The following is a 55247-nucleotide window of genomic DNA, read 5'->3' as shown; positions in this document are numbered from 1 at the left end:
CGCTGATGTCCGGCAGTACTTTTCCCGTTACGCTCCACGCCTTCAGTAGCTGAACAGGAGGGACAGCTGATAGAAACAGAAGCCACTGGAGCACCTCAAAAACACCATCATACACTAAATCAGTAAGTTGGCACCCTTACCCTGTATAGGTACTCTCTGTTTTTCGTGGCCTGCCTCGCCCACGAATTTCGCCAGTCATGACTTTGCTCCTGCATTTTATTAACGGAAAAGAATAAGTGATTTTGCGCGGAGGCTTCAATCAGTTTATCCCCGGCGGTGACGAGGTGGCCACCTATGCCGACTGGACAGGGGACTGACTATTGCCATAACGCCATCGCAGGTTGCTTCAGTAAACCTGCTAATCCCGTACAATGGCGAATTCGCTATATCCGCTTCTCGCACTTAGCTGCCATAAATCGGCCAGGCAATCACAGGTCATTTCTGTCTCGCAAAGAAGGTGCCGTTTCTGCTTTGCGTTGACACCCCTAAATATTAGAATTAAAAGGAGAGAGTTACTGGAAAAAGGCAGCGGAGGCAGTGACAATCGTGGCTTGAAGCCACTACTCGATGGATGCGGACATGTAGTTGGCGTCATTCGACAAAACTAGCAAACTTCTAATAGTCACCATTTCTCCCGTCTGGCGGGAGTGCTGTCAAATGCCCCCCTCATCTCTGTGTGGGAAATGAAGGGTGAAGGGGAAATAGATGACAGCGTTATTTCTACGCCCAGAATACTGAATACCTTGTACAGACGATCAATACTGGCGCTAGCAGGGTTTGCTTCCAGGCGGGCATAGGTTTGCTGCGTTACGCCAAGCCTCTCAGACACATCTTTTTGCGTGAAGCCCTTGATTTTGCGAAACCCGATTAGCACAGGTCTGAGCTGGTTCAGCGTTTTTATCGGGAACTGATTATTCATAAGTGACCTGCCTCGCAGACTGAGTAGGGAGTACCGCCCTGTAATACAGCAGGTAAGGTGTATTTTGTGTTATACAGACTATAGGCTGTAAAACCTTTATTGAAAAGATGCTGATGTTCCAGGGGCATGCCGAGCATGGACGATTTTCTGCGGGGCGGTATTTCGCTACGGGGGAGATTGCGTTCGGGCAATGTACCGGTGTAAAAAACGTCAATTTTTCAAAACCGCTGTTATCGGGATAAGCTGAAAACTCCGAAGGCAGACACAGCCACGAATAATGTCAGACTTAAGCTCTGTAGCTGTCTTCTTTTGCCTGTAAATAACGTCTAGTTTGACTCTGATGAAGGCTGTACCAGGCAGAGAACATGTCACTCTCGGGGCCGGATGATAAAATGTGTTCAACTGGCTGGGCAGGGTAATAGCGAAGAACGTTCTCTGAAATTCGATTCAGCTCAGCGTAACGTGCGCTGTAGGTATGTATAATCCATTGCATCAATTTTGCATCCGTATTATTCGCAGATTACACACAAGAAGCTTAACAATGGCTGAAAGAGTGAGCAGGGATATGTAACAAAAACAAGGGCTTCAAGATGAACTGGATAAAACCGGAGCAGAGCAAGCCCTGTTCCGGTTTGTCAGGCTTTGGAATTTCTTCCAGGCCCCTGCAGCTAGTCACAACAAACACATTAATGTTTTCATTGCTTCAATTCAATATTATTGTGTGAAAGGGATTCCATCGAAATCGGCTTATGCATGCTTAAAACTAAACTGCCCCGGCTGCAGTCATTTGGTTGCTGTGGGCTCTGTACTGTGTCTAATAGTGAAAGAATCTTACGTTATAACGAAGGAAATTGCTGAATGACTCTACGATTGCAGACGGAATCACCCGCTGACCAGGATATGTTTAGAGGCAGCAGTCATGAAAAAGTTGCAGAGAATGTGGCTCAGATCATCAGGACACCTGATGTCAATATTATTGGTCTGGAAGGTGAGCTGGGTTCAGGTAAGTCAACAATATTGAAGTTCCTGCAGAAAAAGCTTAAAGATGATTTTACGTTCATTAACTTTGATGCAGAACGTTACCATCATGGCTCAACTAAAAAAGCGCTTATCGATGTCATCCACCACGGGGTCAGCCTACAATGTCCGGGCTCCCGGGATGTGTTGGATAAGTATAAAAATCTGGCTCTGGGTAACATCGTTGAATACGACAAGAGGGTCAGCAGCAGGCTAAGCTGGTTGACCGTCGTTTTTATTTTACTGTCATTGCTTTCCGTGCAGATGCTTCGTTATGTGCTAACAGACCTTAATCAATATTTTACTAACAAGGAGTCATTATTAGGGTGGCTTTTTTATGTTGAGGTGGCCGCGTTTCTTTCTCCTGCCATTATGGTCGCAGGACTGGCATGCCTGCAGAACATGGAATGGTACAGAAAGAAAGGGTATTCGAGTATTGGTGATTTGTTCAAACGCAACAGTACTGACAGGATTGAAGAGACTTGGCTAGTTAATAAGGAGGTCGGAGCTATTGAGCTGGCTGAAGCTCTGCAGGGATTTACCTCCAAAGAGGTCATTTCCCATGGAGATCGCTTCATCCTTATCATTGATAATCTGGACCGAATCAGTGCAGACAAAGTGAAAGAGCTCTGGAGTGATATGGAGCTTATTGCCGGAGCCACTCATGAACACTTCAGGATAGTGGTGCCCTATTCGGCAAGACAGGTTTCAGCCTCACTTTCTGTGGCGGGTTTCAGCGGGCGTGAGTTTATTGCAAAGCGGATTCCTGTAAGTTTTCAGGTTCCTCCTCTTATTTCGGCAGGATGGCAGGAAGCGTTAAGGCAGTACTGGAAAGAAACAGTAAATGAGGATGCAGGGATAGCGTGCCGGGAAGCAACGGTGTTGCTTGAGCGCTGGAAACCCTCTGAGTATCCTCGTATCACACCGCGATTAATGAAGAAGTTTGTTAATGATATTCATATTCTGAACCTTACCGTTCCTGCAACAGAAGATCATCGCCATATTCTTATTGCTCTCTACTTACTGGTGGTCAGATACGGGGAGCGAGATATTAAAGTATTACTTCGCGATCCCAAAGCTAGTCAGACCGAACCCGGTATTGCTCCGGATGATTTTGACGAGATGCTCTCGCTAACTTATCAACAAATATCCCGAATTTTTAATAACGATACAGAAAGATGGAGCGAATTTCTGATGAGCATCCACTATCAGTCCACGGTGGAGCTTGCCAGGAGCGAGTTGCTTGATACGCCTCTTAAAGACGCGATTGGTGCTATAAATATCCCACGGCTTGAAGAACTGACGGCCTTGTGGGGTTTCGCTGAAGCATGGCAGCGAGTGGCACCACATATTCAGATGCGAGACTGGCTGGTTTCTTATAGCCGGATGGATGAGAAGTGTCAGGCTCTCGCCGAACCGCAACTCAAAGTCGCAGTGCAAATGCTGAATCAGAGTTATGCTGTTTCACTCAGAGAAAAGAATGATGAAGGTTTCGTATTGAGTCTGCAGAAACTGATGGCTGACGGGCGGATAAGCCTAGAGCCTTTCGTCGAAAGGCAAATATCGTTTATTGTGAGTAAACTTGATGAAATTCAGGATTCAGAAAAATTGGAGGCTGAATCCACGAAGACGTTGCTGCAGGAAGCTGATTCATACTCTGTTCTGGCCGGTGAATCACTACTGAATAAAATGGAGAATTTTGTAGATGGCGTATTTTATGTGGAATACCTTGTCAATAATGAAGAGACCTTGTCAAACCTGAAAATTGGCACACTAGATATCGGAAATCACGGTCGGGAGGAGATGTTACGCTATGGAGCTGAGCAACCTCAGATAGACCTTTTTAATCCGGGAATTATCCGGCATATCAATATTGCATCGAAGGCGGTACAGAACGTAATTGGAAAGAATGATGGTACAGGTGGGGCTCAGGTTAGCTCTGCAATAATGACGCTTAAAAATCGTCAGGTTGTTGAGGACGTTATCCATTTCAGAAAAATTGTTCTGAGCCCGGACTGGAATAATAATGTTTTAAATCAATATTATCTTAATAATACGGCGACGAGGAATCTCTTCCCTGCGGAATTTGCTGCACAGGCTGTTGCTCACATGGTGCTCCATGGTAACTATGCCGGTATCGAGTCGTACAGTGAACATATTGGTGAGGAACGGTTTGACCTGGCTTTGGCTGCATATCTTCGTTATCTACGTACTGCCGAGAGTATCTTTATAGCACTTAAGGATAAAAATGTTCTGCCGTACATCAAAAATGCTGTTGGCAGGATTGTTGATTTAGGTCTTCTGGTGAATATACCTGTCCTGAGCTTTGTTAAAGGTCAGTATGACGTCATCAAAGAAGCTACAAATGCAACCTCTCTTTTAATATTTGTGCGAGAGCGTCAAAAAGCACTGTCAGAGAAAATAATTGAGTCTGATGTGAATGCTATGGGTCCAGTATTTCTCCATGACGTATATCAGTCAGGTGAGCAGTTTGATATTTTGAAGAAAAAGCTGAACGCCCTGGCATGTGGAGTATTTAGTTCTTCTGAAAGGCTTATTGAGTGTTTTACGGTTCTTCCTGTGAACATGCGCTTTATCCTTGAACAAATGCAACTTCAGGGGCAGCATATCCGGATGGAAGGTAGTGTGGGTATCTTTGCATCATGGTTCCGTGATGCAGAGCCAGACGTTGTCACAAATGCCGAGAACATTCATTTTCTGTGGTCTTGCCTCGACGATACCCAGAGAGAGACTGTACTTGATGAGTTGCACGATGTCTTACTTGAAAGACATATTCGTATTGACAGCCGTATTGCGATTATTACCCGTTTTCATAATGAGTTGTCGTTTATTGAACCTGAGAAGGCCGTTGAACGCAGGGCTATTGCGGCGCTGTTTAGCGCTTCTGTTGATAATGTATTATTGTCTCAATGGCTTGACCGTCAGACGTTTTCATTTTCATCATGGTCTCCGGAGGACGCCCGTACGGCAACGAGTTGTATAATGAATAACTCGGAGATTTTTCCTCTCATCTGCAGGAATTCACAGTATATTAAAAACAGAATGTTACCAGAGAAAGCGGACGTTACAGAAGATAGTGATACGTTTCCGGACTGAGTTCGTTCTTTAAATCCTATACCTGAAGACCACAGCGGTGGTCTTTGGGAGTTTTTTTATTGCCTGATATACATTAAGCATGTTATATCTTGCTAAGAAATAATCATTCAGGGATTAATCATAACTACTGAAGTTATGTTGTGTTCTTTTCTTTTAAAAATAAATTATTCAGATTTATTTTCTATTGATTTAATGAGGTAGGGAATGACAGAAAGTGCTTTGCTTTTGCGAGAGGCATTTAATGAATCGGTTAACTATATGACATGGTCTTTTTATTCACTGATAACTGCTTACGTTTCGATGGCTTTTTATGATAGAGTTGAGGTTAAGACCCGAATAAATAATTATCTGAATAAGTTACTTTTCGTGATTGCTATGTCCGTTTTTATCCCAAATATGTACTTTGTTTCAATGGTGTTCAGTCAGAAGTTAGGCACCGCAGCTGGCGTTGCGTCATTCATTATTGGGCTACTTTTCATGATGTTAAACTCGGCACCTGTAATTACTGGTATCGTACAGCAGCGCAAAGATTGAGTTTTATGAGTATAGTCAGTTGGGTTTTCATCTGTTTTATCAGACTTAGAAAAATGAAATCTTTCAATTCATTGATTTTAAACGCAAAAAAATTTCTAAATGATCAGAATTATAGGGTGCTCGCTCTGCTCTATTACCGAGCACGAAGGGCGCATTATCCAGAGCCGCTCTGAAGATTCGATCATCAATGAGATCGAAGCGATTCGCGACTCGGTTCCGGGCTTTACCGGCGTGATTTCCGACCTTGGCGGCCCAACCGCGAACATGTACATGCTGCGCTGCAAGTCGCCGCGCGCGGAGCAAACCTGCCGTCGGCTCTCCTGCGTCTATCCGAGCATTTGCGAGCATATGGACACTAACCATGAGCCGACGATCAACCTCTACCGCCGCGCGCGGGACCTGAAGGGCATCAAGAAGATCCTGATCGCGTCCGGGGTACGTTACGACATCGCCGTGGAAGATCCGCGCTACATCAAAGAGCTGGCGACGCACCACGTCGGCGGCTATCTGAAGATTGCGCCGGAGCACACCGAGGAAGGCCCGCTGTCGAAAATGATGAAGCCGGGCATGGGCAGCTACGATCGATTTAAAGAGCTGTTCGATACCTATTCAAAGCAGGCGGGTAAAGAGCAGTATCTGATCCCATACTTCATCTCTGCCCACCCGGGCACGCGCGATGAGGACATGGTGAACCTGGCGCTGTGGCTGAAGCAGCGTCGCTTCCGCCTGGATCAGGTGCAGAACTTCTATCCGTCACCGCTCGCTAACTCGACGACCATGTATTACACCGGCAAGAACCCGCTGAGTAAGATTGGTTATAAGAGTGAAGAGGTGGTGGTGCCGAAAGGGGATAAACAGCGCCGTCTGCATAAAGCGCTGCTGCGCTACCACGATCCGAAAAACTGGCCGCTGATCCGTCAGGCGCTGGAAGATATGGGTAAAAAACACCTGATCGGCTCGCGCCGCGACTGCCTGGTACCGGCCCCGACGCTGGATGAGATGCGCGAAGCGCGTCGCCAGAACCGCAATACGCGCCCGGCGCTGACCAAGCACACGCCGATTGTGCATCAGCGTTCGAACGGTAATTCGAGTGTGAAGAAGCCCGTGAAGCGCAAAGCGTAAATAAAAAACCCCGGCGAGCCGGGGTTTTTATGTCGACACGTAGGCCGGGTAAGGCGAAGCCGCCACCCGGCTTTTTTACGCGATTACCCGCCAAACTGGTCCGGGTCCGGGCCTAAACGTTTACCCTTATCCAGCTTCGCAATCTCACCCAGCTCGTCTTTGTCCAGACGGAAATCCCAGACGTCGAAGTTCTCGGCGATGCGCGATGGCGTGACCGATTTCGGGATGACCACCAGGCCGTTGTCCAGATGCCAGCGAATGACGATTTGCGCCGGGGTTTTACCGTATTTATCCGCCAGCTCACGGATAATCTTTTGATCAAACACCCCTTCGCCGCCCTGCGCCAGCGGGCTCCAGGACTCGGTCTGGATTTTATGCGTAGCGTTCCAGGCGTGTAGCTGGCGCTGCTGCATCAGCGGGTGCAGCTCGATCTGGTTAATCACTGGCGCAACGCCCGTTTCGTCAATCAGCCGCTGCAGGTGATGAACCTGGAAATTACAGACGCCGATGCTTTTCACCAGCCCCTCTTTCTGCAGTTCAATCATCCCTTTCCAGGCATCAACGTAGTGATCGATAGCCGGAACCGGCCAGTGCATCAGCCAGAGATCGACGAAATCGAGCTGGAGTTTCTCCAGGCTCTCCTCCAGCGCTTCGCGGGGACGTTTTTGATCGTCGTTCCACAGTTTCGTGGTGATGAATAACTCATCGCGGGGGACGCCAGCGCTGGCCAGTGCCTTACCCACGCCGTCCTCGTTTTTATATGCGGCGGCGGTATCAATGGACCGATAGCCGACTTCCAGGGCTTTATGAATGGCGGAGACGACCTCGTCGTTACCGGCTTTCCATACACCTAGCCCCAGCTGGGGCATCACGTTGCCGTCCTGCAGCTTGATTACGGTTTGGTTTGCCATTTTTCCTCCTTCAGGTGCGCATCGCCGGAGGGTTCCTCCGGCGATGGGTTGTGCATTAAGTCTGGACGAAATGTCAAAAAACGAAAGTCGGGAGGGCAAAAACGCTTAGCGTGCCGCTTCGTAGATGCGACGGCTCACGTCGAGCGTAATATCGCCGTGCTCGCCCAGGTGGGTCATGCCGTGCTCTTCGAGTTTCGCCAGCAGGGCAGGGATGGAGCTGCCGTCCAGGCCGTAGCCGGACAGACGCGTTGGCACGCCCAGACCTTCAAAGAAGCTGCGGGTCGCTTCGATGGCGGCATCAATACGCGCATCGTCAGAACCCTCGGTGATGTTCCACACGCGCTCGGCATACTGCAGCAGTTTGGCACGCTTGGTATCCCGTTTTTCGTTCCACAGGGCAGGCAGCACAACGGCCAGCGTCTGAGCGTGATCCAGACCGTGCATCGCCGTCAGCTCGTGGCCCAGCATATGGGTTGCCCAGTCCTGCGGCACGCCAGCGCCGATCAGGCCGTTCAGCGCCTGCGTTGCCGCCCACATGACGTTGGCACGAACGTCGTAGTTTTCCGGCTCTTTCAGCGCTTTCGGACCTTCTTCGACGAGCGTCAGCAGAATGCCTTCCGCGAATCGATCCTGAATTTTGGCATCTACCGGATACGTGACGTACTGCTCAACGGTATGAACAAAGGCATCGACCACGCCGTTCGCCACCTGACGCGCAGGCAGGGTGTAGGTGTAAACCGGATCCAGGATCGCGAACACAGGCTGAACGTGTTCGTTCATAAAGGCCTGTTTGTCGCCGGTCGTTTTACGGGAGATCACCGCGCCCTTGTTGGATTCAGAACCGGTGGCCGGCAGGGTCAGCACGGAGCCCATCGGGATTGCGCTTTTAATGTCGCTGCCGCGGGTTTCCAGAATGTGCCACGGATCGATGCCGTCAGCGTAGTGCGCTGCCGCCGCGATGAACTTGGTGCCGTCCAGCACGGAGCCGCCGCCGACGGCCAGCAGGAAGGTGATATTTTCTTCGCGGGCAATTTTCACCGCGTTCATTAGCGTTTCGTAAGACGGATTTGGCTCGATGCCGCCGAACTCACGCACGTCCAAACCGTCCAGGGCGCTGTAAACCTGATCCAGCACGCCGGTTTTTTTCACGCTGCCGCCACCGTAGGTGATCAGTACGCGGGCGTCAGCGGGGATCTGCGCGCGCAGATCGGCGATAGCATCTTTACCAAACAGAATGCGGGTTGGGGTGTGAAGATTAAAGTTGTTCATTGCTCGTTCCCTTTAGTGGGTGAAAAACCGTGGTGGCGCAGAGGGCGACCTGATGCTGCACATTGTGGCCGTCCGGGGCTATCCTCTCAATGCACATTCCTGCCGATGTCTTGCCCATTTCTACAGAGCGCTGGAGAAAGCGCGGAAAAGCACGCACACTGTCAACGTCGGAAACCGTACCCGGAGTAACGTAATATGAACCGTGAAGCGATCTGCCATCAGCTCACTGCGCAGATTAAAAGACTGATAGATAAAGAAAATGGCGTCAGCGATCTGCTTCCTGACATTCGCCTGCTCTACGGCACGCAGCCCGGGACGCGCACGCCGGTCATGTACCAGCCGGGCATCGTTTTTCTCTTCTCGGGCCATAAAATTGGCTATATCAACGAGCGCGTGTTCCGCTACGACACCAATGAATATCTGCTCCTGACGGTACCTTTACCCTTCGAATGTGAAACCTTCGCGACAGAGGCCGTTCCGCTGGCCGGTATTCGCGTCAACGTCGATATTCTTCAGCTGCAGGAGCTGCTGATGGATATTGGCGAAGACGAATTCTTCCAGCCGTCTATGGCGTCGAGCGGGATTAACTCGGCGACGCTGTCGGAAGAGATCCTCTGCGCCATTGAACGTCTGCTGGACGTGATGGAAAGGCCGCTGGACGCGCGTATTCTGGGCAAACAGATCGTCCGCGAAATTCTCTACCACGTGCTGCTGGGCCCGGGCGGCGGGGCGTTACTGGCTCTGGTGAGCCGACAGACCCACTTCAGCCTGATAAGCCGCGTGCTCAAGCGTATCGAAAGCCAGTACACGGAAAACCTCAGCGTCGACCAGCTGGCGGCGGAAGCGAACATGAGCGTCTCGGCGTTTCACCATAACTTCAAGTCGGTAACCAGCACCTCGCCGCTGCAGTACCTTAAAACCTACCGGCTGCATAAGGCGCGGATGCTGATGATCCACGACGGCATGAAGGCCAGCGCGGCGGCGATGCGGGTGGGTTACGAAAGTGCGTCGCAGTTCAGTCGGGAGTTTAAGCGATATTTCGGCGTCACGCCGGGAGAAGATGCATCACGTATAAGAACGATGCAGGGAGCTTAAGCTTTTCCCCTCTCCCCTATGGGGAGAGGGTCAGGGTGAGGGTATCAGGCGCTGCAGTACTTTTTCTTTATCACTACCGCGATGGTTCCCACCAGTCCTGCCACCAGCAGGAACATCGGCAGCACCATCAGGAAGGTCATCACCTGATCTTCATGGTGTTTCACAAAGGGGATCATATTCAGCGCGTAGCCGAGCGTGGTGACCACACCCACCCACAGCAGGGCGCTGAGCCAGTTGAAGAACTGAAAGCGGCGGTTTGACAGACCGGAAATGCCCGCCATCGTAGGCAGAAGCGTGCGAACAAACGCGAGGAAACGCCCCGCCAGCAGTGCCAGCAGGCCGTGGCGATCGAACATGCAGGTCGCACGCTGATGATATTTATGCGGTAACTGCGCCAGCCAGCCTTTCACGACGCGGGTATTCCCGAGCCAGCGGCCCTGCAGATAGCTCAGCCAGCAGCCCAGGCTTGCTGCGGAAGTGAGAATAACCATCGTTGGCGTGAAGTCCATGACGCCTTTCCCGATTAACGCCCCGGCAAGTAAAAGCAGGCTGTCACCGGGTAAAAAAGAGGCTGGCAGTAATCCATTTTCCAGAAACAGAGTTGCGAACATCACGAGGTAAACGATACCGACGACGTGAGGATCCGCCAGCGCGGCAAAGTCGTGTTGCCAGAGCGCCGCGATAATATCTTGAATAACAGCCATGGACTTTCCTGTGGAACAGCAGATATAGCGCTATTGTACTCCCTTATTCGCCCGTCGGGTTTGATCCCGGGCGCAACTCAAGCAGACTTTTCTGCTTGCGGTGTCCACAAAAGCGTCCAGGGAGTACATTTTCAGCCAGCACTCTACACGATACGCTCGAACCCTGCTGCTAAATCGGCAATCAGATCGTCAACGTTTTCTAAACCGATATGCAGTCGAATCAGGGTACCGCTGAAGTCCACTTCACCGCCGGGACGCAGAGCCGCAACCTGTTCCGGCTGGTTAGGCAGGATCAGGGATTCAAAACCGCCCCAGGAGTAGGCCATGCTGAAGAGGGTAAAATTATCCAGATAGCTCGCCAGCTCGTCGTGATTCAGCCGCTTTTTCAGTATGAACGAGAACAAACCGCTGCTGCCCGTAAAATCACGCTGCCAGAATTCGTGGCCTTTACTGCCCGGTAACGCGGGATGATTCACGCGCTCAACCAGCGGATGCTGCGCCAGCCATTCGGCCACCTTCAGGCTGCTTTCATGGTGCTGACGCAGGCGAACGCCCAGCGTGCGGAGTCCGCGGCTGGTCATGTAGGCCGTGTCTGCATCCACCATCTGGCCCATCAGGTAGGCATTTTCACGCAGCTGATCCCAGCAGCGCGCGTTGGAAACCGCGGTGCCAATCATGCCGTCAGAGTGGCCTATCAGGTATTTCGTCGCCGCCTGAATCGAGATATCAATGTCGAACTCCAGGGCTTTAAACAGCACGCCCGCCGCCCAGGTGTTGTCGATCATCACGATCGCCTCTGGCGCTTTGCTGCGCACGGCCTTCACGATAGCCGGTACGTCGTGAACTTCCATGGTGAGCGATCCCGGAGATTCCAGGAACACAATGCGCGTGTTTGGCTGAATAAGTTCGGCAATGCCTTCACCGATCAGCGGGTCGAACCAGCCGGTCGTTACGCCGAGCTTGCTGAGGATTTTGGTGCAGAAGTCCTGGCTGGGCTCGTAGGCGGTGTTGGTCATCAGGATATGGTCGCCCTGTTCCACAAACGCCAGAATGGTGTTGGCGACCGCCGCCGCCCCGCACGGGAACAGCGCGCAGCCCGCGCCGCCTTCCAGCTCGCACATCGCTTCCTGAAGAGAGAAATGGGTCAGCGTGCCGCGACGGCCATAAAACAGCCCGCCTTTCGCGCGGTTACGCGTGGCGATTTTTTTCTCCTCTACGGTATCAAACACCAGCGAGGAGGCTCGTTGAATCACGCTGTTGACCGATCCCTGCGTATATTTTTTGCTGCGTCCTGCCTGTACCAGCGTGGTATCAAGATGCTTCTTTGTCATGTTCGCTAACCCTGTTTTTATACGTCTGGACGTCCAGACTACCACGATTGGAAAAAACTGCACCCCGGGGCTTATCGAATAAGCAGAAAATATTAGCAAAAATTTGCATAAGAAATTTTTACTGCGTAAGCGCAAGGAAAGTGAACGAAAATTACGGCACCATGCAAATACTAATGAGAACTACTATCAATTCGACGACGTTTTGATATTATTACGTTCAGATTTTGTGATTTGCGTCCTGGAGATACAGAGTGGGTAATAATTTGATGCAGACGGATCTCTCCGTTTGGGGCATGTATCAGCATGCTGACATCGTGGTTAAGATTGTGATGATCGGCCTGATTCTGGCGTCCGTTGTCACCTGGGCTATCTTCTTCAGCAAAAGCGCCGAGCTGCTTTCGCAGAAGCGTCGCCTTAAGCGGGAACAGCAGCAGCTGGCTGAAGCCCGCTCTCTGGATCAGGCTTCAGATATGACCTCATCCTTCCACGCGAAAAGCCTGACCACCCTGTTAGTGAACGAAGCGCAGAACGAGCTGGAACTCTCCGCTGGCAGTGAAGATAACGAAGGGATCAAAGAACGTACCGGTTTCCGCCTGGAGCGTCGCGTTGCGGCCGTTGGCCGACACATGGGACGCGGCAATGGCTATCTGGCGACCATCGGCGCGATCTCACCGTTCATCGGTCTTTTCGGAACGGTCTGGGGCATCATGAACAGCTTTATCGGTATCGCGCAGACCCAAACCACCAACCTGGCGGTCGTGGCGCCGGGTATCGCAGAAGCGCTGCTGGCGACGGCAATCGGTCTGGTCGCCGCTATCCCGGCGGTGGTTATCTACAACATCTTCGCACGCATGATTGGCAGCTACAAAGCCACGCTGGGTGATGTTGCCGCGCAGGTTCTGCTGCTGCAAAGCCGCGATCTCGACCTGAACGCCAGCTCGGTTAAGCCGGTGCACGCGGCGTCTAAACTGCGCGCAGGTTAAGAGTATGGCGATGCGTCTAAACGAAAATCTGGACGATAACGGCGAAATGCATGAAATCAACGTGACGCCGTTTATCGACGTCATGCTGGTTCTGCTGATTATCTTCATGGTGGCCGCGCCGCTGGCGACGGTGGATGTGAAGGTGAATCTGCCCGCCTCTTCCAGCCAGCCCCAGCCGCGCCCGGAGAAGCCTATCTACCTGTCGGTGAAAGCGGATAAATCCATGTTCCTCGGGAACGACCCGGTGACGGCCGACTCGGTCATCCCGGCGCTGGAGCAGCTTACGGGCGGTAAGAAAGACACCACGGTCTTCTTCCGCGCGGATAAAACCGTTGATTATGAAACCATGATGAAGGTAATGGACACGCTGCATCAGGCGGGTTACCTGAAGATTGGACTGGTCGGCGAAGAGAAAGCGGCCTCGAAGTGATAAAGAAGCTGGCGAAAGCCGGCTTTTTTTATGCCTGTCGGTTTATGCGTTTTTATTATCCGTCGGTGCGGTAGAAGGGGTTGCCAGCGCGTCCTCATCAAGCGCCACGCAGGTGACGTTTGAGGTACGGTACTCACCGTCGGACAGCTTGCGCGTCAGACGCAGGGTGGCGATTTCTCTGGCAAGCAGATACTGATAATTGGCCTCAAGACGTCCCAGAAGCTTCTCTTTCAGCTCGGGACGCTGCTCTATGATGGCGTTCATCACGGCACCGTAAATCTCTTCTTTGACCTGTAGCGGATAAATTTCACGGCGATTCTGCCATTTCAGACGAACCAGCGTCGCCGGGATCGATACCAGGTCTTGCGTAATACGCGTCATCTCGTCATTTTTTGTGTTTCTTAGCGCGTCGAGATTTTGCTTTAAGATAAATTCATCACTTTTTTTATCATCTAAAGTCAAATAAACGTCGTTGTTTTTAACTTCTTTCACGTTAATCTTCCCCCAGGCTATAAAAGATTGGGTTGTTTTTTTCGCGCGTAATTAAATTAAGCCAAATTTCATTGCCCGCTTCATTAATTTCTTCGGTTTTTTCAGCCATTATTTGACTTAGTTTCTGGGCATCTATTTCACCCTCGGCCTGCAGGTCATTCAGCAGGTGGACAAAGGCTTCAATTTTTATGGCGCGAAATAAGCGGTCTTTAATATGGCGATCGTGCTCTTCCAGCAACATATTTCGGGATTTGCCAGTTCGGGAAACACCAATTAATATATCGGGCTCGAAATCAGAGAGCTTTCTTTTCCCCTGAGTGAAACTGGCCTCTTTTTCTGCTTCCGTCGGTTGCTGTTCCACAGGCGTAATGTGGTACTTAGCCGGGACGAGATAGTCGGGCAGCATTTTTAATTTCCTTTATTTTCAACAGGGTGGGGTTGGTAAAGGCGTGAGATTCGTTGACAATATCATGAGGCAAATTTAAAATCAAAAAAAATGGAGCCTACCCATGAACAGCATCTTTTTTACGGTCATCACATTACTATTACTGACCGCTGGTGTGCTTTTATTGATGCAGGAGTTCAATAAAACGAAAGTGTCGAAAGACACCAGTGAACCCCCGCAACCTGAACTGATGACAAAAGAGGAAGGGGAAGACCATTTCTCTGTATTGATGAACTCCGTTACGCCTGTCTGGTACTGGCGGGTGAACCACGAATATATTGACTTTTTACACGCGACAATTAAGCGCATGAAAATGTCGGAAATTAATGACACGCCTGGACTGTTTGAGGCACAGCGTCGCTGTAGCGATCTGAATTCAGCAGTCTATAAATATTATGACAATATTAAAAAGCGCTGTCTTAACGGCGAGAAGGTCTCTTATTCCGATCTGGACGTATTAAATTTGCGTCAGTGTTTTCGCGAGTTCAGTCTGGAAGCCTATCCTGAACTGGTGGCGCTTGTCTGGCCGGAGTACGCACGTCCCGAGGTTAACCCAGACAACGTCTGAGTGACGTACCGTTGAGTTATTGCAAACAGCCAGCGCCGTTGAGATATACTGGGCGCTGGTTTCTTTTGCAAACAGGACTCTATGGAACGCTTTTTTGAAAATGCCATGTACGCCTCCCGCTGGATACTGGCCCCCGTCTATTTTGGCCTCTCGCTGGCACTTATCGCACTGACGATTAAGTTCTTTCAGGAAATCTGGCATGTTCTGCCGAACATTTTTTCTATTGCCGAAGCGGATTTGATTCTGGTTCTGCTGTCGCTGGTGGACATGACCCTGGTGGGCGGGCTGCTGGTGATGGTGATGTTCTCCGGCTACGAGAATTTTGTCTCCCAGCTCGATATCGACGAGCGTAAAGAGAAGCTCAGCTGGCTGGGCAAAATGGATGCTTCGTCGCTGAAGAATAAAGTGGCCGCGTCGATTGTGGCGATCTCCTCTATCCACCTGTTGCGCGTTTTTATGGACGCGAAGAACGTGCCGGATAACAAACTGATGTGGTACGTCATCATCCACCTGACGTTTGTGCTGTCTGCGTTTGTGATGGGGTATCTGGATAAGATCAGTAAGAAATAAAGTACACCTTACCCCTCACCCTAACCCTCTCCCCAAAGGGGCGAGGGGACCGCTCGGTGCGGCCTTTCTCCCTCTCCCTGTGGGAGAGGGCCGGGGTGAGGGCATCAGACAGCACTATTTATCCGACGACGCCTGCCACAGATTCAAAGCGCTTTCCCACTCTGCACTTATCACATCACAAATTGCATCACTAAGCGCGGGCCTAATGATTAACGGCAGCTGTGTGACCAGTGAAGCCACGCTAATTAAAAATGATCACAAAACGTTATAATTTCCCTCTTTCCTGCCGATAACGAGAGTAGTACTCGCCTCTGGGCGAACTCACCCTCACGGCAAGGAAGACTTATGAATATGCTCCGTAATTTCACGATCCGTTTCGTCATGCTGACGATTCTCGGGATCTTTTGTTTAATGTGGGCGGGCGTTGGGTTGTACAGCACCTGGTCCCTTTCTCGCGTATCGGATGGCAATGAAGTCGATCGCCAGCTGGTTAAACAGATGACGGTACTCAGCCAGGGTAACGATCAATATTTCCGCTTTGTGACCCGTCTGAGCCGCGCAATGGAAGTCAAAGCCGCAGGCGGCACGCCGGATCTGTCCTCCGCCCAACAGGCGCTGGATAACATGGGCAAGAAACTGGCCGAGATGAAAGCGATCTCCTCAGGCCCGATGGACGAGCAGGTCTCTTCACGGGTGATCGGCTCCTGGCAGGCGCTGCTTGAACAGGGCGTAACGCCGCAAATGCAGCAGGCGAAGCAGGGGGCTCTGGAGGGGTATCGCCAGCAGGCCAACAACGTCACGCCACCGCTGAGCCGCGCGTTCGGTGCGGCCGCTGAGGCGTTCAACAATGCCGCCGCGAAGTCGCTCGACAGCACCCGCGTGGTCGTGGACGGCCTGACAAGCATGACCCGCACGGTGATTATCGTCGCCACGATTATCGGCCTGCTGATCCTGCTCTTCACCGACCGTTACCTGGTGGCGATGCTGGTCAAACCGCTGGCTCGCATTCGCCAGCAGTTCCGCCAGATTGCCCAGGGCGATCTCAGCCAGCCCATTGAGCCGTTCGGCCGCAACTGCGTGGGGCAGCTGGTGCCGCTGCTGAGCGCGATGCAGGACAGCCTGCGCGAAGCGGTCAGTACGATTCGCTCCGGCAGTGAAAATATCTGGCGCGGTGCGACGGAAATCTCCAGCGGTAACAACGATCTCTCTTCCCGTACCGAAGAGCAGGCGGCTGCGCTGGAAGAGACGGCAGCGAGCATGGAACAGCTAACCGCCACGGTGAAACTGAACGCGGAAAGCGCGCGTCAGGCCAGCCAGCTGGCCGATGTCGCCTCAACTACCGCCAGCCGCGGCGGCTCGCTGGTGGAAGAGGTGGTGACCACCATGAGCGGTATTTCGGAAAGCTCGAAGAAAATTGCTGAAATCACCAATGTGATCAACAGCATTGCCTTCCAGACCAATATTCTGGCACTCAATGCGGCGGTTGAAGCGGCGCGCGCGGGTGAACAGGGGCGTGGTTTCGCGGTAGTGGCAGGCGAAGTGCGTAACCTGGCAAGCCGCAGCGCCAACGCGGCTAAAGAGATTGAGGGGCTGATTACCGATTCCGTTTCCCGCGTAGAGCAGGGGGCGCAGCTGGTCAGCGACACCGGCACCACCATGGATGCGATTTTGCGCGACGTGACGGAAGTGACGACCATCATGAAGCAAATCGCTTCCGCCTCTGAGGAGCAAAGCAAGGGTATTTCGCAGGTCGGGATTGCCATTACCCAGATGGACGGCGTGACCCAGCAAAACGCCTCGCTGGTTGAAGAAGTTTCTGCCGCGGCGGCGGCGCTGGAGCGCCAGACCGAAGAGCTTCAGCGCTCGGTGCAGAAGTTCCGCCTGACGGCATAACGCAACCTATAAGGCCGCCTTGTGCGGCCTTATATTATTAACGTCTTCCCCATTCAGCCCCTTCTGAAACTGCTATTCTTTTGCTAACCCCCTGACGTTCTGGGCTCTCTTCTCCGAGGTGTTGCTATGAACAGATCGTTATCTGTCATTCCTGTCCTTTCTTGCATTCTTCTGATGCTGTTCTCGGTTTCTGCCAGTGCGACCCAGCAGGCGCAGGAGCGGCGCGTGGCGCGTGATGTCAGGCAGGAAACCCGCGACGCGTCGCGGCAGGTGAAGCAGACCTGCGTGGCGAACAATAACCAGAGTAATCACGACTGCCGTCAGGACAAGCGTCAGATGAAACAGTCCGGAAGACAAAAAGCGCGGGACATTAAGTATTAATGCAACAGATGAGGCGGCATGCAGGCATGTCTCTTACCGCCTTTTCCAATGGCGTTTCAGCATGACGATCGTCATTGATGCTTCGCCCGGCCAGAACTTAGGGCGTATTTTGACGTGCGTCTCACGCTGGTGCGTTTAACCCTGCAGCTGCAATTCTGGAAATCGGATATCCCGTTGCGGATGCCACTTCCGCAATACGCTTAAATGAAGGGTTACCGTTTGGTGAAAGTGATTTATAGAGTGATTCGCGAGAAATGCCTGCACGTTTAGCAATGACGGTCATCCCGCCAGAGGCTTCAATCACATGTCGTAAAGCCAGCATGAACGCCTCATAGCCTCCGGGCTCGTCAATTTCAATAAAAGCCTGATGAAGATATACGGGCGCGAAATCCGGAGAATCTTTCAGGAGCTGTACCATTGCGTCATCATGAAGTACTGATTTAGCCATTCCGATTTCCTCTTATATCCTGCGCTTGTAGTCGTTGAGATACTCAACGGCCCTGTCAATATCTGCATTTTGCTTTTTTTTCGTTCCAGTCAATAGCACCAGACTCACTGCGCCATCTGCCGGATCGAAGACTTCGCTGAAATAGACGCGGTAACCCGGCCCCTGGTCAATCCTGAGTTCTGAAACGCTCTCTCTGCATGGCTTGCAATCACCATAGTTACCCGTAGACATTCTGGCGACACGTGTAGCAATCATGGCTTTAGCTATGGGATCTTTCACACTTCTCAGATATGCATCAAAAGGGTCGTACCCGTCTGCTGTGATGTAGTGTTTGACCTTAGCCATTATTGTAGCCTGTAGTTTACGATAAGCAAATGCATTGTAATCTTCAGGCTACGACAGGCAACTGTTCACAGGGTTGTGGCAGTGGGGAAGATGTGATTTCTGAAAGCAGATCGCAAAAATTTGAGACCTTGTGCGGAGGGATGACTGCATAACAACGAGGCCGGGCTTGCAGAGCGCTGCCCGGCTGTATTTATCAGTGCGTCGCTTCACCAATCAGCGCGCCCGTGCCCGCACCAACGGCTGCACCTTTCAGCACGCTCTTGCCGGTAACCGCTGCGGCACCTGCGCCCACGGCAGCCCCTACCGCGCCGCCCTTACGCGCGGCTTTACCTTTGCCGCCGTTTTTGAACATGGCACCGGTGCCTGCGCCCACGACGGCGCCGCCAACGGTCGATTTCAGATCTTTGCCTGTGGCCGCACCAATGGCCGCGCCTGCTACCGCGCCAGCGGCGGTTTTGTCGATGGCCATTCCCGAGGTGGAAAAAATGAGGGCGCTGATAACCAGCGTTGTTTTAATAAGTTTCATAACAGATCCTTTGTGACTGCTGTCGGTTGAGACGTCGTTTCTCACGCGAGAAAAACGTCCAGATAGTGCCAGCAATACCGGCTCAACCTTTAAGCTAATCATGCCCTGGGCTGGGATCTCAGTTGCCGGGCGGGGACCCGCCCGGCTGAACATTACGCCTGACGCTTATCTTCCGTATTGGTATCGAAGTCGCTCGCCGCGTGGCGTTCGTGGAGCTGCTCGTTCAGCTCGCCGCTGGTGCGGTTAACGATACGGCCGCGCTTAACGGCATGGCGATTCGCCACGTCTTTCGCCCAGCGCTGCACGTTTGTGTACTTCTCTGCATCGAGGAACTCGGCGGCGTTATAGACGCTGCCAAGCGCCACGCAGCCGAACCACGGCCAGATGGCGATATCCGCGATGGTGTACTCTTCACCCGCCACGTAGCGACCGCGCGCCAGCTGTTTATCCAGCACGTCGAACAGGCGCTTGGCTTCCATGGTGAAGCGGTCAATCGCGTATTCAATTTTTACCGGCGCGTAGTTGTAGAAGTGGCCAAAGCCGCCGCCGAGGAACGGCGCTGCGCCCTGCAGCCAGAACAGCCAGTTCAGGGTCTCGGTGCGTCCAGCCGGATCTTTCGGCAGGAAGTGACCGAATTTCTCTGCCAGATAGAGCAGGATATTGCCGGATTCAAAGACGCGCGTTGGCGGGTTCGTGGAGTGGTCACGCAGCGCCGGTATTTTCGAGTTCGGGTTCACCTCAACAAACCCGCTGGAGAACTGATCGCCCTCGCCGATGCGGATCAACCATGCGTCGTACTCCGCGCCCGTCACGCCCAGCGCCAGCAGCTCTTCGAGCATGATCGTCACTTTCTGACCGTTCGGTGTTCCGAGAGAGTAAAGCTGCAGCGGGTGGGAGCCCACGGGCAGATCTTTCTCATGGGTCGCGCCGGAAATCGGGCGGTTGATGTTGGCGAACGCGCCGCCGCCGTTCTTTTTCCATTCCCATACTTTTGGTGGCTGATACGTGTTGTCTGACATGTTGGCCTGCCTTTTGAGTGATGTGTTGAGGCAGTGTAGCAGGAGATTTGTGAAGCGTTTAACGAACTGAGCGTAATCGATCTGCCGCTATTCCTTCCGGCGCTTATATATATCAAATCCGGCATAAGCTTAATCGAAAATCGCATTTTCATAATTAATGCGTAAACCGATAAAGCTGAATATGATGCTTCAACATAAATAAAAGATGCAGTAATAAACACTTTATAAGGCAAGGAGTTAGTGAGATGCGCAAGCTTCTGTTATCGGCAGTGGTCGTTTCGCTCGCGTTAGGCCTGGCGGGCTGTGATGATGCGAAAAATAAAGAGACAAACAGTGCGGCTGCGGCAAAAAACGACGCGCCAAAAGAGGGCGGTTCGCTAATTATTGGAATTACCTCCGGCGACCCGTTAGCCGTTAATCCGCTCTATGCCAGTGACCGTACGACGTTAACGATCATGCAGGCGCTCTATGCCCCGCTGTACAGTTTTAATAACGGCAACATTGAGTGGGGCCTAGCGGAAAGCCTGACGCCTTCCGCCGACAACCTGAGCTATACCCTGACGTTAAAACCCAACCTCAAATGGCAGGACGGCCAGCCGCTGACGGCGGACGACGTGGTCTTTACGTTCAATAAGCTGCTGGATGCCAAACAGCACAGCTTCTTCCGCAGCATGTTCACCTACGGCGACAAGCCGGTACAGGTGAGCAAGGTGGATGAGCGCACCGTCAAATTCACCCTACCGCAGGTCAGCGCGGCCTTTACCGGCACCCTGGTACAAATCTACCCGATCCCGCAGCACGTGTTCGCCGGTGAAGGCGACCTGGAAAAGAGCAGCAAAAACGATGCGCCCGTGGGTTCTGGCCCGTTCAAATTCAAAGAGTACCGCGCCGGGCAATATTACGCCCTGACCCGTTTTGACGATTACTGGAACGGCAAAGCGAAGCTTGATTCGGTCACCTACCGTTTCGCCAAAGACAGCAACGCCGCCAACCTTGCGCTGCAAAACGGGGAAATCAACCTCAAGATGGTTGACCCGCAGGACGTGAACCGCCTGAAAAATACCGGTAAGTTTGACTTCGTGGTCTATCCGGAAGGCCGTCTGGCCTATATGACGTTCAACCAGAACGTGCCGGTGATGAAGAGCAAAGCGCTGCGCCAGGCCATCGCGTATGCCATCAACAAAGACGAGCTCACCCAGACCGCCTTTACCTCGCTGGACTACGCTAAACCGGCGACCTCCTTCCTGACGCCAGATACGCTTTACAAGACGGATGACGTCGAGCAGTACAAGTTCGATCTGCAAAAAGCCAAAGAGCTGCTGAAGACGTCCGGCGCGCCGGACAATCTCAAGCTGCGCCTGGCGTATGTGAACACCAACAAAACCCAGGAGAGCATGGCGCTCTACATTCAGCAGGCGCTGAAGGGCATTGGGGTGAACGTGGAGCTGATGCCGCTGGACTCCAACGCCATGTCTCAGCGCAGCCTCGATATGAACAACACCGCGTGGGAGCTGAACCTGGGCGGCTACATCATGGGCTCCGAGCCGGACGGTTACAAATCGCTGTTCATGAGCAACGAAGCCTATAACTACGCGCACTACAAAAATCCGCAGTTTGATGCCCTGTGGGATAAAGGCGCAGTGGAAACCGACGCCGCAAAACGTGCCGATATCTACAAGCAAATTCAGCAGACCGTGGCGAACGATATGACCTACTACCCGATCGCCTACACCAATGCGACCGTCGCGGTGGACAAGCGCTTCGGCGGCACCCAGGAAGCGGAGCCGAAACCGGTCTATCTGTTCCAGGATCTGTCAAAAATCTATCAGAAATAAGTGATTGCCCCGGCCGTCAGGTCGGGGCCTTGGTAAGGGCACGTCGTGAACACACTCCTCACGCGTCGGCTGCTGCAGCTGCTGCCGATGCTGTTTTTTATTTCACTGGTGGCGTTTCTGCTGGTCAAGCTCGCGCCCGGCGATCCGGTGGCGGCGTACATTACGCCGCGTATGGCCCCGGAGGATATCGAACGTATTCGCCAGAGCCTGGGGCTGGATAAGCCGCTGGTCACGCAGTACGTCCTGTGGCTGAAAAACGTCCTGCAGGGCGATCTCGGCTATTCGCTGATTTATCACCGCCCGGTGCTGGAGATGATCGGCGAACGCATTCCGGCCACGCTGGGGCTGATGGGCGCGTCGCTGATGATGGCGATCGTGCTGGCGATCCCGCTGGGCCTGCTGGCCGGGGCATTTAAGCACCGCTGGCTGGATCATCTGCTCAATTTATTCGCCTATATCGGCATTTCTGTTCCGATATTCTGGTTCGGCATCCTGCTCATCACCATTTTTGCCGTGCAGCTTAACTGGTTCCCCAGCATGGGGATGCGCACCATCGGCATGGAGGATAACGGGCTGGATCTGCTGCGTCACGGCGTGCTGCCGTGTATTGCCCTCACGTTCTACAACCTTTCCAGCTACGTGCGCTACATCCGCTCCAACACCATCTCTCAGCTCTCGGCCGACTACGTGCAGACCCAGCTTGCCTACGGCGCCACGCGTTCCAGTATTCTGTTCCGCCACGTGCTGAAAAACGTGCTGCTGCCGGTGATTACCCTGTTCGGCCTGTCGTTCGGAGAGCTGATTGTGGGGGCCTATGTGACGGAAAGCGTCTTCTCCTGGCCGGGGATGGGGCTGCTCGGGATCCAGTCGATCGCCTCGCTGGATTACCCGCTGATTATGGCGATCATCATGCTCTCGTCGATGATGCTGATCGTCGGTAACCTGATCGCCGACGTGCTTTATCGCTTCGCCGATCCCCGCATTCGTACGCTGAGGTAACCCGGATGAGCAGACGCTGGCAGCAGGTTCGTCACCAGCTGCGCCGCAACCGTCCGGCGCAGTTCTCTCTGTTTGTGCTTTTTATTTTCGTCGTCGCCGCGCTCTGTGCGGGGTTAAGCCCGTACGATCCGGATCGGATGTCGCTCGGCGCGCGCACGTTGCCGCCGGATGCCGCGCACTGGTTCGGCACCGACGAATACGGCCGCGACTACTTCACCCGCGCGCTGTATGGCGGCCAGATCTCCCTGATGGTCGGTTTTCTGGCGATGCTCTTTTCCACGCTTATCGGCACGGTGGTGGGAACGGTGAGCGGCTATTTTGGCGGCTGGCTGGATAACCTGATGATGCGCGCCGTGGATATCCTGATGGCCATTCCGGCCTTCTTCCTGCTGCTGGTAGTAAATGCTTACCTCAAGCCGGGCGTGGATAACATCATTCTGATTATCAGCCTGCTGACGTGGATGAACATGTCGCGCCTGGTGCGTGCTGAAACCCTGTCGGTGAAAGAGCGCGAGTACGTGCTTTATGCCCGCGCGTCGGGGGAGCATCCGCTGCGCATCATCGTGCGCCACATTATTCCCGGCGTGCTGCCGACCATTATCGTGGCGGCCACGCTCAATATCGCCTCGGCCATTCTGATGGAGTCAACCCTCAGCTTCTTAGGGCTGGGCGTGCAGGCGCCCGCGGCGTCGTGGGGAAGCATGCTTAACAACGCGCAGTCTTATATTGGCGAAGCGTCGTGGCTGGCGATGTTCCCCGGCATTCTGATCCTGCTGACGGTGTTCAGCTTTAACGTGCTGGGCGATGTGTTCCGTACCGCCTTTGAGCCGGGAGCGAATCGCGATGAGTAACTTATTAGCGCTTGAGAACCTGCAAACCACGTACCGCACCCGCGAGGGCGAGGTTCACGCGGTGCGCGGCGTGAGCTTTCAGGTTCAGCCGGGGGAACTCGTCGGCATCGTCGGCGAGTCGGGCTGCGGGAAAAGCGTCACCTGTAAGTCGATTATCCAGCTTCTGGGGAGCAACGGACGGATAACCGGCGGCAGCATCCGCTTCCAGAATGAGGATCTGGCGCAGAAAACGCCCGCGCAGATGCGCGCCATTCGCGGCAACCAGATCGCGATGATTTTTCAGGATCCAATGACCGCCCTGAACCCGGTGTTGACCATCGGCAAGCAGATGGCTGAGATCCTGATGCGCAACAAAGGACTCAGCAAAAAAGCGGCCAAAGCGGCGGCCATCGCCATGCTGGAACAGGTAGGCATTGCCGGGGCGGAACGGCGATACGACCAGTATCCCCACGAGTTCAGCGGCGGGATGCGCCAGCGGGTGATGATCGCCATTGCGCTCTCCTGCAACCCTAAGCTGCTGATCGCCGATGAACCGACCACCGCGCTGGACGTGACCATTCAGGCGCAGATCCTGCGCCTGCTGAAAAGTCTGCAGCAGCAGACCCGGACCGCGATTTTGCTGATCACCCACGATCTCGGCGTGGTGGCGCAGGTCTGCAGCCGCGTGGTGGTGATGTACGGCGGGCTGGTGATGGAGGAGGGGAGCGTAGAGGACATTTTTTATCGCCCTGCGCATCCTTACACCCAGGGGCTGCTGGCCTCGCTGCCGCGCCCGGATGAGGTCAATCAGCGTTTATCGCCGATCGAAGGTTCGCCGCCTGGCCTGCTTAACCCGCCGCCGGGCTGTCCGTTCGCGGAACGCTGCCCGAAACGCATGCCCCAGTGTGAACGGCAGCCCGCATTTTACACCGCCGGAGAGGGCCATCGCGCCGCCTGCTGGCTATGGGCAGACAAGGAGATTCAGGCATGAGTGAACAACTGGCGCCATTAGTGAGCGTGCGCGATCTGCGCAAGCACTATCCGCTCAACGGCGGTTTGCTGCGTAAAGGCGTGGCCGTGAAGGCGGTTGATGGCGTGAGCTTTGATATCCAGCCCGGCGAGACGTTTGGCCTGGTGGGGGAGTCAGGCTGCGGAAAATCCACCCTCGGGCGCGCCATCCTGCGCCTTTTCGATATCACCTCGGGCGAGATCCACTTCGCCGGGCAGGCGATTGCTCACGCCCACGAAAGAGAGCTTAAGCCGCTGCGTAAACGGATGCAGGCGATTTTTCAGGATCCTTACTCCTCGCTCAACCCCGGAATGACGGTGCGACAGCTGGTGGCCGAGCCGATGCAGATCCACGGCTACAGCCGCGAAGAACAGCGGGAACGTACGGAAACGCTGCTCTACAAAGTGGGGCTGAAGCACGAGCACCTTGAACGGTTCCCGCATGAGTTCAGCGGCGGCCAGCGTCAGCGCATCAGTATCGCCCGCGCGTTGTCCGTGCATCCTGAATTTGTGCTGTGCGATGAGCCGCTCTCTGCGCTGGACGTCTCGGTGCAGGCGCAGGTGGTGAATATTTTACAGGATCTGCAGCAGGAGCTGGGGCTAACCTATCTGTTCATCGCCCACGATCTCTCCATGGTTCGCCATATCTCCAGCCGCATTGGGGTGATGTATCTCGGCAAACTGGTGGAGGTGGCCCCGGCGAATGAACTGTATCAACGTCCGGCGCACCCTTACACCCGCGCGCTGCTGGCGGCGGTTCCCCAGCCCGATCCGCGCATCCGCAATCTCGAAGACGCCACCCTGCGCGGCGACATTCCCGGCCCCACGTCCGCGCTGCCGGGCTGTAAGTTCTGCAGCCGCTGCCCGCACGCCATGCCGGTGTGCCAGACGCAGGAGCCTGCCATGCAGGAGATCGCGCCAGGGCATTTCGCGGCATGCTGGCTGTTTAACATGTAGTTAATGCGCCGCGCAGGTGTATGATAAATGTCCCTCTGTCAGGTTAATTACAACGTGCAGACGACGACAACCCTTAAAAAAATTGCCGCCTGCCTGTTTTAGGTTGGATACATGCGTAAAGGAAAATTAAGCAGTGATGCGCCATTCGGGACATTGTTAGGCTATGCGCCCGGTGGCGTGGCGATTTACTCTTCAAATTACGGCAGTCTGGACCCGCGCAGCTACCCGCAAGACGCCGATTTTCGCAGCTATATCGGCAACGAATACATGGGCCACAAGTGGCAATGCGTTGAGTTTGCCCGCCGTTTCCTGTTTCTCAACTATGGCTTCGTGTTTACCGATGTCGGCATGGCGTGGGAAATCTTCTCCCTGCGCTTTTTGCGGCAGGTGGTGAACGATAACATTCTGCCCCTTCAGGCCTTTGCCAACGGCTCAAAACGCGCGCCGCGCGCCGGGGCGCTGCTGATCTGGCAAAAGGGCGGCGAGTTTCACGAGACCGGCCACGTGGCGGTGATCACCCAGCTTCTCGACGATAAGGTTCGAATTGCGGAGCAGAACGTGATTCACTCCCCGCTGCCGCTCGGGCAGCAGTGGACGCGCGAGCTGCGTCTGAGCGTGGAGAACGGGTGTTACACGATCCATGACACCTTCAACGACACGGAGATTCTCGGCTGGATGATCCAGACCGACGACGCGGAACACAGCATTCCCCAGCCGGAAATCGACGGCGAACTGTTGAAAATCAGCGGCGCGCGGCTGAAAAACAAGCGTCAGTTCGACGGCAAATGGCTTAACGAAAATGACGCGCTGCAGCAGGCGTATATCCGCGCCAACGGCCATGTGATCAACAAAGATCCCTGCCAGTACTTCACCATTACCGAAAGCGCCGAGCAGGAGCTGATCAAGGCCACTAACGAACTGCACCTGATGTACCTGCACGCGACGGACAAGGTGCTGAAAGACGACAGCCTGCTGGCGCTTTTCGACATCCCGAAAATCCTCTGGCCGCGCCTGCGCCTCTCATGGCAGTGGCGTCGCCACCATATGATCACCGGTCGTATGGATTTCTGCATGGATGAGCGCGGCATTAAGGTCTACGAGTACAACGCCGACTCCGCCTCCTGCCATACCGAGGGCGGGCTGATTCTCGAAGAGTGGGTGAAAAACGGCTATCGCGGCAACGGGCATAACCCGGCGGAAGGGCTGCTGGAAGAGCTGACCGGGGCGTGGAAGCACAGCCACGCGCGGCCGTTCGTCCACATCATGCAGGACAACGATGTCGAAGAGGATTACCACGCGCTCTTTATTCAGCGTTCGCTGATGCAGGCCGGGTTCGAGACCAAAATCCTGCACGGGCTGGAGGCGCTCAGCTGGGATGCCGCCGGACAGCTGATTGACGACGAAGGTCGCCACGTCAACTGCGTGTGGAAAACCTGGGCGTGGGAAACGGCGATAGAGCAGATCCGCGAGGTCAGCGAAACAGAATACGCCGCCGTGCCTATTCGGACCGGACATCCCGAGGACGAGGTGCGCCTGATTGACGTCCTGCTGCGCCCGGAGGTGCTGGTCTTCGAACCGCTGTGGACCGTGATTCCCGGCAACAAGGCGATTCTCCCGGTACTGTGGCAGCTGTTCCCGAATCACCGTTATCTGCTCGACACCGATTTTGAGGTTAACGATCTGCTGAAGCAGACCGGATATGCCGTCAAGCCGATTGCCGGCCGCTGCGGCAGCAATATCGATCTCATCAGCGCTCAGGACGAACTGCTGGATAAATCCAGCGGCAAGTTTGTCGACCGCAAAAACATCTACCAGCAGCTGTGGTGCCTGCCGAAGGTCGACGGCAAGTACATACAGGTCTGCACCTTCACCGTGGGCGGGAACTACGGCGGAACCTGTCTGCGCGGCGATGACTCGCTGGTGGTGAAGAAAGAGAGCGATATCGAGCCGCTGATTGTGGTGAAGGACTCGCTATAAAAATCTCCCCGCAGGGCTGAGGGTTGCCTACAAAATAATGCCTGCACGGACGGCCCCCTCTCCCTTGAGGGAGAGGGCTGGGGTGAGGGGGAATATACGGCTCAGGTCACGTTATGTTCCTTGCTACAAAATACTGTGGATCCCTCAACCCGCAGCGTCTCCTGCGGGGGCTTTTCGCTACTGTTCTTCCTCTTCCTGCTGCTCGTTGATCTTCAGATCGATGATGCGGCCAATCTGATCGTGGTACACCGTCAGCAGGTTGTACTGGCTCATCTCGGAGATGATCTGCGGTGAGACGTTAAAGCTGCGGGCCAGCTCCTCCTGGTGAAAATAGCCCGGCTGGCGCCGCCTCACGTTGGCGCGACGGCGGTTGTACTGATACCACAAAATCAGCAGCCAGCCGTTGAGCGCGGCAAACAGCAGGTAGATCAACACCGTATTAAAGGACGCGATAATCACGCTCCAGCGGTGGTCGCTCTCATCGGTTAGCTGCATCCACAGACGGGCATACAGGAAAAACAGAAATCCTCCCCATGCCACCAGCGTCAGCGCGGCATCAAAAAGACGCGGCAAGAGCCGATGCTCGGTCAAAATTAAGGTATTTTCGTTCATTAAATGCTCCCTTTTCCCCGGTCCGGACTGATCCAGCGCGCGCGGGCGCGCTGGCGTTTAAGCATGACTTTTGGAAATGCGACGAGGGTGGTGAACAGGCCGATCATCCAGTACACCATCGGGAACCAGATCACCCAGAAAAGCGAGCTGGCCACTTTACGTTCATAGCGCCGCTCGATGTACAAGCTGACCAGGAACTGCAGCAGGCACATCATGCCCAGCAGCAGCCCGGTAAACTCCGGTGGAAAAAGGCTCTCCACGGTCAGCCTGGCGGGAACAGGCGCAACCTGGCTGAGGAGGAACAGCAGCACCGTCATCGCGTACGCGAAGGCCCACAGCGTTGACAGCGCGTACTCCAGAAACAGCGGCCACATGCGGTGATGCTCCCAGCGCACAATCCTGCGAAGGTTGACCAGAAACACCTCCGCGCCCCCCTGAGCCCAGCGCAGACGCTGTTTCCACAGGCCCCTCAGCGTCTCCGGCATCAGGATCCAGCACAGCGCCCGCGGCTCAAAAAAGATATCCCAGTGGCGCAGCTGAAGCTTCCAGCTGATGTCGATGTCTTCGGTGATCATGTCCGGACTCCAGTACCCGACGTCCGCCAGCGCCTGTCGGCGAAACGCGGCGATGACGCCGGAGACGGTAAAGACCCGGCCATAGATCCGCTGCGTTCGCTTGATGAGCCCAATAATGGATGAGAACTCGCCCACCTGAATGCGGCCAATCAGCGTGGAGCGCGTGCGAATGCGCGGATTGCCGGTAACCGCCCCGACGTGGGGGTACTGAATCAGCGGTGCCACCAGATAAGCGGCGGTATCGCGGTCGAGCAGGGCGTCGCCGTCAATGCAGACCAGCAGATCGCCCCGCGCCGCCGCGGCTCCGGCCTTAAGCGCCAGCGCTTTCCCCTGATTTTCCGCGAGGTTAATCACCCGCAGGCGCGGCTGTTCCTGCGCCAACTCCTGCAGCACTTGCGCGGTGTTGTCAGAAGATCCGTCGTTAATGGCGATAACTTCTATATTTTCATACCGCTGATCCAGCGCGGCGCTGATGGTCTCCCGGGCATTTCGTCCCTCGTTGAAGCAGGGGATAAGAATGGAGATGAGCGGCTCACCGGCGAGCGTCGGGGCGGGCGTGTCTTTATCCCACGACCAGTGGCGTTCAAGCTGAAACCAGAAATAGAGGCCGCCGGTTATCCAGAGTACCGACATGAACAGCGGCCAGAAGAACACGAAATCCAGAATCAGTTCGCCGGTAAAGAGGGCGGCCACGCCTAACGGCAACCCGAATACCAGACATAAAATAGAGAAGGCGATAATGCGATCAGTCATTGTCAGGGTACCAGTACGAAGAAAATTCAGGCCTGATGCGTGAGATATCAGGTTGATTGTTGAGGAAGTCGTCGGGGTAGTAACCGTAGTTTTTGACGCCGTTCAGCTGGAGCACGCGCATCCACTGCGCAAGCTGGCTATCGGCAACGGCGCGCTGCGGTTTCTGGTCCCAGTCCCTGGCCTGCAGCTCGAAAATGGTTTTATCAAGCGCGCCGGGGCGTGCGGCGACCGCGTTAACCAGACGCGTCAGCCAGGCATCGCTCTCGTCTGCCGGAACGGACTCCATCAGCGGCATGGCCATCGGCACCGTCCAGTCGTACTCCGCCAGAAAATCATCAAGATTCTGCGCGAACCACGCTTCGCTTTCGGGCTGCAGAATGGGTAGGGCGAACATATTGCGCGCGGTTTTTATCTGCGGGCCGCGGATATGCTTCACCGCCAGGCTCAGGGCGTGGGTAAACCCGATGAGCGTCTGGCTTTTCTGACGCGTGGTGTTCTGACCGGCATCGTCCACGTCCGTCAGCGCCGCATCGTCATGGAACAAAATCCCGTTGAAGCTGGCATAGCGGGCCAGGTCTTCATAGATGTCCGTCACCTGCTGGCGCACCTGCGGGTCCCACGGGGAGAGCCGGATATAGGGCTCGGTGGCTTCGCGCAGCTGGCCGGTTTGACGATCCCGGCGCTGCACGCGCGGCAGGGAAGGATCGAGATCGAACGAGAGCACCGGCATCCACGCGAAGACTTTTACCCCGGCGCGGGTTTGCAGCTGCCAGGCGACAAAATTAAAGAGATCGGCCCGAACCGGCAGCCGACGGTTGGGGAAATAAAGCGCCGTGATCTTGCCGTCGCCCTGCGGGTCGGCAAACGCCTGCAGGAAAACATGGCTGATCTTCATGTCGTAAACCCGCTGGATCAGCCTGTTGATATTTTGGGTCTGCTGGGCCGGATCGGGATCGTAAACGTAGTCGAGATCGACGTGCATGACGCGCACGGGATCGCGCTCCTGAACCTGGCTGACCGTGCTGGCAAACGCCTTGAGCGAGGGATTCCCGGCAATAAGCAGACGGGGGATGTTGCCCAGCTCCTGCACGTTCCCCAGCCCGTCCTCAAGGGTGAAGGCCAGCCGGTAACCCTGCTGTCTGGCGATAGCGAGCGACGTACCGCTGGCGGCGCCGTAGGGCCAGACCCAGGCGCGCGGCGCCTTGCCCGTCACCTGCGTGATTTTTTCAGTCACTTTGCGAACGTCATCGCCGATCCGCTGGTTGAACTGCTGGTCGGTTTCATAGCGACCCGTGGCTTTGTCATAAAAGCGGTTGGCGATGGCCGGCTCGCGGCTGCCCTGCGGGTTGGCCGGAATGCCGTAATGCGAGGCCCAGGTGTGCGATCCGATCTCAATCAGCGGGGACCGGCTGAGCTCGCGCACCATGTCCCACGTCGCGAAGCGATCCCGGGGCGTCATCAGACCGCCGAAGTTAACTTTTTGATTTTCCGGCGTATCCACCCAGCTGCCCACCGGCGCCCACAGCGCAGGAACGTTCCATGCCTGAAGCAGCGGCCAGACGCGGGTGTAAAAGCTGCTGTAGCCGTCGTCAAAGCTGAGCAGAACGGCTTTTGGCGGCAGCGTTTTTTTCCCGTCATGGGCATCGAGAATGTCCTGCACGCTGATGGCGTGGTAGCCGTTGTGCAGCAGCCAGCTTATCTGCTCGTTTAACGCGCTGGTGCGAACGGAGAGATAGCGCTGATCGGCGGCATCGTCTTCGACGTCGTGGTAGGCCAGGACCAGAAACTGGTTCTTCGGCCAGGGTTTACTCGCCTCCAGCTGCGGCCTCTCTTTAGGCGCAATGAACGAGATCGCCTGCGCGCAGACATTTGCGCTGAGGCAGAGCCAGCCGAGGAGTATCAGGCTCACGGAAAAACGTGTGTTCAGCATATTCATCCTTAAAAGCGTAAAGTCGCGTCAAACGTGATGGAGAGGTTGCTCTCGCGTTTGCCGTCGTAAGGGCGTTTATCCCAGTTCAGCATCACGCCGGTATCAATGACGTTGTTCCACTGAACGCGCTGTCCGTAACCCAGCAGGGCGATGGCGCCAGCGGACTGATTTTTCTGCCAGTAGCTGCCGCCTCCCGCCACGAACTGCTGGCTCCAGAGGGTGTCGTAATGGCGGACCATCTCATGGTCAACGGCCAGGGCCGCCGTCACGGACAGATCCCGCGCCGGGTTGTAGTAGAGCGTGTCGCGCAGGCTGTTTTTGCTGGTGGCGATCCCCGGCTCGAGATCCAGCGTCAGGGAAGGGGTCTGCCAGAGACGCTCCTTGCCCGTGAGGGTATATTCCTGGCGACGGTTATGGTCGGAGAAGCGGCTGAGGGCGGCGCTGAACTGGTACTCACGCCGCTCGTTTTGATACCAGCGCACCCCACCTTCACCCCGGTTGGCGCTAATGCCGTTGCGTAACGCCCGAAGGGGCGTGGTGCGCGACAGGCGTTCCAGGCTGCCGCTGACCTGCCAGCTATCGTTCACAAAGTACGTTGTTGCGAGGCGAGCGCCCGGCTTGTTTTCGCCGTGATAGCGGTTGCTGGAAAGCTCGGCTTCGAGCTGGAGGTCGCGTGGCCGCCACTCGACGCCGCCCAAAAGGTGACGGCTGGTGCCTTTGCCTTCATCGAAATTACTTTGCGCGTAGCGGGTACCCGCAAACAGCCGCCAGCTGTCCGCTACGGGTGGGCCATAGAGCGTGGCGTCCCAGCTCAGGTCGTGCGTCCCGCTGACGGGGCTATCGGAGTGCAAGCCCTTGCTCGCGTTGAGGCGCAGCTCTGACATATGGTGGACCGTTCTGAGCCTGTCGAGACGCCTGGCGCTGCGGTCGGCAGGCGCGCGGGCAAGCACGTCGTCGGCCAGTAAATCCATCTCTCGCCACTCCTGTAGATCCATCGCGACGTAAGCCTGCTGTTGCTCTAGCTCTGTGTTGGACGGCTCCAGCGCCTCCGCCTTTTTCAGCTTTTGCTCGGCCGCACGCGGCAGGCCCCGCGCCTGAAGCAGGGTGGCGTAGTCAATCTGTAATCCTTGATTGCCCGGCGCCGTTGTCGCCAGACGGTGCGCCAGCGTTTCGGCTTCCGGCAGGGCATTCGTCGCCAGCAAATAGTTAAAGCGGAGCGACTGTCCGGTAAGCCATCGATCGTTCGGCTGAGGGGTAGGGGAGCCGAAATCGTAGCGGGTCCACGGGACGCTGCGGGTCTGGCGCTCAGCATATCGGCGGGCGGATTGATAATCTCCCGTATCCAGCCAGGCGTAGAAAAGCGCGTGCTCCTCGTCCTGCGGATCGGAAGCATATTGCGGATAGCGTTGCAGAAGCGCGAAGGCGGCGGCAGCGTTTTGCTCCTGCAGATACGCGGAAATCACCCAGCCGATGGCCCAGCCCGGCACCGGATGCTGGGCTGCCGTAAGAGCCTGATATTCGCTAATCACCCGTGGGTAATCAGCATGGGCGTAAAGCGCGCCAAGCCTGTCGATACGCGCCAGGACGACGTCTTCCGCCGCCTGCGGATCGTTTTGCCAGCGGGAAAGCAGAGCGTCGTAACGATTCAGCGTGGATTGCGCAAGCTGCAGGCGCTCCTTTTCTGTTCTGCCGGGCACATCGGCGAGGCGAACCCGTTCGGCGGCGGCATTACGCTCAAGACGGCGACGCTCCGCGGGGGACAGCGTGACGCTTTGTGAAAGCTGCAGCGCGGGGGTGTTCACCCGGCTATCCGTTAGCGCGTCGATCAGCTCGCTGAGGAGCGCTTTATTCTCAGGCGCGATATTCAGCGCGCGCGTGTCTGCCAGAAGCCGATCCCAGCTTTTTCCCTGGCGTAACCAGACATACGAGAGCGTCTCAAGATGTGCCTGAGAAGGATTTTCCGCTACCAGCCGTTGGGCTTCCTGCAGGGCAAGCGTGTCCATGCGGGCATCGGCGAGAGTTTTGATGTAGCCGATACGATAGTCGTCGTTATCCGGCGCAAGGCTACGCGCCTCTTTCCAGCGCGCCAGGGCTGGCTGCCAGGCTTTTTTATTCCGCCAGGATTGCGCGACGGCAGCAACGCCGCGGGCGGGCAGCGGCATATAAATACCGTAACGCTGCCAGACCTGAATAACCTCGTCATCATGACCTGCCCAGGACGCAACCTGTAACCAGTCCGCAACTTGTTTAGGCGTCAGGGCATGCTGCTGCTGATAACGCTGAAGATAATCGAGAAACGGCGTGTAATTACCGTTACGCGCCTGTTGAATCTGTTGCTCATAAACGGATTCAGTCGCCTGAGCCAGAACAGGAAAGAGGAATAACAGAAACAATAATGTTGGGGCGCGATAAAAGAATAACGTATTGAAGCGAAGCGATCTTTCCATATCTATTTGCCATTTGTTTATCATGAATCCATTGCATAACACGGCCGCCTTTAAAATCAGGGTTAAAGGCCATAAATGAGAACATTAAATCTGAATGCAGTGATGTTACGGGGTACTTACCTAAAGGTAATTATGGATCCTTATCTCAGTGGACTGGGTGAAAGCTAATGTACACCTGATATGTTGCCGGATAAATATGTTGAAATGGGGGGGTGTTGTTTTGAGATAATTCTGTATCGAGTGGTTTTTGGCGGTTTTATTGAAATGACTGATTATTTGTAACTTATTGATGTATGGGTTTTTTATTTATATTGTGACAGCTTTGTATATATTTTTAATGTGGTTTATCTGCCTCAATTAAAGTACTTTCTGGTGCATGTTTGGGAAGTTTCATGACAAAAACTCTTAATGTTTAGAGAAGTGACTTTTCTGCGATTGTTTTTTATTTATAATTAATGGCTGCCATTGAATGATAGTCTACAGGAAGTCTTACTCATCAATGTCTGTATTGAGGGATGTCCAAAGCCAGAATACATTTATCGTTAATATAACAGCGCTATAAAACGAAGGCGGCCTTCTTTGCGAGGGATCGTGCTTGCTTTAATCTAAAAGGGATGGTTAGTGGCAACTTCAATTATTTTAGTGACTCAGGATCGCTACCTTGTCAGAGGGATGCGGATATTTTTCCCGGATATTATCCTGCTCGACTCGATTGACAGAAACATATTTGATAACGGTGCAGATGAATATTCTGTATTGATTGATAGTCGTTCTCCGCTCCGTTTATATGATTACCTGATACGCCATCCGGCCAGAACGAAAAAAACAATCTGCTGCGTTATGCTCGATATGCGACACCGCGAGGAGAATCTGCTCAGTATGAAGTTATTTATGAACACGTCGCTGACCGCGCCGGATATGGCGTCGTTATTTAACCTGGTGCTCAATATGAAGGGCAGGCGCCTGACCACGAAGTGGCTGCTTAACTTACGGCTTAGCACGCACGAAGCGATCATGCTGCGGCTGCTGAGGGCAGGGATGCCGATGGAAGCCATTGCCGATGAGCTGAATACGTCGGTGAAAAGCCTCTATCGTAAACGAACGGCTCTCTCGGAACGCCTGGGGGCGGAGAACTTCAACGAGGCGTGTTTGTTTATCTTTAAAAACAAACTGCTGGACGCAGGTGGGAACGATCCCTGGGGTGGGGAGAAACCAAAAGCAAAAACCCGCCACGAGGGCGGGTTCTTTAAATAGTGGTGCCCGGACTCGGAATCGAACCAAGGACACGGGGATTTTCAATCCCCTGCTCTACCGACTGAGCTATCCGGGCAACGGGGCGCATTAAACCCGATCTGCCCCGTGGCGTCAACGAAAAATGTTGTTTTCGTTACAGACTGCGCAATCTCTCACCATTTTGCCGCATCCTTAAGCGAAAAAGTGCGTCCAGAGCGCGGATAGCGGCATGGCGAGCAGCAGTGCGGGCAGCATGTTCACCACGGCAAACATCTTAATCCCACAGATGCGCAGCCCGGTCGCCAACAGCAGCAGGCCGCCGACGGCGGTAAAGTCTGCCATCATTGCCGGCGTGGTGAGCGGGAGAATCAACGTGGCGCAGTTCGCGAGTGCCAGCTGAATAAGCAGCATCGGCACGGAAATCGCGGCAACGGCAACGCCGAGCGTGGTGGCAAAAATAGTGGCCGTAAAGAAATCAAGAAATGCCTTCGCAATCAAAATGCTTGGGTCGCCCGTCATCCCCTCCTGCATCGAACCGAAAATCCCGGTGCCGCTGGCGCAAAACAGAATGATGATGGCGACATAGTTTTGAATAAACGACTCGTGCGTACCGTGTTTCGCCTTGCCGCCCGGTCGGGCAATCAGGTTTTTGGCTTTACTCACCGCGCTGTTAATGCCTTTTTCCAGATAGCAGAACTCGCCAATCAGCGCGCCGAGCAGGGTGGCCAGCACCATCACCGGCAGGTTGGCGCATTTGATCACTAAAAGAATACCGATCCCTAACGATGCCAGGCCGAATATCGAGGGCATGGAGGTGCGAATACGCTCCGGCAACCGCTGGCTCAGAACGGCGCCGAGTACGCCGCCCAGCAATACGGCGCCTGCGTTAATAAATGGCCCGATAACCAAAGTTAACTCCTGTTATTTAATCATTGATATTGCATTATTATGGCACGGCAGGGCTGCGCGGGCCTTAGCTTTGGTTGATTTCGTGCATACTGATTCCTTCTTGCACCTCAAAATAAAAGGTGACATTATTGCGCGAATTTTCTCCTCCCTGTCTCACCGCCCGGTGAGGGTAACTGCGCCTATGAAAACCATGAAAATTGCCGTCAGCCGCGAGCTGCTCTCCACTGTGTCTACGCACCGCGAAAAGGTGACGCTGGACAGCACTGATTTTACCGATGTGGCGGCCGTCGTCATCACAACAGCTGAAAGTCGCAGCGGCATTCTTGCTCTGCTGAAACGCACGGGCTTTCATTTACCGGTGTTTATTTTCTCGCAGGAGCCAACGGACGTACCCGACGGCGCCACCGCGGTCATCTCGGGTAAAGCTCAGGAGTTTCTGGAACTGGAGAGCGCTGCCAGCCGTTACGAAGAGAATCTGCTGCCGCCTTTTTTCGACACCCTGAGCCAGTATGTGGAGATGGGCAACAGCACTTTCGCCTGTCCGGGCCACCAGCACGGGGCCTTTTTCAAAAAGCATCCGGCAGGGCGACAGTTCTATGATTTCTTCGGTGAAAACGTGTTTCGCGCCGATATGTGCAATGCCGACGTGAAGCTGGGCGATCTGCTGATCCACGAAGGGTCCGCCAAGCACGCGCAAAAGTTCGCGGCGAAAGTGTTCAACGCGGACAAAACCTACTTCGTGCTGAACGGCACCTCAGCGGCCAATAAGGTGGTAACCAACGCGCTGCTGACCCGCGGCGACCTGGTGCTGTTCGACCGCAATAACCACAAATCTAACCACCACGGAGCGCTGATCCAGGCGGGCGCCACGCCGGTTTATCTTGAGGCCGCGCGTAACCCGTTTGGCTTTATTGGCGGGATTGACGACCACTGCTTTGACGATGCCTATCTGCGGGATCTTATCCGCGAGGCGGCGCCGGAGAAGGCCGACGAGGCGCGCCCGTTCCGCCTGGCGATCATTCAGCTTGGCACCTACGACGGGACGATCTACAACGCCCGCCAGGTGATCGACAAGATCGGTCATCTCTGCGACTATATCCTCTTTGACTCCGCATGGGTGGGTTACGAGCAGTTTATTCCGATGATGGCGGAAACGTCCCCGCTCTTGCTGGAATTGAACGAGAACGATCCGGGAATTTTCGTGACCCAGTCGGTGCATAAACAGCAGGCCGGGTTCTCGCAAACGTCGCAGATCCATAAAAAGGATAACCACATTCGCGGTCAGGCGCGTTTCTGCCCGCACAAGCGGCTGAACAACGCGTTTATGCTGCATGCCTCCACCAGCCCGTTTTATCCGCTGTTCGCAGCGCTGGATGTGAATGCCAAGATCCACGAAGGTGAAAGTGGACGCAGGCTGTGGGCGGAGTGCGTCGAGCTGGGGATTGAAGCGCGCAAGGCGATCATTGCGAATTGCCATATGATCAAACCGTTTATCCCGCCGGTGGTGGCGGGGCGGCCGTGGCAGGATCATCCGACGCACGCCATCGCCAGCGAGCTGCGCTTCTTCAGCTTTGAGCCGGGGGCCAAATGGCACGGCTTTGAGGGCTATGCCCGCGAGCAGTACTTTGTCGACCCGTGCAAGCTCCTGCTGACCACGCCGGGTATCGATGCTGAAACCGGGGAGTACACGGATTTCGGGATCCCGGCGACGATTCTGGCGCACTACCTACGCGAAAACGGCATCGTACCGGAGAAATGCGACCTCAATTCGATCCTGTTCCTGCTGACGCCTGCCGAAAGCAGCGAGAAGCTGGCGCAGCTGGTGGCGATGCTGGGCCAGTTCGAACAGCATATTGAAGACGATACGCCGCTAGCGGACGTGCTGCCGACGATCTTCCAGAAATACCCGGTGCGCTACCGGGATTACACCCTTCGCCAGCTGTGCCAGGAGATGCACGATCTCTACGTCAGCTTTGACGTGAAGGATCTGCAGAAGGATATGTTCCGCAAGGAGAGCCTGCCTGAGGTAGTGATGAACCCGCAGGATGCGAACCGGGCCTATATTCGCGGTGACGTGGAGCTGGTTCGCATACGTGATGCCGCAGGGCGCATTGCTGCCGAAGGGGCGCTGCCCTATCCGCCGGGCGTGCTGTGCGTGGTGCCGGGTGAGGTCTGGGGCGGGGCGGTACAGCGTTACTTCCTCGCGCTGGAGGAGGGCATCAACCTGCTGCCGGGCTTCTCGCCGGAGCTGCAGGGGGTTTACAGCGAGAAGGATGCCGACGGGATTAAGCGGCTGTATGGTTATGTATTAAGGTAGCCCCCCCTCACCCTAACCCTCTCCCAAAAGGGGAGAGGGGATTGTACGGGGCCGTCTTTTCACCCTCGCCCCTTTGGGGAGAGGGCCGGGGTGAGGGGGAACGTTTCATCAAACCGCACTACGCTTGTACATCCTCCTCGGATGCCCAATCTTGCCGTACAGCATCTCCACCGTCAGAAAACCCGCCTCCACGCAGTGCTCCAGATAGCGCCGGGTGGTGGTTTTGCTTAATCCCGTTTCGCTCACCACCTCATCCACGGTAAAGCAGTGCGTTGCCTTGTCGTTGAACAGCGTCTGCACACGCGCCAGCGTATTTTCCTCAATGCCTTTACTGCCGTTGTCCAGGCGGTAGTTTTTCGCCTGGAGCTGATACAGCGAATCCACGTTCTGCTGGTCGACAATCTTCCACACGCGCTGCTGTTCCGCAAACTGCACGAACCTCTCCAGCGACTGGCTGAGCCGCTTCCAGGAGACGGGTTTAAGGATGTAGTCGAACGCGCCGTTGCGAATCGCCTGGCTGCAGGTGTCCATATCGCTGGCGGCAGTAATAAAAATCACCGAGCAGTTGGCGCGGGCCAGCATGGGGTTATTGATAAGCGAGATGCCTTTGCCGTCCGGCAGGTAGTTATCCAGCAGCATCAGCTGCGGCTGTTTGCTTTCAAGCTCTGCCTGGGCCGCAGCCAGCGACGAGGCAATGCCCACCAGCCTCAGACGCGGGTGTTTGCCTATCAGCTCCGCGTGCAGTTGCGCCAGTTCGTTCTCGTCTTCAACAATCAGTACGTCGATAAGTTCATGTTGCATAGTCGGTGTCTTCCAGTTGCCGGGCGATTCCCGTGGCCGGGATAAACAAGGAGAAAATGGCGCCGCGCGGGGTATTATCGGCAACTTCTATCGCGCCGCCAGCCTGTGTGACGTAGCTTTCGATCAGATACAGGCCAATCCCATGATCGCCGCGCGTTTTGGTGGTGATGCCGCGTTCAAAGATCCGGTCACGCATCTCCGGTGTAATGCCAACGCCCTGGTCGGCGACTTCAATAATCAGCTCCTTTTCGCTGAGCTTTATCAGCACTTCTACCGGCGCGTGGGGAAGCGGCGACCGCTGTGTCGCTTCGATGGCGTTATCCAGCAGGTTGCCAATAATCGAAATCAGCTCTTGCTCACCAAGGGGCAGGAAGGGTCTGTCCAGCCGACAGCCCGGGTCGAAACACAGCTCGACGCCTTTCTCCCGCGCGCGGGCGGCTTTCCCCAGCAGCAGGCCGCACAGGGTCGGGGAACTGAAGCGCGAAGAGATAAAGTCCAGCAGCTCCTGGGCATGTTCCGACTGCGCCTGAATGTAGCCAATGGCTTCCTCATAGCGGCCCATATGCAGCAGGCCGGAGAGGGTGGTCATCCTGTTTAACTGCTCGTGGCGCATGATGCGCAGGTTATCGACATAGCGTTTTACCTGACTGAGCTGGGCGCTCAGCGAGTCGATCTCGTTGCGATCGCGGAAGGTGATCACCCAGCCCTGCAGCGACCCCTCAAGCATGATGTGCACCCGGCTGGCAATCACCGTGAGATCGTTAAAACGGCAAATCTCGTCATGGGTATCTTTCGCCAGCATCGTCTGCGTGTCGAAGAACGGGACCGGATCGATCACCTGGCTTATCAGCTGTCCGCGCAGCTCGCGGGCCGGCTGGCTCAGGCCCAGCAGCTTGCGCGCCGCCTGGTTGATGACTTCAATCCGCCGCCGATCGTCAATGGCAATCACGCCTTCATAAATAGACTCCATCATCGCCTTCTGCTGGCGCACCAGCAGGCCGATCTCGCGCGGCTCAAGGGAGAAGATCTGCTTCTTGATGCTGCGGGTAAAGAACCAGGAGAAGATAAAGAGAGCGATCAGCAGCAGCACGGCGGCAATCAGGATATTGACCACTTTGCTGACGGTAATGGTATCAAGGTAGCTGGTCAGATAGCCTACTGAAACAATGCCGACCACCTGTCCGGCGGCGTTGAAGATGGGGGCTTTACTGCGCAGCGAAATGCCCAGCCCGCCTTTGCGAATGGTGGTGGTGCTTTTACCCTGCAATACGGCTTCATTGTCTCCGCCAACCAGGGTTGTGCCCACTCTGTCGGCAAAGACGGAGTGAAAAAGATGCTGCCCCTTATTATCACCAATCACAATAAAGCTGGCGTCACTGTGCGCAGAAATCTTCTGCATAAAATCATGGATGGCGCTGATATTCTTTTGTTCAACTTCATTACGCAATGTCGGAATAAGCGCAATCTCTTCAGCCTGTATTTTGGCACGCGTACTCATTTCCTGATAAAGCTGTTTCCCGACGTCGGCATAATAATATCCGCCCAGCAGCGCGAAAAGCACCGAGAAAAAGGCAACCAGCGAAATAAACAGCTTAATCTGGAAAGAAACTTTCATAACTATCACGCGAGGTAGCAGCAAAGATCGCCAATATATCATCTTTTTTCGCGCTGACGCCCGCTTTGCCGAAAACTTGTGATCCCTTGCACAGCGGGCGCTGTAAAAGAGTTATCCTGAAGGCGAACGTGCTTCGGGCTTCCCGAATAAATGTTATTTGTTTGTTCAATTCGGAAAAGAAACCATAAAAACCACGGCAATAAATAAGGTATAAATCACATTAAATAAAAGAAACCATTAAAACCATAGCTGCCATTAAAACTTCGCTTTTAATATGCCATTCCTCACATAAAGTAAGCCTTTGTGACTCTAAGCTGAACGCACAAAATAACCAAGGGGCTTATTATGAGCACAACTGACGATTCTTTCTCTGTTACCCACGACCCGATTGAAATTCAGCGGCCTTCGCTCAAAGAGCGCTGGTGGCATATTATGGATACCTGGAAAGTTGGGATTATTCCTCTGCCGCTGTTCGTTCTGGCGGGCGCACTGATTGCGATTGATTGCCTGGGCGGAAAACTGCCGAGCGATATCGTGGTCATGGTGGCAACGCTGGCTTTCTTCGGCTTTGCCTGCGGCGAGTTTGGCAAACGCCTGCCGATTGTCGGCAAGCTCGGCGCGGCGGCGATTTGCGCCACCTTTATCCCTTCCGCGCTGGTCTACTATGGCCTGCTGCCGGACGTGGTGGTCGAGTCCACCACCAAGTTCTACAAATCCACCAACATTCTCTATCTCTACATCTGCTGCATTATCGTCGGCAGCATCATGAGCATGAACCGCACGGTGCTGATTCAGGGTTTCCTGCGCATCTTCTTCCCGATGCTGTGCGGTGAAGTTGTCGGCATGCTGGTGGGAATGGGCGTCGGCCTGGCGCTGGGTCTTGAGCCGTTCCAGATCTTCTTCTTTATCATTCTGCCGATTATGGCGGGCGGCGTCGGGGAAGGGGCAATCCCGCTTTCCATCGGCTATGCCACCCTGCTGCACATGGACCAGGGCGTGGCACTCGGCCGCGTGCTGCCGATGGTAATGCTCGGCGGTCTGACGGCAATCATCATCTCCGGCTGCCTGAACCAGCTCGGTAAACGCTTCCCGCACCTGACCGGTGAAGGCCAGCTGATGCCTAACCGCGCGAATGCCGATGCCACCGTCTCTCAGCCTGCATTTTCCGGCAAAGCGGACGTCACCACTATCGCCTCCGGCGCGCTGCTGGCGGTGCTGCTCTACATGCTGGGCATGCTCGGCCACAAGCTGATTGGCCTGCCTGCACCAGTTGGCATGCTGTTTATGGCGGTCCTGGTGAAGCTCTGCAACGGCGCCTCTCCGCGCCTGCTGGAAGGCTCTCAGGTGGTGTACAAATTCTTCCAGACCTCCGTGACCTACCCAATCCTCTTCGCCGTCGGCGTGGCCATCACCCCGTGGCATGAACTGGTGGCGGCGTTCACCGTCAGCAACCTGCTGGTGATTGTCAGCACCGTTTCCGCACTGGTGGCAACCGGCTTCTTCGTCGGCAAAAAGATTGGTATGCACCCGATTGATGTCGCCATCGTCTCCTGCTGCCAGAGCGGCCAGGGCGGTACCGGCGACGTGGCGATCCTGACCGCAGGCAACCGTATGAGCCTGATGCCGTTCGCCCAGATTGCTACCCGTATCGGCGGGGCGATTAACGTCTCTGTCTCACTGCTGATTCTGGGCAACTTCCTCGTTTAAGTTTTCAGGAAAGAACAATGAAACTCGCAAGCTTTTTATACCAGGGAAAACGCAGCTACGGCATCGTCCAGGCCGACGGCGTGATTGATTTAGGCCGCCGTCTCGGCGACCGCTACAGCGACCTCAAGGCGCTGCTGCAGGGCAACGGGCTGGCGCAGGCCACCCGTTACCTGAACGATGCCGTGGACGTGCCGATGAGCGCCATCACCTTCTTACCGGTGATTGAGCAGCCGGAAAAGATCCTCTGCGTGGGCATGAACTACGCCGACAAGCGCAAGGAGTTTGACCAGCATAACCCGGCCCCGACGCTGTTTGTCCGCTTCCCGGATTCACAGACCGGCCACAACGAGCCGGTGCTGAAGCCGCGCCACTCCAGCGAATTCGACTATGAAGGCGAGTTGGCGGTGATCATCGGTAAAGGCGGGGAGAACATCAGCCGCGATGACGCCCTGCGCCACGTGGCGGGCTACAGCTGCTACATGGACGGCTCCGCCCGCGACTGGCAGCACACCTGGTTTACCGCCGGTAAAAACTGGCGCAAAACCGGCGCGTTTGGGCCGTGGATGGCGACGGCGGACGAGATCCCTGATCCGCACCAGCTTGCGATCCGCACCTGGCTGAACGGCCGCATGGTGCAGGAAGACAACACCAGCAGCATGATCCACAAGGTGGCGGAGCTGATCGAGTACATCAGCACCTTTACCCGCCTCAGTCCGGGCGACGTGATCATCACCGGATCCCCAGGCGGAGTGGGTAAAAAGCGCAATCCGCCGCTGTTTATGAAGGAAGGGGATCGCATTGAGGTGGAGATCGAGCATATCGGTCATCTGAGCAACGTGATCGTGGAAGCGCCAGCCGTCGGGCTTGCGGCAGCACATTAAGAAAGACGGCATGAACAGTCAACCCATCGATTTTCGCCACACGCTGGTGGCGAAACACCCGGAACGCTTAAGCCAGATCCGCTACCTGCTGGCAGACAGCGGCCTTGGCCTGGACAACGACATCACGCTGTTTGTCGAAGCCTGGTCCGGCTCGCAGCTGGTGGGTTGCGCAGGGCTTGCTGCCAACGTCATCAAATGCGTGGCGGTCAACGAGCAGCTTCGCGGCGAGAACCTCAGCGCGCGGCTGCTGGCAGAGGTGGAAAATGCGGCGCTGGAGTGCGGCCATTTTCACCTCTTCCTCTGCACCCGTCCGTGCAACCGGGAGCGCTTTGCCCGCAGCGGCTTCTGGCCGATTGCCCAGAGCGGAAACAACGCGGTGCTGATGGAGAACACCCCGCAGGGGATCGAACGCTACTGCCGTTCCCTGCGCGCGAAGCGCAAGTGCGGGGAGAACGTTGGCGCGATAGTGATGAACGCCAATCCGTTCACCCTCGGCCACCGCCATCTGGTGGAGCAGGCGGCGCAGCGGTGCGATGCCCTGCACCTGTTCGTGGTGCGTGAAGACGCCTCGTTCTTCCCGTTCAGCGCGCGCCTCGAGATGGTGCGCGCGGGCGTAGCGCATCTGCCGAACGTGTTGGTGCATGAAGGCTCGCAGTACATCATCTCCCGCGCCACCTTCCCGGCCTACTTCCTGAAGGAGACCGGCAAAGTGCAGCAGGCGTGGAGCGAGATCGACGTGCTGATCTTCCGGGACTTCATCGCCCCGGCGCTCGGCATCACGCACCGCTTCATCGGCTCGGAGCCGTTCTGCGATATCACCCGCCAGTACAACCAGACGCTGCACGACCTGCTGGCCTCGCATATCGAGGTGGTGGAAATGCCGCGCATCAAGGCCACCGGCAACGCTATTTCAGCGTCCGAAGTGCGCCGCTTACTGAAGACACAGCAGTTTTCCCGGATCCGGGAGATTGTCCCGGACTCCACCTTCGCGCATCTCGAAACGCATTACCGTGCGAGTGCGGAAGTCGCTTAACTACCAGGAATTTATCATGAAAATTGTAAGGGAGGCGCTGGCCGGAACGCAGGAGTCCAGCGACCTGATGGTGAAAATCGCTCCCGCTCACGGCGAGCTAGAGATAGTCATCCACAGTGAAGTGATTAAGCAGTTTGGCGAGCAAATTCGCCAGGTGGTCAACGACACGTTGCGCGCCATGAACGTGCACCAGGGATTAATCATTATTGAAGACAAAGGGGCGCTGGACTGTGTGATCCGCGCCCGCCTGCAAAGCGCGCTGATGCGTGCCGCCGATGAACAGGCCATCAACTGGGGGGCGCTGAAATGAGCAAACTCCGCCGCAGTATGCTGTTCCTGCCGGGCGCCAACGCCGCCATGCTCTCAACCGCCTTTATCTACCGTCCCGACTCCATCATGTTTGATCTTGAGGACGCCGTCGCCCTGCGCGAGAAGGATACCGCGCGCATGCTGGTGTTCCACGCCCTGCAGCACCCGATGTATCAGGATATCGAAACCGTGGTGCGCATTAACCCGCTCAGCACGCCGTTTGGCCTGCTGGATCTGGAAGCCGCCGTGCGGGCCGGCGTGGACGTGATCCGCCTGCCGAAAACCGACACGCCGGACGATATCTACGAGCTGGAAAGCCATCTCGAGCGTATCGAGCAGGAGTGCGGCCGCGAGGTTGGCTCCACCCGCGTGATGGCGGCGATTGAATCGGCCATTGGCGTCATCAACGCCGTGGCGATTGCCCGCAGCTCTGTGCGCCTCATCGGGATTGCGTTGGCCGCCTTTGACTACGTGATGGACATGCAGACCGAGCGCGGCGACGGCACCGAGCTGTTCTACGCCCGCTGCGCCGTGCTGCACGCCGCCCGCGCGGCGGGCATCGACGCCTTCGACGTGGTGTGGTCAGACGTTAACGACGAGGCAGGGTTCCTGCGCGAGGTCGATCTGATCCGCAAGATGGGCTTTAACGGCAAATCGCTGATTAACCCGCGCCAGATTGATCTGCTGCACAACGCCTACGCCCCGACTCAGGAAGAGGTGGATCACGCCAAAAGGGTGATTGAGGCGGCAGAAGAGGGTGAGCGTAACGGCCTGGGCGTGGTGTCGCTCAACGGCAAAATGGTGGATGCACCGATTATTAACCACGCGCAGGTGGTGCTGGAGCGCGCAGCGGCCTCCGGCGTGCGTCGGTAAGGATAAAAATAATGAATCAGACAGAACTTCTTCACGTGAACTTTCCCCCTCTGAGGGACTTAAAACCCTTTGATACCGCCCACAGCGCCACGCCGTGGCTGTCGGACAGCGAGGCGAAGCACAGCCGCAAGCTCTGCGCCTCTGTTGAAGAGGCGGTTAAGCGTTGCGGCCTCCAGGACGGGATGACCATCTCCTTCCACCACGCGTTTCGCGAAGGCGACCGGGTGATCAACACCGTCGTGGCGCTGCTGGCGCGAATGGGCTTCAAAAACCTGACGCTGGCCTCCAGCTCGCTGATGACCTGTAACGACGCGCTGATCGAGCATATTGAAAGCGGCGTCATCACCCGGATTTACACCTCGGGCATGCGCGGCAGGCTGGCGGACGCCATCTCCCACGGGCTGATGGACGAGCCGGTGCAAATTCATTCCCACGGCGGGCGCGTGAAGCTGCTGCAGGACGGCGAGCTGAATATCGACGTAGCGTTTCTCGGCGTGCCGTGCAGCGATGAGTTTGGCAACGCCAACGGCACGCACGGTAAATCGTGCTGCGGGTCCCTGGGCTACGCGATGGTGGACGCGCACTTTGCCCGTAAGGTAGTGCTGCTGACTGAAGAACTGGTGCCGTTTCCGAATATGCCCGCCAGCCTGGTTCAGGACCAGGTGGACTACATCGTGCAGGTTGAAAGCGTGGGCGACCCGGCGAAAATCAGCGTCGGCGCGGCGCGCGTCACCAGCAACCCGCGCGAGCTGATGATCGCCCGCTATGCGGCGGACGTCATTGAACACTCCGGTTACTTCAAACCGGGCTTCTCGATGCAGACGGGCTCCGGCGCGGCGGCGACCGCCTGCACGCGCTTTATGGAAGAGAAGATGGAGCGCAGCGGCGTGAAGGCGCGCTTTGCGCTTGGCGGCATCACCGGCAGCCTGGTGGATCTGCACGAGAAGGGGCTCATCGAAAAGCTGCTCGATACCCAGTGCTTTGACGGCCAGGCGGCGGCCTCGCTGGCGCGCAACCCGAACCACGTGGAGATCTCCACCAACGTCTACGCCAACCCCGGCAGCAAGGCGGCAAGCTGCGACCAGCTCGACGTGGTGATCCTCAGCGCGCTGGAAATAGACGTTGATTTCAACGTCAACGTTATCACCGGCTCCGACGGCGTGATGCGCGGCGCGTCCGGCGGACACTGCGACGTGGCCGCCGCGGCAAACCTGACCATCGTCGTCGCGCCGCTGCTGCGTAGCCGTATTCCGACGGTAGTGAAGCGCGTCACCACGCGCCTCACGCCGGGTGAGAGCATCGACGTGCTGGTCACCGACCACGGCATTGCGGTCAACCCGGCGCGCCCGGAGATCCGCGAGCGCCTGCTGGAAGCCGGGCTCAAGGTTGTGGATATCAGCGCGCTTTACGAGCGGGCGATTTCCCTGACGGGCGTACCGAAACCAATTGAATTTACCGACAAAATCGTCGGGGTGATCCGCTACCGCGACGGCAGCGTGATCGACACCGTGCGACAGGTAAAGGAGTAGTTATGACAGTAGCGACACCCGTGCGGGCGGGTGTCAGCCTGGAGGAACTGCTGGCGGCGAAAGAGCGCCGCGCAGCGCGCCAGGCTGACATGCTTGAGCACTATCAACAACCGGTGATTTCCCTCACGCTGGTCACGCCAGGGGAAATCAAAGACAGCCTGCGCTATCGCAATACCATGGGCGTGGCGCTGCAAATGTGCGACCAGCTGCTGTGGGAAAACCGCTGGCAGGTGCTGGACCGTCAGGTGCTGTGGCTCCCGACCGGGCCAGAAGCCCTGTGGTGCGTGGCCCATCCCGCGGTGGAAATCAAAGCGCACTGTGCGGAGCTGGAGCAGACGCACCCGCTCGGCAGGCTGTGGGATCTGGACGTGATCTGCCCTCAGCACGGCCACGTCGGGCGTCAGTCGCTGGGGGCGAATCTCAGACGCTGCCTGATCTGCGACGAACCCGCTCATGCCTGTTCCCGTTCGCGCAATCACCCCCTTGAGCAGGTGGTTTCCCGCGTGGAGAAGACGATCGATGACTGGTTTGCTCGCGACTAAACCGCGCCCGGTTGACGTGCCCGCGTTTGCGGAGGCGGCGCTATGGCAGGAACTGGAGCTGACGCCCAAGCCGGGGCTGGTGGACAAGCTCAATAACGGTTCCCATCGCGATATGGATCACGCGCTGTTCGTCCGCAGCATTGCGGCGATAACGCCGTGGTTTTCGCGCTTTGCCGAACTCGGTAACGCACATGCAGATAAACCCGCTGACGCACAGCTTCGCATTATCCGCCCGATGGGGATGGCCTGCGAGCAGGCGATGTACGCCGCGACGAACGGAGTGAACACCCACAAGGGCGGGATTTTTGCCCTGGGTTTACTGTGCTTCGCTGCCGGACGTGTGAAAAATATCTCCGCAGACAGCCTCTGTTGTGAGGTGAGTAACATCTGCAGCGGGCTGGTGTCGCGGGAACTGGCCGCGCGCAGCGGGCAGAAGACGGCGGGCGAGCGGCAGTTTCATCTGTACGGCTTAACCGGCGCGCGCGGAGAGGCGGAAAGCGGCTTTGCGACGGCGCGTAAGGCGCTGGCGCAGTGGAGCGGACTGTCGCTTCACGGCCTGCTGTTGCGCCTGATGGCGGTTAATCAGGACAGTAATCTCGTCTCGCGCGGCGGCATTGAAGGGCTACGCTACGTTCAGGGCTACGCGCGGGAATTACTGGCGAGTGGCTGGGATCGCGAGGCGCTGCTTAAGATGGATAAGGCATTGATTGAACGCAATCTGAGCCCGGGCGGCAGCGCGGATTTACTGTCAGTGGGGTGGGTGCTCTCTGCAATAAAATAGCCGGGTGGCGGCTTCGCCTTACCCGGCCTACGGTCTGGTTTTGTAGGCCCGGTAAGCGCAGCGCCACCGGGCACAACAATCAATGCGCGATCGGCTGCGCACCGTGCGGCTCGCGCACGTGCTTGTACTTGAACAGCGCGATGAACGCGAAGAACAGCACCAGCGAGTACGCCGCGAAGATCAGCCACACAGGCTGCCAGTTGGTGATGCCGTTGGTGGTGTACATCTCAACGACTTTACCGCTTACCACGCCGCCCAGAATACAGCCGAAGCCGTTGGTCATCATCAGGAACATACCCTGCGCGCTGGCGCGGATTTCAGGCTTCACCTCTTTTTCCACAAACACCGAACCAGAGATGTTGAAGAAGTCGAAGGCGCAGCCGTAAACGATCATCGACAGCACCAGCAGCACGGTACCAAACGCGCTCGGGTCACCGTAGGCGAACAGGCCGAAGCGCAACATCCATGCTGCGATACTGATCAGCATGACGTTTTTGATGCCGTAGCGGCTCAGGAAGAACGGGATGGTCAGGATGAACAGCGTCTCAGAGATCTGAGAGATGGACATCATCACCGACGCATGTTCAACGATAAAGCTGCCGGAGAACAGCGGGTTGTTATCGAAGCTGTGCAGGAAGGTGTTGCCGAACATGTTGGTGATCTGCAGCTCTGCGCCCAGCAGCATGGAGAAGATAAAGAAGATCGCCATGCGTTTGTTTTTAAACAGCGCGAACGCGTCCAGGCCGAGCATGGTGCTCCAGCTCTGGTTTTTCTGCTGGTTAGAAACCGGAATGGTTGGCAGCGTCAGGGTGAAGATCGCCAGCACCACGGAGAGCGCCGCACCGATATAGAGCTGCATATGGCTCAGTTCGAAGCCTGCGAAGCTCACGCCCCACATCGCCATGATAAAGCCGATGGTGCCCCAGATACGGATTGGCGGGAAATCGGTCACGATATCCAAATCCGCGGATTTCAGGCGGTAGTAGGAGATGGTGTTGATCAGGCCAAGCGTTGGCATATAGGCCAGCGAGTTAAGCAGGATCACCATGAACATCGCCCCCGGCGTGGTCACCTGGGCTGCCATAAACAGCGTCCCCGCGCCCACCAGATGGCAAAGCATGTACAGCCATTTCGCACTCAACCATTTATCCGCCACGATGCCCAGCAGCGTTGGCATGAAGACAGCCGCAATACCGAGCGAGCTGTATACGGCACCGATTGACGCACCGTCGAACTTGAGCGTCACAAACATATAGGAGCCGAGTGTGGTCAGCCAGCTACCCCACAGGCAGAACTGCAGAAACGACAATATTTTAAGCTGCAGCTTAAGGTTCATGTTACTTTCCTCACAAGTGAGCGGGAGATATGTTGTTTTGGGAACATTCAGGGTTGTTATTTGATGCAATTCTATCAGTTGGCAACAATATGTTTTGTTACCTCCCGCAAAAAAATGCAATCCACATTAATTTGCAGTTTGGATTGTGATGCAAATAACATTTTCGTATGGGTGGGGTTGGATAGGTGCGGCCTGATGCCCTCACCCTGACCCTCTCCCACAGGGAGAGGGGAAACAGAACACCTTCTCCCAGAGGGGAGAAGGTGTGCCGATCACCGGCGACGATAGTTCTTCTGCGCCGTATTCACCTTATACAGATAGCGACGGGATTCCGCAGACGGGTGACGAGTGGTGAGGGTAGAGTAGACATCCCCCGGCGCCATGCTGTTGATGATGTTCGCGGCCTGCACTTTGTCATTCGAGAAGACGCGCAGCACGCTGCCCGCGCCGCCGTTATAGGCGGTGATCACCGCATAGCGGCGCGACGTTGGGTTATCAATTCCGCCCAGGTACACATTGTTCAGCATCGCCAGATAGGCCGTGCCGGTATCAATGTTGCTCTGCGGATCGAACAGATAGCTGCGGCTCGGCGTGCCGGATTTCCCCTGCGCGCGGAAGACGTCTTTACCGGCGCTGTGCTGCACTACCTGCATCAGCCCCAGGGCGTCGGAACGGCTTACCGCGTACGGGTTGAACGAGGATTCGGTCTGCATAATCGCCAGGATCAGCGACTCATCCACGCCGTACTTGCGCGAGGCCTGACGCACCATCCCAATGTACTTATGCGCACGCTTGTCGAGGTGGTTCGGGACGAGGTTGATGGTGACGCTGTAGATAATCTTCAGACCGTTAGAGCGGCTTTTCAGGCGCGTCTGCAGCAGGTAGTCGGCAAATTTCGTGGCGCGACCTTCCCAGCGGATCGGCTGGCCGGTCTGATCGACAACCTGGCCGTACAGGAACGGCTCTTTCGAGATAGTGATATCGTCGGCATCGGAGTAGAGATCGATAGAACCCGGATCGTCACCCATCAGCAGGGTTTTGACGATCGCCTGACGCAGTCGTGCCGCAGGGTCGGTGCCTGCAATGGTCTCAATCGTGATCGTACCCTCATCAAAGTTGATGTGGCTACGGGTCTGATAGGCGTCGGTGTACTTAACGTAGTCCTTAGGTCCGGCAATAAGAACTTCGTTAAATCCCCATATGTTCTCGATGTTGTGGGCAAACTGCCCCATCAAAATGTCAAAACCGTTGGTGTCCTTGATCCAGGCTTCGTTGTAATCTTCGCCTTTTTTTGACGAACACGAGACAAGCAACGGCGCAACAAGGGCTAGCGCTAAAAGTTTTTTCATCATTCCGGGAGTGCGTGTTGTGTTTGCTTTAACGGCGGGGTTTCCCCCGCACGCTGTTATTTTTCCGGTGGCGTATAGCCTTCGATGTGCACGTCTTTACCTTCGAACAGGAAGCTCACCATCTCCTGCTCCAGCAGCTTGCGGTGTTCCGGGTTCATCATGCTGAGTTTTTTCTCGTTGATCAGCATGGTCTGCTTTTTCTGCCACTGTCCCCAGGCTTCTTTGGAGATTTCATTGTAGATGCGTTTACCCAGGTCGCCCGGATAAAGCTGGAAATCCTGGCCTTCAGCGTCACGCTGCAGGAAAGTACAAAAAATCGTTCTGGCCATACTCATTCCTCTTTTTCTTGTCGATGCTAAACCATTGCACCGGCACGTAATTGCTGTAACAGGCGCTCCACGGGAGCCGCCAGTCCGACTGATGGCGGTTGCGCTAAGTTATACCAGAGAGCGGTGCCTTCATCCATGCGCGAGGCAAATGACGACACGGGAAGCCACATGGGTACAATATCCAGGTGGAAATGGCTGAACGTATGGCGAAACGCGGTCAGCTGCGTCAGGTTATCGGCAGCAATCCCGCGCTGTTTAAGCCATTCACGCAGCAAATCTTCATCTTCAAACTGTGGGAAGCAGTATAGACCACCCCACAGACCGCTCGGTGGACGCTGGGCGAGGAAGACCTCGTCGCTGTGCTGCATCAGCAGCATATAGCCGGTGCGCTCCGGCAGCGTCTGTTTGGGTTTCTTACCCGGATATTGCGCCCATGAATGGTTGGCATACGCCACGCAAAGATTATTCACCGGGCAGAGCTCGCATTTTGGTTTTGAGCGCGTGCAGACCATCGCGCCGAGATCCATCATCGCCTGGTTGAAACGCTCGACGCCGTTGGCCGGGGTGACCGCTTCACTTATTTCCCAAAGGCGTTTTTCGACGTCCTTCTTCCCCGGCCAGCCGTCGACGGCGTAGCAGCGTGCCAGCACGCGCTTCACGTTGCCGTCGAGGATCGGGAAATGCTTCCCTAAAGACAGGGAGAGAATGGCGCCTGCGGTTGAACGTCCGACGCCGGGAAGATCGGCCACCTCGTCGAAGGTTTCCGGGAATGTCCCGTTATGGCGCGTGGCAACCTGCTGTGCGGCCTTGTGAAGGTTACGCGCCCGGGCGTAATAGCCAAGACCGGTCCACAGATGAAGAACCTCGTCCAGCGGCGCGTTGGCCAGATCGGCCACCGTCGGGAAGCGCGCCATAAAACGCTCGAAGTAAGGGATCACCGTGGCGACCTGCGTTTGTTGCAACATCACCTCGGAGAGCCATACTTTGTAAGGCGTTTTTTCAATTTGCCAGGGCAGGGTTTTACGCCCGTATTTGTCGTACCAGTCCAGCACCTGGGCTGAAAATTGAGAGGCTTGCATGGTCATCGATTCGCATAATCAGGGACGCAGATTGCAGCACAGCGTCAATCTGCTGTAAACCGGATCTTTCCCATGCTTGCATAGAAGCCTTAACTTTGGATAATGCCCGTTTCCCGAACATTCTCACAAGCAGACAACTCTTTTATGAAAAACGACGTCATTTCACCGGAATTTGATGAAAACGGTCGCCCGCTGCGCCGTATTCGCAGCTTTGTCCGCCGTCAGGGCCGCCTGACAAAAGGGCAGCAACATGCGCTGGACAACTACTGGCCGGTGATGGGCGTTGAGTTCAGCGAGCAGCCTCTGGACTTTACCGAACTGTTCGGCCGCGAAGCACCCGTCACGCTGGAGATCGGGTTTGGTATGGGCACCTCGCTGGTGGCCATGGCGAAAGCGCGACCGGAGCAGAACTTCCTCGGTATCGAAGTCCACTCCCCGGGCGTGGGTGCATGCCTGGCAACGGCCCATGAAGAGGGCGTTGAGAACCTGCGCGTGATGTGTCACGACGCGGTGGAAGTGCTGCATAAAATGATTCCTGACAATTCTTTAACCATGGTTCAGCTCTTTTTCCCTGACCCGTGGCACAAAGCACGTCATAATAAACGCCGTATCGTTCAGGCGCCGTTTGCCGAGCTGGTGAAAAGTAAGCTGAAGCTGGGCGGTGTCTTCCATATGGCGACCGACTGGGAACCGTATGCGGAACATATGCTGGAAGTGATGTCGTCGCTGGACGGGTATAAAAACCAGTCTGAGAGTAACGATTATGTACCGCGTCCGGAATCGCGTCCGGTAACGAAATTTGAACAGCGTGGCCATCGTCTTGGTCACGGTGTATGGGACTTAATGTTCGAGAGGGTGAAATAATGGCAAAGAATCGTAGCCGTCGTCTGCGTAAAAAGATGCACATCGAAGAATTCCAGGAAGTGGGCTTCTCCGTTGCGTGGCGTTTCCCGGAAGGCACCAGTGTAGAACAGATCGATCAGGACGTGGATGCGTTCATCAATGACGTGATTGAGCCAAACAAGCTGGCCTTCGACGGTAGCGGCTACCTGGCCTGGGAAGGTCTGATCTGCACCCAGGAAGTGGGTAAATGCACCGAAGAACATCAGGCCCTGGTACGTAAATGGCTTGAAGACCACAAGCTCGAAGATGTCCGCGTCAGCGAACTTTTCGACGTTTGGTGGGACTAATAAAGCAGTAAGGGGCCAGCATTAGCTGGCCCATTTTGTCTGAGGGAGTGTTTAAGATGCGCAAAACGTTGCTGGCTGTTGCTTTGATGGCAACCGGATTCACCGCCCATGCGGATTATCAATGTAGCGTCACCCCGCGTGATGACGTGGTGTTAAGCCCGCAAACCGTGCAGGTCAAAGGCGAGAACGGCAATCTGGTGATTACGCCGCAGGGGAACGTCACCTTTAACGGCAAGCAGTACAACCTGACTGCCGCACAGCGTGAGCAGGCGAAAGACTATCAGGCCGATTTGCGTACCGCGCTGCCATGGATTAATGAAGGCGCACTGACCCGCGTTGAGAAAAGCCGCGTCGCGCTGGATAAGATCATCACCAAAGAGGTGGGTGAGAGCAGCAATATGCGCACCCGCCTGACGAAGCTGGACAAGCAGCTTAAAGAGCAGATGAACCGCATTATCGAGACGCGCACTGACGGCCTGACGTTCCACTACAAGGCGATCGATCAGGTCCGTGCTGACGGGCAGCAGCTGGTGAACCAGGCGATGGGCGGCATCCTGCAGGACAGCATCAACGAGATGGGCGCCAAAGCCGTGCTGAAGGGCGGCGGTAATCCGCTGCAGGGCGTGCTGGGCAGCCTGGGCGGCTTGCAGACCTCCATTCAGAACGAGTGGAAGAACCAGGAAGATGATTTCCAGCAGTTCGGCAAAGACGTGTGTAAACGCGTGGTGTCGCTGGAAGATAGCCGGAAGGCGCTGGTGGGGACGCTTAAGTAATTTCCCCTCACCCTAACCCTCTCCCCAAAGGGGCGAGGGGATGGTTTGCTCCCTCTCCCTTTCAGGGAGAGGGCCGGGGTGAGGGTTGCAGCATTTGCAGTGTTTCAAGGATCTTTTCTAACACCGCCTCTTCGTTATTCCAGAGTTCGTTGTTCCAGAATCGAATGACATGCCAGCCTTTCTCGTTAAGCCAGCACGTTCTTTGACGATCGTATTCCTGCTTTTCATCATGTTGCCCACCATCCAGCTCAACAGCCAGATGAGCCGCGCAGCAGGCGAAATCCAGAATGTAGTGATCTACAGGATGTTGTCGACGAAATTTATAATTTTCGAAACGGCGGCTGCGCAGTAGATACCAAAGCCGTCTTTCTTCTTTTGTCAGCTCACGTCTGAGCTGTTTTGCATAAGAACGAGTAATTTTCATCCCCACACTCTGCCAGCCTTTCCCTCAGCCGGCAGAGCGGGATGCAAAATCCTGAATCAGCCTTCAGGATTCTTCGGCGAGGAACAGCTCAAGAAGAGAGTTTAAGAACAGCTTGCCGTGCTCGGTGATCTGCCAGTATTCCTCGCTCTCGGTGAGATACCCCTGCGCCAGCGCCTCGTCAATCTGCGGGCGGAT

The 55247-nt window shown here is 55.6% G+C and carries 53 protein-coding genes, 1 tRNA gene and 1 pseudogene (1 of these 55 only partly in view); 29 read left to right on the top strand and 26 right to left on the bottom strand.

Annotated elements, in window-relative coordinates; translation table 11 throughout:
• Both IM317_RS01610 and IM317_RS01605 read right to left on the bottom strand, forming a co-directional pair.
• Positions 1–86, bottom strand: an 86-nt coding sequence (locus IM317_RS01610; RefSeq protein WP_309233156.1) for an IS1 family transposase, incomplete at its 3' end; no start/stop codon positions are given.
• Positions 87–622: 536 nt separating this feature from the next.
• Positions 623–919: a helix-turn-helix transcriptional regulator gene (locus IM317_RS01605; RefSeq protein WP_017384073.1), complete on the bottom strand. Its 297-nt coding sequence runs from the start codon at positions 917–919 to the stop codon at positions 623–625.
• Between the two features lie 858 nt (positions 920–1777).
• Between IM317_RS01605 and IM317_RS01600 the strand changes: the two genes are divergently transcribed.
• The 3 genes and pseudogenes from IM317_RS01600 to IM317_RS01590 all read left to right on the top strand — a co-directional run.
• Positions 1778–5053: a P-loop NTPase fold protein gene (locus IM317_RS01600; protein ID WP_021242119.1), complete on the top strand. Its 3276-nt coding sequence runs from the start codon at positions 1778–1780 to the stop codon at positions 5051–5053.
• Between the two features lie 204 nt (positions 5054–5257).
• A complete protein-coding gene (locus IM317_RS01595; RefSeq protein WP_000140246.1) occupies positions 5258–5587 on the top strand; it encodes a hypothetical protein in 330 nt (109 codons plus the stop codon).
• A 114-nt stretch (positions 5588–5701) separates the two neighbouring features.
• A pseudogene (locus tag IM317_RS01590) lies at positions 5702–6709 on the top strand (DUF3362 domain-containing protein); the annotation flags it as partial.
• Between the two features lie 83 nt (positions 6710–6792).
• Here the strand turns inward: IM317_RS01590 and dkgA are convergent.
• Together dkgA and yqhD are read right to left on the bottom strand one after the other, a co-directional pair.
• On the bottom strand, positions 6793–7620 hold the full coding sequence (dkgA, locus tag IM317_RS01585) for a 2,5-didehydrogluconate reductase DkgA (RefSeq protein WP_033146647.1): 828 nt from the start codon (positions 7618–7620) through the stop codon (positions 6793–6795).
• A 105-nt stretch (positions 7621–7725) separates the two neighbouring features.
• Positions 7726–8889 (bottom strand): alcohol dehydrogenase, encoded by a 1164-nt coding sequence (gene yqhD, locus IM317_RS01580; RefSeq protein ID WP_033146646.1) that lies wholly within the window; start codon positions 8887–8889, stop codon positions 7726–7728.
• Positions 8890–9084: 195 nt separating this feature from the next.
• Here yqhD and IM317_RS01575 point away from each other — a divergent pair, with 195 nt between their 5' ends.
• Positions 9085–9984, top strand: a complete 900-nt coding sequence (locus tag IM317_RS01575) for an AraC family transcriptional regulator (RefSeq protein ID WP_033146645.1) — start codon at positions 9085–9087, stop codon at positions 9982–9984.
• Positions 9985–10028: 44 nt separating this feature from the next.
• Here the strand turns inward: IM317_RS01575 and yghB are convergent, their stop codons facing one another.
• Positions 10029–10688 (bottom strand): DedA family general envelope maintenance protein YghB, encoded by a 660-nt coding sequence (gene yghB / locus IM317_RS01570; RefSeq protein ID WP_023309176.1) that lies wholly within the window; start codon positions 10686–10688, stop codon positions 10029–10031.
• Between the two features lie 143 nt (positions 10689–10831).
• A complete protein-coding gene (gene metC, locus IM317_RS01565; RefSeq protein ID WP_033146644.1) occupies positions 10832–12019 on the bottom strand; it encodes a cystathionine beta-lyase in 1188 nt (395 codons plus the stop codon).
• 251 nt (positions 12020–12270) lie between these two features.
• On the opposite strand from metC, the gene exbB reads away from it, so the two are divergent.
• Positions 12271–13002 (top strand): tol-pal system-associated acyl-CoA thioesterase, encoded by a 732-nt coding sequence (exbB, locus tag IM317_RS01560; RefSeq protein WP_023333405.1) that lies wholly within the window; start codon positions 12271–12273, stop codon positions 13000–13002.
• 4 nt (positions 13003–13006) lie between these two features.
• Positions 13007–13432, top strand: a complete 426-nt coding sequence (exbD, locus tag IM317_RS01555) for a TonB system transport protein ExbD (RefSeq protein ID WP_023309173.1) — start codon at positions 13007–13009, stop codon at positions 13430–13432.
• Positions 13433–13474: 42 nt separating this feature from the next.
• On the opposite strand, the gene IM317_RS01550 is transcribed toward exbD, so the two are convergent.
• The gene (locus tag IM317_RS01550) at positions 13475–13924 is read right to left on the bottom strand and encodes a hypothetical protein (protein ID WP_032659963.1); all 450 of its coding nucleotides are present in this window, start codon (positions 13922–13924) and stop codon (positions 13475–13477) included.
• A gap of 1 nt (position 13925) precedes the next feature.
• Positions 13926–14330, bottom strand: a complete 405-nt coding sequence (locus IM317_RS01545; protein ID WP_023309171.1) for a hypothetical protein — start codon at positions 14328–14330, stop codon at positions 13926–13928.
• A 103-nt stretch (positions 14331–14433) separates the two neighbouring features.
• Between IM317_RS01545 and IM317_RS01540 the strand changes: the two genes are divergently transcribed.
• The 4 genes from IM317_RS01540 (at position 14434) to IM317_RS01525 (ending at position 17781) form a co-directional block, all read left to right on the top strand.
• Positions 14434–14937, top strand: coding sequence for an ESA_00282 family adhesion-associated protein (locus IM317_RS01540; protein WP_023309170.1), 504 nt, complete (start codon positions 14434–14436; stop codon positions 14935–14937).
• Positions 14938–15018: 81 nt separating this feature from the next.
• A complete protein-coding gene (locus IM317_RS01535) occupies positions 15019–15507 on the top strand; it encodes a TIGR00645 family protein (RefSeq protein ID WP_023309169.1) in 489 nt (162 codons plus the stop codon).
• Between the two features lie 345 nt (positions 15508–15852).
• On the top strand, positions 15853–17400 hold the full coding sequence (locus tag IM317_RS01530) for a methyl-accepting chemotaxis protein (protein ID WP_033146642.1): 1548 nt from the start codon (positions 15853–15855) through the stop codon (positions 17398–17400).
• Between the two features lie 126 nt (positions 17401–17526).
• Positions 17527–17781, top strand: a complete 255-nt coding sequence (locus IM317_RS01525; protein WP_023309166.1) for a hypothetical protein — start codon at positions 17527–17529, stop codon at positions 17779–17781.
• A gap of 121 nt (positions 17782–17902) precedes the next feature.
• On the opposite strand, the gene IM317_RS01520 is transcribed toward IM317_RS01525, so the two are convergent.
• From IM317_RS01520 to yghU, 4 genes are all read right to left on the bottom strand, one after another.
• Complete coding sequence (locus tag IM317_RS01520; RefSeq protein WP_032640599.1) at positions 17903–18229, bottom strand: DNA-binding protein; 327 nt, start codon at positions 18227–18229, stop codon at positions 17903–17905.
• Positions 18230–18241: 12 nt separating this feature from the next.
• Complete coding sequence (locus IM317_RS01515) at positions 18242–18574, bottom strand: type II toxin-antitoxin system RelE/ParE family toxin (RefSeq protein ID WP_033146641.1); 333 nt, start codon at positions 18572–18574, stop codon at positions 18242–18244.
• Between the two features lie 193 nt (positions 18575–18767).
• A complete protein-coding gene (locus IM317_RS01510) occupies positions 18768–19100 on the bottom strand; it encodes a hypothetical protein (RefSeq protein ID WP_029740720.1) in 333 nt (110 codons plus the stop codon).
• A 152-nt stretch (positions 19101–19252) separates the two neighbouring features.
• On the bottom strand, positions 19253–20119 hold the full coding sequence (yghU, locus tag IM317_RS01505; RefSeq protein ID WP_023309162.1) for a glutathione-dependent disulfide-bond oxidoreductase: 867 nt from the start codon (positions 20117–20119) through the stop codon (positions 19253–19255).
• A gap of 245 nt (positions 20120–20364) precedes the next feature.
• Between yghU and IM317_RS01500 the strand changes: the two genes are divergently transcribed.
• The 6 genes from IM317_RS01500 (at position 20365) to gss (ending at position 27725) form a co-directional block, all read left to right on the top strand.
• The gene (locus IM317_RS01500; RefSeq protein WP_033146640.1) at positions 20365–21954 is read left to right on the top strand and encodes an ABC transporter substrate-binding protein; all 1590 of its coding nucleotides are present in this window, start codon (positions 20365–20367) and stop codon (positions 21952–21954) included.
• A 45-nt stretch (positions 21955–21999) separates the two neighbouring features.
• Positions 22000–22953, top strand: a complete 954-nt coding sequence (locus IM317_RS01495; protein ID WP_033146639.1) for an ABC transporter permease — start codon at positions 22000–22002, stop codon at positions 22951–22953.
• 5 nt (positions 22954–22958) lie between these two features.
• Positions 22959–23804 (top strand): ABC transporter permease, encoded by an 846-nt coding sequence (locus IM317_RS01490; RefSeq protein ID WP_033146638.1) that lies wholly within the window; start codon positions 22959–22961, stop codon positions 23802–23804.
• The gene (locus IM317_RS01485) at positions 23797–24774 is read left to right on the top strand and encodes an ABC transporter ATP-binding protein (protein ID WP_033146637.1); all 978 of its coding nucleotides are present in this window, start codon (positions 23797–23799) and stop codon (positions 24772–24774) included. Before IM317_RS01490 ends, IM317_RS01485 begins: the two co-directional genes overlap by 8 nt.
• Entirely contained in the window at positions 24771–25748 is a 978-nt protein-coding gene (locus IM317_RS01480; protein ID WP_033146636.1) for an ABC transporter ATP-binding protein, read from the top strand. The genes IM317_RS01485 and IM317_RS01480 overlap by 4 nt, the downstream gene beginning before the upstream one ends.
• Before the next feature lie 111 nt (positions 25749–25859).
• The gene (gene gss / locus IM317_RS01475) at positions 25860–27725 is read left to right on the top strand and encodes a bifunctional glutathionylspermidine amidase/synthase (RefSeq protein WP_033146635.1); all 1866 of its coding nucleotides are present in this window, start codon (positions 25860–25862) and stop codon (positions 27723–27725) included.
• A gap of 177 nt (positions 27726–27902) precedes the next feature.
• On the opposite strand, the gene pgaD is transcribed toward gss, so the two are convergent.
• The 4 genes from pgaD to pgaA are packed head-to-tail and all read right to left on the bottom strand — an operon-like array spanning position 27903 to position 34042.
• Positions 27903–28337, bottom strand: a complete 435-nt coding sequence (gene pgaD / locus IM317_RS01470) for a poly-beta-1,6-N-acetyl-D-glucosamine biosynthesis protein PgaD (protein WP_033146634.1) — start codon at positions 28335–28337, stop codon at positions 27903–27905.
• Complete coding sequence (pgaC, locus tag IM317_RS01465) at positions 28337–29665, bottom strand: poly-beta-1,6-N-acetyl-D-glucosamine synthase (RefSeq protein ID WP_033146633.1); 1329 nt, start codon at positions 29663–29665, stop codon at positions 28337–28339. The genes pgaD and pgaC overlap by 1 nt, the downstream gene beginning before the upstream one ends.
• Positions 29658–31595, bottom strand: a complete 1938-nt coding sequence (gene pgaB / locus IM317_RS01460; RefSeq protein ID WP_033146632.1) for a poly-beta-1,6-N-acetyl-D-glucosamine N-deacetylase PgaB — start codon at positions 31593–31595, stop codon at positions 29658–29660. The genes pgaC and pgaB overlap by 8 nt, the downstream gene beginning before the upstream one ends.
• Before the next feature lie 8 nt (positions 31596–31603).
• Positions 31604–34042, bottom strand: a complete 2439-nt coding sequence (gene pgaA / locus IM317_RS01455; protein ID WP_033146631.1) for a poly-beta-1,6 N-acetyl-D-glucosamine export porin PgaA — start codon at positions 34040–34042, stop codon at positions 31604–31606.
• Between the two features lie 672 nt (positions 34043–34714).
• Here pgaA and IM317_RS01450 point away from each other — a divergent pair.
• Positions 34715–35296 (top strand): helix-turn-helix domain-containing protein, encoded by a 582-nt coding sequence (locus tag IM317_RS01450; protein ID WP_049015725.1) that lies wholly within the window; start codon positions 34715–34717, stop codon positions 35294–35296.
• On the opposite strand, the gene IM317_RS01445 is transcribed toward IM317_RS01450, so the two are convergent.
• A tRNA-Phe gene (locus tag IM317_RS01445) sits at positions 35297–35372 on the bottom strand. It abuts the gene before it with no gap.
• A 95-nt stretch (positions 35373–35467) separates the two neighbouring features.
• Positions 35468–36184 (bottom strand): DUF554 domain-containing protein, encoded by a 717-nt coding sequence (locus IM317_RS01440; protein ID WP_033146624.1) that lies wholly within the window; start codon positions 36182–36184, stop codon positions 35468–35470.
• Between the two features lie 181 nt (positions 36185–36365).
• On the opposite strand from IM317_RS01440, the gene IM317_RS01435 reads away from it, so the two are divergent.
• Positions 36366–38501, top strand: coding sequence for an ornithine decarboxylase (locus IM317_RS01435; protein WP_033146623.1), 2136 nt, complete (start codon positions 36366–36368; stop codon positions 38499–38501).
• 108 nt (positions 38502–38609) lie between these two features.
• Here IM317_RS01435 and IM317_RS01430 read toward each other — a convergent pair whose 3' ends face one another.
• The gene (locus IM317_RS01430) at positions 38610–39302 is read right to left on the bottom strand and encodes a response regulator (RefSeq protein WP_023309148.1); all 693 of its coding nucleotides are present in this window, start codon (positions 39300–39302) and stop codon (positions 38610–38612) included.
• Positions 39292–40917: a sensor histidine kinase gene (locus tag IM317_RS01425; RefSeq protein ID WP_033146622.1), complete on the bottom strand. Its 1626-nt coding sequence runs from the start codon at positions 40915–40917 to the stop codon at positions 39292–39294. The genes IM317_RS01430 and IM317_RS01425 overlap by 11 nt, the downstream gene beginning before the upstream one ends.
• 345 nt (positions 40918–41262) lie before the next feature.
• Between IM317_RS01425 and IM317_RS01420 the strand changes: the two genes are divergently transcribed.
• Genes IM317_RS01420 through citG form a run of 8 tightly spaced genes read left to right on the top strand, consistent with a single transcriptional unit; the run spans position 41263 to position 48572 of the window.
• Positions 41263–42624 carry a 2-hydroxycarboxylate transporter family protein gene (locus tag IM317_RS01420; protein ID WP_033146621.1) on the top strand — a complete coding sequence of 454 codons (1362 nt, stop codon included), beginning with the start codon at positions 41263–41265 and terminating at the stop codon, positions 42622–42624.
• Positions 42625–42641: 17 nt separating this feature from the next.
• Positions 42642–43505 carry a fumarylacetoacetate hydrolase family protein gene (locus IM317_RS01415; RefSeq protein ID WP_021242089.1) on the top strand — a complete coding sequence of 288 codons (864 nt, stop codon included), beginning with the start codon at positions 42642–42644 and terminating at the stop codon, positions 43503–43505.
• A 10-nt stretch (positions 43506–43515) separates the two neighbouring features.
• A complete protein-coding gene (gene citC, locus IM317_RS01410; RefSeq protein ID WP_033146620.1) occupies positions 43516–44538 on the top strand; it encodes a [citrate (pro-3S)-lyase] ligase in 1023 nt (340 codons plus the stop codon).
• A gap of 16 nt (positions 44539–44554) precedes the next feature.
• A complete protein-coding gene (gene citD, locus IM317_RS01405) occupies positions 44555–44848 on the top strand; it encodes a citrate lyase acyl carrier protein (protein ID WP_008499773.1) in 294 nt (97 codons plus the stop codon).
• Entirely contained in the window at positions 44845–45720 is an 876-nt protein-coding gene (gene citE / locus IM317_RS01400; protein ID WP_033146619.1) for a citrate (pro-3S)-lyase subunit beta, read from the top strand. The genes citD and citE overlap by 4 nt, the downstream gene beginning before the upstream one ends.
• Positions 45721–45731: 11 nt before the next feature.
• A complete protein-coding gene (gene citF, locus IM317_RS01395; protein ID WP_033146618.1) occupies positions 45732–47249 on the top strand; it encodes a citrate lyase subunit alpha in 1518 nt (505 codons plus the stop codon).
• 2 nt (positions 47250–47251) lie between these two features.
• A complete protein-coding gene (gene citX, locus IM317_RS01390) occupies positions 47252–47791 on the top strand; it encodes a citrate lyase holo-[acyl-carrier protein] synthase (protein ID WP_033146617.1) in 540 nt (179 codons plus the stop codon).
• Positions 47769–48572 (top strand): triphosphoribosyl-dephospho-CoA synthase CitG, encoded by an 804-nt coding sequence (gene citG, locus IM317_RS01385; RefSeq protein ID WP_033146616.1) that lies wholly within the window; start codon positions 47769–47771, stop codon positions 48570–48572. The genes citX and citG overlap by 23 nt, the downstream gene beginning before the upstream one ends.
• A 79-nt stretch (positions 48573–48651) precedes the next feature.
• Here citG and IM317_RS01380 read toward each other — a convergent pair whose 3' ends face one another.
• The 4 genes from IM317_RS01380 to mutY all read right to left on the bottom strand — a co-directional run bounded on the left by IM317_RS01380 (position 48652) and on the right by mutY (position 52665).
• Positions 48652–49908 (bottom strand): nucleoside permease, encoded by a 1257-nt coding sequence (locus IM317_RS01380; protein WP_029740744.1) that lies wholly within the window; start codon positions 49906–49908, stop codon positions 48652–48654.
• Positions 49909–50180: 272 nt separating this feature from the next.
• A complete protein-coding gene (gene mltC / locus IM317_RS01375; protein WP_033146615.1) occupies positions 50181–51257 on the bottom strand; it encodes a membrane-bound lytic murein transglycosylase MltC in 1077 nt (358 codons plus the stop codon).
• A 56-nt stretch (positions 51258–51313) separates the two neighbouring features.
• On the bottom strand, positions 51314–51586 hold the full coding sequence (locus IM317_RS01370; protein ID WP_023309138.1) for an oxidative damage protection protein: 273 nt from the start codon (positions 51584–51586) through the stop codon (positions 51314–51316).
• 26 nt (positions 51587–51612) lie between these two features.
• Complete coding sequence (gene mutY, locus IM317_RS01365; protein WP_172421406.1) at positions 51613–52665, bottom strand: A/G-specific adenine glycosylase; 1053 nt, start codon at positions 52663–52665, stop codon at positions 51613–51615.
• A 144-nt stretch (positions 52666–52809) separates the two neighbouring features.
• Between mutY and trmB the strand changes: the two genes are divergently transcribed.
• The 3 genes from trmB to IM317_RS01350 are packed head-to-tail and all read left to right on the top strand — an operon-like array spanning position 52810 to position 54628.
• Positions 52810–53529, top strand: coding sequence for a tRNA (guanosine(46)-N7)-methyltransferase TrmB (gene trmB / locus IM317_RS01360; RefSeq protein ID WP_033146613.1), 720 nt, complete (start codon positions 52810–52812; stop codon positions 53527–53529).
• Positions 53529–53855 (top strand): YggL family protein, encoded by a 327-nt coding sequence (locus IM317_RS01355; protein ID WP_014885198.1) that lies wholly within the window; start codon positions 53529–53531, stop codon positions 53853–53855. Before trmB ends, IM317_RS01355 begins: the two co-directional genes overlap by 1 nt.
• 56 nt (positions 53856–53911) lie before the next feature.
• Positions 53912–54628, top strand: a complete 717-nt coding sequence (locus IM317_RS01350) for a DUF2884 domain-containing protein (protein WP_033146612.1) — start codon at positions 53912–53914, stop codon at positions 54626–54628.
• Positions 54629–54689: 61 nt separating this feature from the next.
• On the opposite strand, the gene IM317_RS01345 is transcribed toward IM317_RS01350, so the two are convergent.
• Both IM317_RS01345 and hemW read right to left on the bottom strand, forming a co-directional pair.
• Positions 54690–55052: an endonuclease domain-containing protein gene (locus IM317_RS01345; protein ID WP_071993605.1), complete on the bottom strand. Its 363-nt coding sequence runs from the start codon at positions 55050–55052 to the stop codon at positions 54690–54692.
• A 63-nt stretch (positions 55053–55115) separates the two neighbouring features.
• Positions 55116–55247 carry the 3' end of a radical SAM family heme chaperone HemW gene (hemW, locus tag IM317_RS01340; protein WP_033146610.1) on the bottom strand. It continues 1011 nt past the right edge of the window, so only the last 132 of its 1143 coding nucleotides appear in the window; the start codon falls outside the window, past its right edge; it ends in the stop codon at positions 55116–55118.

Source organism: Enterobacter cloacae complex sp. S3 (assembly GCF_014930495.1).
Classification (GTDB): domain Bacteria; phylum Pseudomonadota; class Gammaproteobacteria; order Enterobacterales; family Enterobacteriaceae; genus Enterobacter; species Enterobacter asburiae_B.
Note: the sequence above shows the minus strand (reverse complement) of the source record. Positions and strands in the feature narration are given on the sequence as shown.

Excerpts from the sequence above, each read along its gene's own strand:
- IM317_RS01605 (WP_017384073.1), bottom strand. The coding sequence starts at position 919 with ATGAATAATCAGTTCCCGATAAAAACGCTGAACCAGCTCAGACCTGTG.
- IM317_RS01600 (WP_021242119.1), top strand. The coding sequence starts at position 1,778 with ATGACTCTACGATTGCAGACGGAATCACCCGCTGACCAGGATATGTTT.
- IM317_RS01595 (WP_000140246.1), top strand. The coding sequence starts at position 5,258 with ATGACAGAAAGTGCTTTGCTTTTGCGAGAGGCATTTAATGAATCGGTT.
- dkgA (WP_033146647.1), bottom strand. The coding sequence starts at position 7,620 with ATGGCAAACCAAACCGTAATCAAGCTGCAGGACGGCAACGTGATGCCC.
- yqhD (WP_033146646.1), bottom strand. The coding sequence starts at position 8,889 with ATGAACAACTTTAATCTTCACACCCCAACCCGCATTCTGTTTGGTAAA.
- IM317_RS01575 (WP_033146645.1), top strand. The coding sequence starts at position 9,085 with ATGAACCGTGAAGCGATCTGCCATCAGCTCACTGCGCAGATTAAAAGA.
- yghB (WP_023309176.1), bottom strand. The coding sequence starts at position 10,688 with ATGGCTGTTATTCAAGATATTATCGCGGCGCTCTGGCAACACGACTTT.
- metC (WP_033146644.1), bottom strand. The coding sequence starts at position 12,019 with ATGACAAAGAAGCATCTTGATACCACGCTGGTACAGGCAGGACGCAGC.
- exbD (WP_023309173.1), top strand. The coding sequence starts at position 13,007 with ATGGCGATGCGTCTAAACGAAAATCTGGACGATAACGGCGAAATGCAT.
- IM317_RS01545 (WP_023309171.1), bottom strand. The coding sequence starts at position 14,330 with ATGCTGCCCGACTATCTCGTCCCGGCTAAGTACCACATTACGCCTGTG.
- IM317_RS01540 (WP_023309170.1), top strand. The coding sequence starts at position 14,434 with ATGAACAGCATCTTTTTTACGGTCATCACATTACTATTACTGACCGCT.
- IM317_RS01535 (WP_023309169.1), top strand. The coding sequence starts at position 15,019 with ATGGAACGCTTTTTTGAAAATGCCATGTACGCCTCCCGCTGGATACTG.
- IM317_RS01530 (WP_033146642.1), top strand. The coding sequence starts at position 15,853 with ATGAATATGCTCCGTAATTTCACGATCCGTTTCGTCATGCTGACGATT.
- IM317_RS01525 (WP_023309166.1), top strand. The coding sequence starts at position 17,527 with ATGAACAGATCGTTATCTGTCATTCCTGTCCTTTCTTGCATTCTTCTG.
- IM317_RS01520 (WP_032640599.1), bottom strand. The coding sequence starts at position 18,229 with ATGGCTAAATCAGTACTTCATGATGACGCAATGGTACAGCTCCTGAAA.
- IM317_RS01515 (WP_033146641.1), bottom strand. The coding sequence starts at position 18,574 with ATGGCTAAGGTCAAACACTACATCACAGCAGACGGGTACGACCCTTTT.
- IM317_RS01510 (WP_029740720.1), bottom strand. The coding sequence starts at position 19,100 with ATGAAACTTATTAAAACAACGCTGGTTATCAGCGCCCTCATTTTTTCC.
- yghU (WP_023309162.1), bottom strand. The coding sequence starts at position 20,119 with ATGTCAGACAACACGTATCAGCCACCAAAAGTATGGGAATGGAAAAAG.
- IM317_RS01500 (WP_033146640.1), top strand. The coding sequence starts at position 20,365 with ATGCGCAAGCTTCTGTTATCGGCAGTGGTCGTTTCGCTCGCGTTAGGC.
- IM317_RS01490 (WP_033146638.1), top strand. The coding sequence starts at position 22,959 with ATGAGCAGACGCTGGCAGCAGGTTCGTCACCAGCTGCGCCGCAACCGT.
- IM317_RS01485 (WP_033146637.1), top strand. The coding sequence starts at position 23,797 with ATGAGTAACTTATTAGCGCTTGAGAACCTGCAAACCACGTACCGCACC.
- IM317_RS01480 (WP_033146636.1), top strand. The coding sequence starts at position 24,771 with ATGAGTGAACAACTGGCGCCATTAGTGAGCGTGCGCGATCTGCGCAAG.
- gss (WP_033146635.1), top strand. The coding sequence starts at position 25,860 with ATGCGTAAAGGAAAATTAAGCAGTGATGCGCCATTCGGGACATTGTTA.
- pgaD (WP_033146634.1), bottom strand. The coding sequence starts at position 28,337 with ATGAACGAAAATACCTTAATTTTGACCGAGCATCGGCTCTTGCCGCGT.
- pgaC (WP_033146633.1), bottom strand. The coding sequence starts at position 29,665 with ATGACTGATCGCATTATCGCCTTCTCTATTTTATGTCTGGTATTCGGG.
- pgaB (WP_033146632.1), bottom strand. The coding sequence starts at position 31,595 with ATGCTGAACACACGTTTTTCCGTGAGCCTGATACTCCTCGGCTGGCTC.
- pgaA (WP_033146631.1), bottom strand. The coding sequence starts at position 34,042 with ATGGAAAGATCGCTTCGCTTCAATACGTTATTCTTTTATCGCGCCCCA.
- IM317_RS01450 (WP_049015725.1), top strand. The coding sequence starts at position 34,715 with ATGCGGATATTTTTCCCGGATATTATCCTGCTCGACTCGATTGACAGA.
- IM317_RS01435 (WP_033146623.1), top strand. The coding sequence starts at position 36,366 with ATGAAAACCATGAAAATTGCCGTCAGCCGCGAGCTGCTCTCCACTGTG.
- IM317_RS01430 (WP_023309148.1), bottom strand. The coding sequence starts at position 39,302 with ATGCAACATGAACTTATCGACGTACTGATTGTTGAAGACGAGAACGAA.
- IM317_RS01425 (WP_033146622.1), bottom strand. The coding sequence starts at position 40,917 with ATGAAAGTTTCTTTCCAGATTAAGCTGTTTATTTCGCTGGTTGCCTTT.
- IM317_RS01420 (WP_033146621.1), top strand. The coding sequence starts at position 41,263 with ATGAGCACAACTGACGATTCTTTCTCTGTTACCCACGACCCGATTGAA.
- IM317_RS01415 (WP_021242089.1), top strand. The coding sequence starts at position 42,642 with ATGAAACTCGCAAGCTTTTTATACCAGGGAAAACGCAGCTACGGCATC.
- citC (WP_033146620.1), top strand. The coding sequence starts at position 43,516 with ATGAACAGTCAACCCATCGATTTTCGCCACACGCTGGTGGCGAAACAC.
- citD (WP_008499773.1), top strand. The coding sequence starts at position 44,555 with ATGAAAATTGTAAGGGAGGCGCTGGCCGGAACGCAGGAGTCCAGCGAC.
- citE (WP_033146619.1), top strand. The coding sequence starts at position 44,845 with ATGAGCAAACTCCGCCGCAGTATGCTGTTCCTGCCGGGCGCCAACGCC.
- citF (WP_033146618.1), top strand. The coding sequence starts at position 45,732 with ATGAATCAGACAGAACTTCTTCACGTGAACTTTCCCCCTCTGAGGGAC.
- citX (WP_033146617.1), top strand. The coding sequence starts at position 47,252 with ATGACAGTAGCGACACCCGTGCGGGCGGGTGTCAGCCTGGAGGAACTG.
- citG (WP_033146616.1), top strand. The coding sequence starts at position 47,769 with ATGACTGGTTTGCTCGCGACTAAACCGCGCCCGGTTGACGTGCCCGCG.
- IM317_RS01380 (WP_029740744.1), bottom strand. The coding sequence starts at position 49,908 with ATGAACCTTAAGCTGCAGCTTAAAATATTGTCGTTTCTGCAGTTCTGC.
- mltC (WP_033146615.1), bottom strand. The coding sequence starts at position 51,257 with ATGAAAAAACTTTTAGCGCTAGCCCTTGTTGCGCCGTTGCTTGTCTCG.
- IM317_RS01370 (WP_023309138.1), bottom strand. The coding sequence starts at position 51,586 with ATGGCCAGAACGATTTTTTGTACTTTCCTGCAGCGTGACGCTGAAGGC.
- mutY (WP_172421406.1), bottom strand. The coding sequence starts at position 52,665 with ATGCAAGCCTCTCAATTTTCAGCCCAGGTGCTGGACTGGTACGACAAA.
- trmB (WP_033146613.1), top strand. The coding sequence starts at position 52,810 with ATGAAAAACGACGTCATTTCACCGGAATTTGATGAAAACGGTCGCCCG.
- IM317_RS01355 (WP_014885198.1), top strand. The coding sequence starts at position 53,529 with ATGGCAAAGAATCGTAGCCGTCGTCTGCGTAAAAAGATGCACATCGAA.
- IM317_RS01350 (WP_033146612.1), top strand. The coding sequence starts at position 53,912 with ATGCGCAAAACGTTGCTGGCTGTTGCTTTGATGGCAACCGGATTCACC.
- IM317_RS01345 (WP_071993605.1), bottom strand. The coding sequence starts at position 55,052 with ATGAAAATTACTCGTTCTTATGCAAAACAGCTCAGACGTGAGCTGACA.